Genomic DNA, 57671 nt, shown 5'->3' with positions numbered 1-57671 from the left:
TGATGCCGATGACCACGTCGTCGTTTGTCGACCCGCTGGCCGCAGGCCCAAGGTTGCGATAGCGGATGTGCCTTGCCTCGTCCTTCTCGTGCAGGGCTTCCGAGCGCAGCACCTCCTTCTGATCCAGCACGTCACGGATGTCGTTGAGCTGCAGGCGCCGTTCTTCGGACACGCGATAGCCGGAGCCGGGGCCGAGATAGTCGTTGGGATCGTTCACCGCGCTGACGATCCGCCCGTTGCGGATCATGGCCGAGGTCTGGAGATAGTCGCCGGAAAGGCGCAGCTTCACCACGTTCAGGAGGTTCTCGGCCTCTTCCCGGAAACCGCGGTTGGCCAACGCCTTGACCACGTCGATCACGGTGATGCCGCGCTCCTTGATGGCCTCGCTGATGAAGGACACGTCGCGCGGCATCAGGCTGCGCGTATCGTCGGAGCCGGAGGCGTAGACCACACTGGTCTTCATGTCCTCGGTCGGCGTCGACAGGCCGAGCTCCTCGAACACGGCGGCGATCGCCTCCACCGCCCGCTCGCGCAATTCGATCGCGCGCGACTCGGGCAGCGGCGTCAGCCCGCCATCGGCCTCGAAATCCCGCTGCAGCACCAGATAGTCTTCCAGCTCCTCGCCGTTGATCAGCGACGGGTTGAACGAATTGTCGTATTTCAGGATCGATCCCATCCCGGAGCAGATCAGGTCCGAGCCGGCAATCAGGTAGGGAAGGATCTTGGCGCCGACGCGTATTTCCGATTCGGTGGAGCGCGCGTCATTGCCCGATGCGCATTCGAGATCGAGCCAGACGGCGATGAGGTTCTCGGCCATCAGTTCGCGGACGCCGCCGGGAATCGTGGCGGTCAACGGCGCTCCGTCGATGCCGCCATTTTGCGTGCCCTGGACCCCCATGCCACGCTGCAGGCAGAGGCAGCGCGCCTCCAGGTAGAGCAGCGATTTCGCTTCATGGAAGCCCATCAGCAACTCGGAGCCGGCACCGGACGTGCAGCGCATCTTGACGCCGCGCGAGGCATAGGCGGCGGCGAGGAATGCCTTGGACCATGGCGTGTCGTCCCCATCGGTGAACGATTTCTCGGTGCCGTACACGGAAACGGTCTCGGCGTAGGACGTAAAGCCGGCCATGGCGATGCGCAGCTCTTCGGCTTCCTCGCTGGAGCACTGGAACAGCGTTCCCCAGCGGCCGACCGCGCCGCCCACCGCGCACGCCACCGCGTTGGACCAGGCGTTGCGCGACACGCGCATCGTCGTTTCGATCTCGTCGAAGCCAAAGGCGACGGCGGTCGCGGCATCGGCGGCGAGCTGGAGCGGGTCGTCCTTGGCGTTGGTGACGTGCGCCTGGTTGCCCGGCGTCTTGCGTGCCCGCATCTTCGAGTAGGCGAAGGCGATCTCCAGCGCGTTGAGCTGCGACACCACCTCGGCGAGTTTCGCCGGTGTCATGCCATGCGCGAGCCGCACCAGCTTTTCGCGCGGCACGTTCATGTCGACCAGCCAGCGCGCGACCGTCGCCGAGTCCAGCGCCATTGCTTCAGGCGCCACGTCCGAATCGATGTGATGGCGGGCAATGAAGCGGTCGATCATGTCGTAGTCGTGTTCGAGCACCCCATCGAGGGACACGACCCGCCCGCCCGTGATGCCGATGCCTGGTTTGGGATCGGCCGGGCTGGAGAAGGCGGAGAAGCCGTTGGCGGGGTCTTCCGCCGCAAACTTGTCCAGGCGCAACGGCCGCTCATCCCAGTCGGCGAAGCGCTTCCAGCGGTTCAGTTTCGGCGTCATGCGTGCGATCCTCGACCCGGCCGAAAGACTAGTGAATGCCCACTCTTCACACAATGGCCTGGATAGACGGTCGCCAAACGATATGCGGCTCGTTCATATCCCCTTCTAGAACGAAGCCGCTATTGTGTCGGGGCGGCGCTCGCCAGTTTCTGTGGTCCCGGCCAGAAACGTTCGGACCAGAGCAAATCCCTCGAAACTGAGCCGAGAACCAGGGATGTTGCCGGTCCGCAACGAAATAGCAGGCTGTGGCTCGGTCCGCGCGTCGCGACCTTGCTGGCCACGCGAGGTTGGTGTTTAGCTGGGACGGGGCAGGGGTGCACAACCGTGGTGAAGCAATCGGATCGGCTGCGGCGGAATTCTCGTCGGGGCGTGAACGCCTGAGATGAGGACGAATGCCGAGCTTTCGTCAAGGCACCGCCTCGTTCTGGCAGTGGCGCGGCTGCTGATCACGATCCGCCATCCGGTTCTCGTCATCCGGTTTTTCAAGCGGCTTGGCTACATGCCCAATCCCGCCGCGCCGGAACGCTACAACGAACGCATGCTGTGGCGAAAAGTGATCGACCACAATCCGCTGTTCGTCACGCTGTCGGACAAGCTCGCCGCCAAGGATTACATCCGCCGCGTCTGCCCGGAACTGCCGGTGCCCGAGACCTTGTGGCGCGGTCGTGACCCTGACGACATCCCGTCCTCGCTGTTGGCCGGCGAAGTGATGGTCAAGGCCAACCATGGCTGCGACATGAACGTCCTTGTTTCCGGCGGCGAGCCGGATCGCGCCACGATCCTGCGCAAGATGAAGCGCTGGCTGGGCAAGCGGCACGGGCGCCGCTTCGGCGAATGGGCCTACCGGCCGATCGTGCCGGAGGCGTTTGTCGAGGAGGCGCTGCCTTTAAGTGGCGGCAAGATCGCCACCGAAATCAAGGTTCAGGTCTGCAGCGGCGTTGTCTGCCATGTTCGGGCCGAGGACAAGAAAGCGCTGAAGTCGCGCCTGTTCGATGCGAATGGCAATCCCTTGCCGGGGCGCGATATCGACTATCCGCGGGAGGATCAGGCGCTGCCGGTCACGCCACGCCTCGTCGAATTCATTCGCCAGGCAGCCATCATCGCCCCGCGCATCGCCGGCGATCTCGACTATATCAGGGTCGATTTTCTGGTCACCGACGAGCGGCTGTTTGCCGGCGAAATCACCGTCTATTCGGCGGGCGGCTATGCCAAGTGGAGCAACCCGGCGCTCATGGCGGACATCGAGCGGCTGTGGCGCCTCGATCATTCGGATTACTTGCGGCGGCGCCACACCGGGCTCGCCCGGCTCTACGCCGACGCGCTTCTGGCAAAGTTCACAAGAGAAGGCGATCCGGCGCCGGTTCATCCAGTCGAAAAACTACCCCTGCAAAGCCTGCCGGGCTGAGGCTTGTTGAGATTCAGCGTGAGTTTATGACGGCGGCTGTGAGATTGATGAAGGCAGCGAAGCTCTGATCAGTTTTGTCGGCGCGCATGGCGATACGCTTGAATTCCTTGAGTTTGGCGAAGAAGTTCTCGATTAGGTGGCGCCATTCAGGGGGAATGCTGAATCTCGTCAAGCCTTGGAATGTAAACCAGAAAGCACTTAAGCCGGGCATCACTGACGTCGCCGATCGGCAGGGCGTTCCGGCATCTCGACGAGCGCCGCGTTCGGCGCGCTTGTCGCCCGAGCAACGCCTGGCAGCCAATCAGTTTCGATCGGGCGGAGAGAATTTCCAATTGTGTCGCCGGATTTAGAATAAACTAACTCTACAGAATTTATAGAATAAGCAATCTGCACGGGCGATCTGGTTTTCCCCTCGACAGGACCACGCCATGCCTACTTTTGTTCGCCCGCCCTCAATCCCGTCAGGCATAGCCAGCCACCGCCACAAGACGACGGGAGACAGGCCATGAGCCGCGACATTCCGGACCGCATCAAGGTTCTCTGGTTTCTGCCGACGCATGGCGACAGCCGCTATCTCGGCACCGCCGAGGGCGGCAGATCGGTCGATCTGCCCTACCTGACGCAAGTGGCGAAGGCCGCTGACACGCTCGGCTACTATGGCGCGCTGTTGCCGACCGGCCGGTCGTGCGAGGATTCCTGGGTGATCGCATCGGCGCTGGCGCCGCTGACCGAGCGGCTGCGCTTCCTTGTCGCCGTCCGGCCGGGCCTGCAGTCGCCGACGCTCGCTGCGCGCATGACGGCGACGCTCGACCGCATCTCCAACGGGCGCCTGCTGATCAATGTGGTGACCGGCGGCGACCCGCTCGAGAACAAGGGCGACGGCATCTTCCAGTCGCATGCCGAGCGCTATGAGGTGACGCAGGAATTCCTGCGGATCTACAAGCGCTTGCTGCGTGGCGAGACGGTCGAGCACGAAGGCAGGCATTTCCATATCGAAGACGGCCGGCTGCTGTTTCCGCCGGTGCAGACGCCATACCCGCCGCTCTATTTCGGTGGCTCGTCCGAAGCCGGATCCGTGGTGGCGGCGCAAGAGATAGACAAATACCTGACCTGGGGCGAGCCTCCCGCCGATGTCGAGCGCAAGCTGGACGGCGTGCGTGCGCTGGCCGAGAAGGCCGGCCGCAAGCTCTCCTTCGGCATTCGCCTGCATGTCATTGCGCGCGAAACGACCGAGGAGGCCTGGGCCGCGGCGGACAGCCTGATCAGCCGGCTCGACGATGCGACCATCGCCTCGGCGCAGAAGGTCTTTGCCCGCATGGATTCGGTCGGCCAGGCGCGGATGAGCGCGCTGCATGGCGGCAACCGCGCCAAGCTCGAGATCGCGCCCAATCTGTGGGCCGGGGTCGGCCTGGTGCGCGGCGGCGCCGGGACGGCGCTTGTCGGTGACCCCGACACGATCGCCGAGCGCATCGATGAATATCGGCGCCTCGGCATCGACACCTTCATCCTGTCGGGCTACCCGCACCTGGAAGAAGCCTACCGCTTCGGTGAGCTGGTGCTGCCGAAACTGCCGACCGATCATCCGGTGAAGGCCGCCGGCTCGTCCGTCAACACCGGCCCGTTCGGCGAGACCATCGCCGGCGACCATCGGCCGAAGTCGCTCGCCAGCGCCTCATGAACGCGCTTCCTCCGGCCCGCCGGTTGCGCGTCGCCATAATCGGCGGCGGCTTTTCCGGCGCGGCGGTGGCCTGGCACCTGGCGTGGACACATCGGCCGGCGCACCTCTCGATTTCCGTGATAGAGCCGCGACCGGTGCTTGGCGGCGGGCTTGCCTATTCCACCGAGGAGCCGGCGCACCGGGTCAATGTTCCGGCGATCAGGATGAGCATGGCTCCCGATGATCCGCAGCACTTTGCGCGCTGGTTGGCTGGCAGTGGGGAACTCGAGCGCGACGCCGACGCCATCTGGAAGAGTGGCGACGCCTATCCGCGGCGGCGCGTGTTCGGCCGCTACGTCGCCGAGCACCTGGTGCCCTATCTCGACTCGGGCGTGATCCGTCACGTCGAAGGCCGCGCCACGCGCGTGATGCATGACCCCAAAGGCGTGGGGTGGACCGTGCACACCTCCGCTGGGCCGGTTGCCGCCGACGCGGTCATCCTGGCGGCGACGCATCCACTGCCCGAAATTCCAGCCGCGCTGACCTCGCTGGCGGAAGCGCCGGGCTTCATCGCCGACCCGTATGCTTCGGGCGCGCTTGCCGCGATCGGGCCGGATGCTTCGGTGCTGATCGTCGGTTCCGGGCTGACCTCGGCCGACATGGTCGCCGAACTTGATCGCCGCGGCCATCGCGGCCGCATCCTGGCGCTGTCTCGTCGCGGCCTTCGCTCGCGCGGCCACCCGGACGTGAGGGGCGAGCCTTTTGGCGACTTTGCCTCGGCGCCGGCCGCAACCGCCCTTGGCCTGCTTGAGAATATCCGCGCGACGCTGGCGGCGGCGCGTGCCGCCAATGTCAACTGGCAGTCCGTGTTCGACCAGCTGCGCCTGCAGGGACCGGTGCTGTGGGCCGCGCTTGCTCCGCGGGAGCGGGCAAGGCTGGTCCGCCGGCTGCGCGTGTTCTGGGACGTGCATCGCTTCAGGATCGCACCGCAGGTCGCGGCCGTGCTCGATCGCCGGGCCGCCACCGGCACATTCGACAACATCGCGGCCAGGCTTGTCGCATCGAACCATGAGGACGACAGCCTGGCGGTGAGCTTTCAGCAGCGCGGGCAGACGCGGATCGAGACGGCACGCTTCGATGCCGTCATCAACACCACGGGTCCGGCTCATGGCCAGGCGCTTCAGCTCAATCCGGCATTGAGCTCACTGGCCGAAGCCGGGCTGATCAGAGCCGACCAGTACGGTCTGGGCATCGAGACAGGCCTCGACAGCCGCGCCGTTCGCAGGGATGGCAGGGCGGCCGCCACACTCTTTGTCGCCGGCCCGCTGGCGCGAGGGACTTTCGGCGAACTCATGGGCCTGCCGGAGGTCGCCCGCCATGCCCAGGCGGTTGCAGCCGAAGTTGCAAAGCTGCTCGACACGCCGCCGTCACCCGAAGCCGTCGGCGCCAAGGCGGCGCGCGCACCGGTCGAGAGCTGAAAACCGCGAGCCGGCACGGCTCGTCAAAATTGGTATTTCCGTCCTGCAAAGGCCCCAAAAACGGAAAATCCTTCTTTGTATATATATTCTATAAACATAATAAATATTGGCGAAATCCGGCCACGGTCGGATCGACCAACGAGACGGCCTGAATGGGAGAAAGTTCATGGCGCACGCAGGAACCGACACGATCAAATTCGCCTACTGGGTGCCGAACGTTTCGGGCGGCCTGGTGATCTCCAACATCGAGCAGCGCACCAACCATTCGGCTCAGTACAACCGAAAGCTGGCGCAGATCGCCGAGAAGGCCGGCTTCGATTATGCGCTCAGCCAGATCCGCTTCACCGCCGGTTACGGCGCCGACGAACAGCATGAATCGGTGGCATTCAGCCATGATCTGCTGGCCGCGACCACCACGCTCAAGGTCATCGCGGCGATCCTGCCCGGACCGTGGAACCCGGCGCTGGCGGCAAAGCAGATCGCCACCATCAGCTACCTGACCAACGGCCGTGTCGCGGTCAATATCGTTTCCGGTTGGTTCCGTGGCGAATTCCACGCCATCGGCGAACACTGGCTCGACCATGACGAGCGCTACCGCCGCTCGGAGGAATTCATCCGTGCGCTGCGCGGAATATGGACGCAGGACAGCTTCACCTTCCGTGGCGATTTCTACCGCTTCAACGACTATTCGCTGAAGCCGAAACCGCCGCAGCCTTTGCCCGAAATCTTCCAGGGCGGTTCGTCACGCGCCGCGCGTGACATGGCATCGCGGGTCTCGGACTGGTACTTCACCAATGGCAATACGCCGGCCGAGATCGCCAGACAGGTGGACGACATCCAGGCCAAGGCGAAGGCCAGCAACCATTCCGTCAAGGTCGGCGTCAATGCCTTCGCCATCGTCCGCGAGACCGAGGACGAGGCAAAGGCGGTGCTTGCCGAGATCATCGCCAAGGCCAATCCCGAGGCGGTCAACGCCTTTGGCCACGAGGTCAAGAATGCCGGCAAGGCTTCGCCGGAAGGCGAGGGCAACTGGGCGAAATCGTCCTTCGACGATCTGGTCCAGTACAATGACGGCTTCCGCTCGAACCTGATCGGCACGCCCCGGCAAGTCGCCGAGCGCATCGTCGATCTGAAGCGCGCCGGCGCCGATCTCATCCTGCTCGGCTTCCTGCATTTCCAGGAAGAGGTCGAGTATTTCGGCAAGCATGTCGTCCCGCTCGTTCGCGAACTGGAAGCCGCCGAGGCGGCGGCGTCGCTGGCGGCAGAGTAGTCACCCGCAGGCTGGCCGGACAGGCTCCGGCCAGCACACGAATGAAGGTCCCTGGCACGCCCGATCCATCGGGCGGCAATGGGGGTTTGCGCGCCTGCGGAAGCAATCGAGGATGATTGGAATGCCGTTGCCCAGTTATACGCTCGGAGTGATCGAGGCTTCCGCCTATGCGCCCGAAGTCTTTGCGCGCGGCCTGCCGTCGAGCCTGTGGTCGGAGCAGCAGTCCGAAGGCCGCGTCGAGCCGACAGGATCTGTTGCCGCTGTCGCCTCTCCGCTGCTTTCGCTTCAGGGCATCGGCCTGTCGTTTGGCGGTGTCGTCGCGCTGGCCGACGTGGACCTGTCGGTTCGCCCCGGCGAGATCCGTGCGATCATCGGCCCGAATGGCGCCGGCAAGAGCTCGCTGATCAATGTCATCAGCGGCGTCTACCGTCCGGACCGGGGCCATGTCCTGCTCGATGGCGTCAGTTATGCCCAGGTGCCGACGCAGCGGCTGGCGCATCTCGGCGTCGCCAGGACCTTCCAGAACCTTGCTCTGTTCAAGGGCCTCAGCGTCCTCGACAATGTCGCGTCCGGCCTCGCTTACAAGGTCCGCTCCAACTTTGCCGGCCAGGTGCTTGGCATCGGCCGGTCGCGCGGCGAGCAGCGCGACTCTCTGAGCCGCGCCGACCAGGTCCTCGAATTCCTCGACCTGACCGCGGTCCGCGATCGCCTTGCCGGCACGCTGCCCTACGGGCTGCAGAAGCGGGTTGAGCTTGCCCGCGCGCTGGTTGCGCAGCCGCGGCTGCTTTTGCTGGACGAGCCGATGGCCGGCATGACCGCAAGCGAAAAGAGCGAGATGGCGGTCTTCGTCCGCGCGGCGCGCGACCGCTTCGCCACCACCGTCGTGCTGATCGAGCATGATGTCGGCGTTGTCATGGGTCTGTCCGACCGCATTGCCGTTCTCGACTACGGCCGCAAGATCGCCGACGCCACGCCCGACGAAGTCAGGAACGATCAGCGCGTCATCGATGCCTATCTCGGAGTCGCCTCCGACAACGAAGACGGGGCAGGCATATGATCGCCGACTTCGACTACCAGTTCTTCCTCGAAGTGCTGACAGGTGGCCTGCTTTCGGGCGTCATGTATTCGCTGGTCGCGATTGGGTTCGTGCTGATTTACAAGACCTCGGGCGTGCTCAATTTCGCGCAGGGCGCGATGCTTTTGTTCGCCGCACTCACCTTCGTCAGCCTTGTCGAGCGCGGGGTTCCGTTCGCGCTGGCGCTGGTGGTCACCTTCGCCATCATGGTGGCGATGGGCGTCGCCATCGAGCGCACGGTGCTCAGGCCGCTCACCAACAAGCCGCCGATCACCCTGTTCATGGCGACGCTCGGCCTCTCCTACATCATCGAGGGCGCCGCCCAGCTGATCTGGGGCACGCAGGTCCACGGTCTCGACCTCGGCATCGAGGACGTGCCGCTGGAAATCGGCGGCGTGCTGATCAGCCAGTTCGACATCTTCGCGGCTGTGGTCGCAGCCGCCATGGTTCTCCTGCTGTCGCTGTTCTTCCGCTACACCCGCATCGGCCTCTCCTTCCGCGCCGTCGCCGACGACCAGTTCGCCGCCCTTGCGGTCGGCCTCAGGCTGCCGCTGATCTGGGCGACCGTGTGGGCGGCGGCCGGTCTCGTCGCTCTGGTGGCGGGGCTGCTCTGGGGCGCTCGCCTCGGGGTGCAGTTCTCGCTGTCCCTGGTGGTGCTCAAGGCGTTGCCGGTGCTGGTGCTCGGCGGCTTCGATTCCATCCTCGGCGCGATCGTCGGCGGGCTCTTGATCGGCGCCAGCGAGAAGCTCGCCGAGGTCTACATCGGCGACTATTTCGGTGGCGGTATCGAGAGCTGGTTCGCCTATGTCGTCGCGCTCGTCTTCCTGCTGATCCGTCCGTCCGGCCTCTTCGGCCAGAAGCTCGTGGAAAGGATCTGAGCCATGACCGCGATATCAAGCGATTTCCCGTCCGCGCCGGCGCTGCCGAAATGGATCGCGCCTGTGCTCTTGCTCGCCTTCGCCTACGGGGTCGTGCCGCTGATCGGCTCGAGCTACCTGTTCGAGGCTATCCTGCTGCCGTTCCTGGCACTCAGCCTCGCTGGTGTCGGGCTCAACATCCTCACCGGTTATGCCGGCCAGGTCTCGCTGGGCAGTGCCGCGTTCATGGCGGCGGGCGCCTTCGCCGCCTATAATTTCAACCTGCGGGTCGAGGGACTGCCGCTTATCGGCAGCATTGTCCTGGCCGGTCTCGCCGCGGCCGCGATCGGCATCGTCTTCGGCCTGCCGAGCCTGCGGCTACGGGGTTTCTACCTGGCGGTGTCCACGCTGGCTGCGCAGTTCTTCGTGCAGTGGGCACTCACCAAGTTCAGCTGGTTCTCCAATGACTCCGCTTCCGGCGTCATCGATGCGCCGAGGCTTTCGATAGCCGGCTTCGCGCTCGATGGCGCAATCGGCCGCTATCTCTTTGCTTTGACCATCGTCGCCATCCTGACCTTCCTCGCCCACCGGCTGGTTTCGTCGCAGACCGGGCGCAACTTTATCGCCATCCGTGACAATGAAACCGCCGCCCGTATCATCGGCATACCAGTGCTGAAGACCAAACTGCTGGCCTTTGCCATCTCGTCCTTCATCATCGGCGTCGCCGGCGTCATCTGGGCCTTCGCCTATCTCCGGACCGTCGAACCGGCTGGCTTCGATCTCGATCGGTCATTCCAGATCCTGTTCATCATCATCATCGGCGGCCTTGCCTCGATGCGCGGCGCCTTTTTCGGCGCCGCCCTCATCGTCGTCTTTCCGCTCGCCCTGTCTCGCCTCGGCGGCTTTCTGCTCGGCGATCTCTTCGACTCGGGCGTCCTCGACATGAGCCAGCGCATCGTGCTGGGCGCGCTCATCATCCTGTTTCTGATCCTGGAACCCGACGGGCTGGTGGCCCTGTGGGACAGGGTCCGAAGACGGCTCCTGTTCGCCTGGCAGTCGACATGAGCTCCATGCATTCGAAAATGAACCAGAGGCCGAACCCAAGACGGCCCTTACCGGGAGTACCTCGACAATGACCTTCCTGAGCACAGTCAAGGCGGCGGCGCTGTCCGCGGCGATGATCGTGTCGGTGGCCTTGCCCGCCGCCCACGCCGATGAACAGTATTTCCCGCTGCAAAGCTATCGCGTCGGGCCCTACGCGGCCGGCGGCACCGGTTTCTTCGGCGGCTTCATCGACTATCTCAACCTCATCAACATCCGCGACGGCGGCGTCAACGGTGTCAAGCTGACCTGGGACGAATGCGAGACCCAGTACGAGGTCGAGCGCGGCGTCGAATGCTACGAGCGGCAGAAGAGCCATGCCGGTGCCGCCGCCTGGAACCCGCTCTCGGTCGGCATCGCCTATGCCATGATCGACCGCATCACCGCCGACAAGGTGCCGCTGATAACGGTCAACCATGGCCGCACCGATTCCACCGACGGACGCGTCTTCCCCTACGTCTTCCCGCTGCTGCTCAACCCCTACAGCGAGACGTCCGGAATCGTGAACTACATCGCCTCCAAGGAAGGCGGCATCGACAAGCTGAAAGGCAAGAAAATCGTCGTGCTCTATCACGGCTCTCCCTACGGCAAGGAGACCATCCCGATCTATGAGCTGCTGGCGCAGAAATACGGCTTCACCGTGCAGCAGATCGAAGTGCCGCATCCCGGCAACGAGCAGCAGTCGCAATGGCTGACCATCCGCCGCGCCAAGCCGGACTTCGTCGTCCTGCGCGGCTGGGGCGTGATGAACCCGGTGGCACTGAAGACCGCGGTCAAGGTCGGTTATCCCGTCGATCATATCGTCGGCAATGTCTGGTCGAATTCGGAAGAGGATGTGATCCCGGCCGGCGACGCCGCCAAGGGCTACACCGCCATCACCACCCAGGCTTCCGGCAACAGCTACCCGGTGGTGCAGGAGATCGTGAAGACGGTCTACGGCGCCGGCAAGGGCAATCTGGAAGACAAGTCGCGCATTGGCTCGGTCTACCACAATCTCGGCATCGTCAACGGCATCCTCAATGTCGAGGCGATCCGCGTCGCGCAGGAAAAGTTCGGCCATCGCACGCTGACCGGCGACGAGGTCCGCTGGGGCTTCGAACACCTCAAGCTCGATCCGGCCAAGGTCGAGGCGCTCGGCGCCAAGGACCTGTTCCACTCGATCAATGTCAGCTGGGACAATCACGAGGGTGAAGGCTACGTGACCTTCCAGCAGTGGGACGGCAAGAAGTGGAACGTCGTCTCCGACTGGATCGCACCCGACTGGGCGCTGTTGCGGCCGATCATCGAGAAGTCCGCCGAGGCCTACGCCGCCGAGAAGGGCATCAAGCTGCGCACCGCCGACGATGCCAACGCCGTGACCACCAACTGATCAGCCAATGCCGGGCGCCACGGAGAGCTCTCCGTCGCGCCCGGCCCTTTACGGTTCCTCGAACCGCGGAAGAAGAGCCCATGCCGAACGATGACGTCATCCTTGCGGTGGACGCGATCCATGCCACATACAACCACGCCATCACGGCGTTGCACGGCGTCAGTTTCGAGATCAGGCGCGGCGAAATCCTGGCGCTGCTCGGTGCCAACGGCGCCGGCAAGACCACCACGCTTAAGGCCGTCTCCAACCTGTTGCCGGCCGAGCGCGGCCAGGTCAATGCCGGCACCATCCGCTATGAAGGCGCGGATGTCACCCGCCGCAAGCCCGGCGACCTCGTGCGCGCCGGCCTGGTTCCGGTGCTGGAAGGCCGCCACTGCTTCAAGAGCCTTACTGTCGAGGAAAACCTGGTCGCCGGCGGCATCGGCCGCAGCGGCAGCCGTGCCGAGATCAACCAGGATCTCGAGCGGATCTACGGCTATTTCCCTCGCCTCAAGGAGAAGCGCCGGACATTGTCCGGGCTTACCTCCGGCGGCGAACAGCAGATGACCGCGATTGGCCGCGCGCTGATGTCTCGGCCGCGTCTGCTGGTCCTCGACGAACCGTCGATGGGGCTCGCCCCGCTCATCGTCCAAGACATCTTCCGGACGCTCAGAAAACTCAACCGCGAGACCGGCCTGTCGATCCTGGTCGCGGAGCAGAACTCGGCTGTGGCCCTCGGATATGCCGACCACGCCACGGTGCTCGAAAACGGCGTCTCCGTCCTCTCTGGCGCCGCCGCCGACCTTCGCCAGCGCGAGGATGTCCGGGCCTTCTATCTCGGGCAACAGGCATCGCCTGCCGTCAAGCCCGCTCATCTCCATGCCGTAGCCTGAAACAAATCCGAAGGAGCAGTGATATGACAGTCTCGACCGTCAAGACAGACCAGGCTTCCGCCGCCGTACCGCCAGTCGCGCGGCCAACCGCACCGGCCCACATCATCAAGGATGACGCCGAGGCGATTGCGGTCGCCCACCGGCTCGCCGCCGAATTCGTCAAGGACTCTTCCAAACGCGACCGCGAGCGGATCTGGCCGGTTGCCGAACTGGACGCGTTTTCGCAGAGCGGCCTGTGGTCGATCAACGTGCCCAAGGCATTCGGTGGCCCCGAACTGTCCTACGCGACGCTGGCCAAGGTGATCGAGATCATCTCGGCGGCGGATTCCTCGATCGGCCAGGTTGCGCAGAACCATCTTGGCGTCGTCGCCGCCATCCGCACCGTGTCCGACAAGGATCAGCAGAAGCTGCTGTTCGCCGAAGTGCTGAAAGGCACGCGGTTCGGCAACGCCTTTTCCGAGTTCGGCTCCAAGCGCGCCGCCGATTTCGAGACCCGCTTCACCGATGCCGGCGATCATGTGGTCGTCAACGGCCGCAAATTCTATTCGTCCGGTGCCCTGCTCGCCCATCTGGTGCCGATCGTGGCGCTCGATGACGAGGGCCGCGCCTGGTATGCGATCGCCGATCGTGGCGCCCCCGGCCTGACGGTCATCGACGATTGGTCGAGCTTCGGCCAGCGCACGACGCTGTCCGGCACCGTCATCATCGACAACGTCAAGGTGCCGAAGACGCACCTGGTGCCCGGCTACAAGGGCTACGACAAGCCGACCGCTGACGGCGCCATCTTCCAGATCATCCAGGTGGCGGTGGACACCGGCATCGCCCAGGCGGCGATCGACGAGACGGTCAGTTTCGTCAGGACCAGGAGCCGCGCCTGGATCGACAGCGGCGTCGACAATGCCTGGGACGATCCCTACACCATCCAGGCCATCGGCGACCTGACGCTGCGGCTGCACGCGGCGCAGGCGCTGCTCGAAAAGGCTGGCCTTGCAATCGACCGGGCAGTGATCGAGCCGACTACCGAGACGGTGGCGCACGCGCAGATCGTCACCGCCGAAGCGAAGATCCTGTCGACCGAAATCGCCATCGCCGCCACCAACAAGCTCTTCGAACTGGCGGGAACCCGCTCGACGCTGGCCGAGCACAATCTCGACCGGCATTGGCGCAACGCCCGCACCCACACGCTGCACGATCCGGTGCGCTGGAAATATTCGATCCTGGGCAAGTATTTCCTCAACGGCGAGAACCCGCCCCTGCACGCCTGGAGCTGATTTCCCACCGGTGGGCGAACGGCCCGCCACGGTAAAATTCCGACCATCCAAGAGGCCCACTGCCATGTCAAATCCAACCGTCGTCGGCTTTTCCGGCAACATCACCCGGCCGTCAAAGACGCGCGCTTTCGTCGATCTGGTCACCAGGGACATCGCCGTCCGGCACGGCCTGTCGGCGAGCACCTATGACATAGAGGATGTCGGTCCATCACTCGGCACGGCACGATGGGCCCGCGATCTCGACGGCCAGGCTCAACCGATCCTGGCTCAAATCCTGGCCGCCGACGTGCTCGTCGTGGGATCGCCGACCTACAAGGGCAGCTATACCGGCCTGTTCAAGCATTTCTTAGACCTGATCGACCCGGCCGCGTTGCGGGGAAAGCCCATCCTGTTGACGGCGACCGGCGGCGGCGAGCGTCATGCCCTGATCGTCGAGCACCAGTTGCGGCCGCTGTTCGGCTTCTTCGAAGCCTTCACGCTACCCACGGCTGTCTACGCCACCGACAAGGATTTCACCGACGGCGTGCTGCGCTCCGAGGCGATCCTGAAGCGGGCGGCGCAGGCGGTGGATGAGGTCGGCTTCGTGCTGGCCAACCGCTCCGCAGGCAGGATCGCCGCCGAATAGCCTGCCGCGACACGGATCGTGCCAGGGTCGAAATCCCGCATCGCGGCAACTTCGCTTACGCGCAATTTACGACCGGCGGTTACATCTGTTCCTGTCTGATTCGTCCGGGACAGGAACACCATGAGCAAAGCCCTCACGTCCTTCGCACTCGTCGCGGTGCTGACCGCTCTGCTCATGGCGTTGAGCCTGGCGGTGGCCAGGCACGGCTATCCCTACGGCGCGATCGGCGTCAGGCGTCTCGACGGCATCGCCGATGCCGGGACGTTCATTCCGCTGGCTGCCATCTATTTCTTCAGCGCGCTGTTGATGATGATCCTGCCGATCAGGGCGGCCAGCATTGTCCTCACCCATGCCGCGGACGCCCTGTTCTGGACGGCGATCGTGCTGCTTGCCACCATCGTCGGCGGTCTTCTCGCCCGATGGGCCTTTGGTCAGGGCGGCGCCCTGTGGGCGTTGCTGAACTGGCGATTCCTGTTTGCCGCTGCGGTGATCGGCTGCCACTTCGTCATGAACGAACTGCGCCGCAACGTGTTGCTGCGCAGCCTGTTCTTCGTGGTGTTCGCCGCCGCGACGCTGGCCTGCCTGTTCTGGTCGTTCACGCTCTGAGCGAGATCATGGCAGTCTAATTTGATGAACCCGCCGCGATATGGCCTGCGGCCTGCTCCATCCATGTCCAGAGATAGGCGGCGAGACCGCGGTCGACATGGATGCGCAGCCTGTCCTGGCGGCGATAGACGACGGCGTTGATGCCGGCGAAGGAAAACGCGGCGCTCGCACTCGCTTGGCTGGGGTCGAGCGTCGTTCCACGCGCGATGAAAGCGTTGAGCGCCGGGCCTTCGACCTCGAACACCTGCAGCCCGGCGCTGATCTCCGTCACGGCGAAGCCTTCTGCGTGCCAGCCCTTGGCGATGGCGAGCGGGCTGTTCGACACGGCCAGCAGCCGGTCGCGCGCCAGCCGCGCCGCATAGCGGTCGCCTTGCGCGGTGCCGAAGGCCCCGACAGCGCTGCAGTCCACGCCGGATACTCGCGCCCAGGCGTCGAGATCGCCGCTGACCAGCAGTTGGTTGAGATCCGGGATCGCTCGCACCACAAGGCCGGGCGCGGTGATGACCGCCGACTGCCAGTCCGGCGCGACGGACCATTTTTCCGCGAGATCACGCATGCAGCCGCTCTCCTGCGGGGTCGAAGGCGCAAGGGGCGGCGATCGTCGCCGTCCTGAGCTTGCCGAGATGCTGGATTTCGATCGCCTCGCCATGGCGGGCGGCGCCACGTTCGATCAGGCCAAGCGCGACCGGCCGGCCAAGCGTCGGGCTTTGGTAGCTCGAGGTGACAAAGCCCTGGCTGTTTAGCTTGCCATCGCTCCGTCTGATGCCATGCGCGCCTGTCGGCAGCGGCGCCTCGCCTTGCGGCACCGTCAGCCCGACAAGCTGCAGCCGGTCGCCGCGCGACGCTTCCTCGGTGAACAGCGAGCGGCGGCCGACAAATTCGGTCTGGCGCTTGCCGCGCGGGCCCTCGACGCCGAGATCGTGTGGCAGCGTGGTGCCGTCAGTGTCCTTGCCGATGACGATGAAACCTTTCTCGGCGCGCAGGATCATCAGCGCCTCGAGGCCGATGACAGCGACATCGAAGGCTTGTCCGGCCTGGCGCAGATGCGCCCATAGCGGCTCGGCGCGATCAGCCCGGATCGAAATCTCGTAGCTCCTGTCGCCGGTAAAACTGACCCGGGCGATGCGGACCTCGTCACCGGCATAGGTGCCATGGCCGATTGCCATGTGCGGCAGGTCGGCATCGTCGAGAGAGAGGCCGAGATCCAGCGCTTGGAGCAGCTTCCGGGCATTCGGTCCCGAGACGGTGAGCGTCGCCATCTCTGATGTGGCGTTGTGGATGTAGACCGCGTCGCGGCCAAAGCGGTCCTGGCGCCATTCCTCCAGCCGTGCATGCACCGCCGCGACATGCGAGGATGAACACGACACGATGAAGCGATGCTCGTCCAGCCGCACCAGCACGCCGTCATCGAAGACCACGCCGTTTTCCGACAGCATGAAGCCATAGCGGCAGCGGTCCGGCTTCAGCGTCGACATGGTGTTGTAGTAGATGAAATCGACGAACTCGGCCGCCTTCGGGCCGATCACCTCGATCTTGCCCAGCGTCGAACCATCGAACAGCGCGACCGACTGGCGGGCGCGCCGCGCCTCGTCCTGAATGGTGCCGTCCGCGTCGGCGCCGCCGCCATGGTGAGCCGGGCGCAGCCAGCCGCCATATTCCTGGAACACCGCGCCGCTGGCGCGATGTACGTTTTCCAGCGGCAGCCGGCGCACCGGCGCCATCAACTCGCCGGCGCGCGCGCCGGCAAAGCTCGCCAGCGGCACCGGCGTGAACGGCGGGCGATAGGTGGTGGTGCCGACCTCGGGCACCGTGCGGCCGGTGATCCCAGCCATCAGCGCCAGGCCGGGCAGGTTGGAGGTCTTGCCCTGGTCGGTCGCCATGCCGAGCGTGGTGTAGCGCTTGAGATGTTCGACCGAGACGAAGTTTTCCCGCGCTGCCAGTTCGACGTCCTTCACCGTCACGTCGTTCTGATAGTCGATCCAGATGCGTCCCTTCGAGCCGGGTATCGGCCATGCCGCTGTTATGCCGCCTGTCGCCTCCGGTCCGGTGCTGGCCGGCATTGCCGCTTTCGTCTGGCCAAGCGATGCAACCGCCTTCGCCGAACTGGCAAACACCTCCGACAAGGAAACCGCGCCGGCGGCCGCGCCGGCGACGGCAATGCCGTCGACCGGATCGCCCGGCAGGAAGGCGGCGCGCGCCTCGCTCCAGGCGAGCTTGCCCCTGGCCTGGCCGAAGAGATGAAGGGTCGGCGTCCAGCCGCCCGAGACCAGCACGCAGTCGGCATCGAGCCTGGTGCCGTCATCAAGCGTCACGCCCTCGACGCGCAGCCTGCCGTTGGCGGCGGCAAGCGCCCGCCCCTTGATCAATCGCACCTTGGCCGGGGTGGCGGGCATGCCATCGGGCCTGATGTCGACGAGCGTGATATCGGCGCCGGCCTCGGCGAGCGCCTGCGCGACTTCATAGGCGCTGTCATTGTTGGTGGCGACGACGACGCGCCGTCCGACGAGCACCGCATGCCGCCGGAGATAGGCGAGTGCCGCATCCGCCGATAGGATGCCCGGCAGGTCATTGTTGGCGAAGGGCAGCGGCCGCTCGATGGCGCCGGTCGCCAGCACGATGTGGCGCGGCCTGACTCGCCACAACGTGTCCGGCCGGCCGTCGGAATGGCGCTGGTTCAACCCGACCAGATTGTGGTCGTAGATGCCGAAGGCGGTGGTCGACGGCAGGATCAGGTGACCGCCAGCGGTTAGCGCCGCAACCGTCTCCTCGACCCAGACGGCCGCCGGCTTGCCGTCGATCTCGCCGGCGCGGTGGCCGAGCGATCCGCCCGGTCTCTGCTGGTCGTCGACAAGTATGACGGACAGACCCGTGCCGGCTGCAAGCCTTGCCGCCGCCAGTCCGGCCGGCCCGGCGCCCACCACCAGCACGTCGCAATGATGATTGATCTGGTCCGATGTTCCCGGCGAGGTCCAGTCCGTATCGACCTTGCCCAGTCCCGCCATGGCACGGATGCGCGGCTCGAACATATGCCAGTCCGGCCACATGAAGGTCTTGTAGTAGAACGCCGCCGGAATGAAGCGCGAAAAGCGGTCGAGGAAGGCGTTGCGGTCGGCCAGCGCATTGGGCGTGGCGTTGACGCTTTTCGCAACCAGCCCGTCGCGCGCGGGCTCGGTCGTGGCGCGCGTGTTCGGCGTCGCCCGGGGGCCGCCGATGTCGACCAGCGCGTTCGGCTCCTCGACGCCGGCGCCCCAGATGCCGCGCGGCCGGTGATATTTGAAGCTGCGGCCGACAACCGCCACGTCACCTGCCAGCAGCGCCGAGGCGATGGTGTCGCCGGCAAAGCCGTGCACGGTGGCGCCGTCGAAGCTGAAGCGGATCGGGCGCGAGCGGTCGATGGCGCTGCCGCCGGTGGCAAGACGCGAGGCGGTCACGCCGCGCGCTCCCCGCCAAGGGCGGCCGAGGACAGCACCTTGTGGGTGACGGTGTCACGGTCCATGACGAAGAACTCGCCGCAAGTCATGTGAACCCAGATTTCGCGCGTGGTGCCCTTCGGGTTGGTGCGCAGATAGAGATAGTTTGCCCAGCGGTCGATCGGCACTTGGGTGCCGTCCGGCCTGGCGTTGCCGGCATCGCCGCCATAGTGGAATTCGGTCTCGTCGCGCGGGCCGCAGAACGGGCAAGGGAAAAGCTGCATAAGATCCTCTAGTCTTTGCCTTTATGCATGTCGTTGCCCCAAAACCGCTGTGCACTTTTGGGCGACATGCATCAGTGCGCGATGCCGGAGCCGGCCGCTTCGTCGATCAGCCGTCCGCTAGCGAAGCGATCGAGGTCGAACGGGCGGCTGATGTCATTGTGCTTGCCGGTCGCCAGCAGGTTCGCCAGCAGGGTGCCGCCGGCGGGGATGGCCTTGAAGCCGCCCGTGCCCCATCCGCAATTGAGGAACAGGTTGGGGAGCGGCGATTCACCGATGATCGGCGAGGAGTCCGGCACGACGTCGACGATCCCTGCCCATTGCCGCATCAGCTTCAATTGACCAAAGATCGGGAACATCTCCAGCAGCCCGGCGATGACTGTCTCCAGCGTCGGCAAATTGCCGCGCTGCGCATAGGACGGGATGCGGTCGAGCCCGCCGCCAATGACGATCTCACCCTTGTCCGACTGGCTGACATAAACACCGCAGCCGGGCGACAGCACGACCGTGTCGAGGATCGGCTTGACCGGCTCGGAAACGCAGGCCTGCAGAGCATAGGAATTGATCGGCAGCCGGAAGCCGGCCTTGGCCGCCAGCACCGAGGAATGCCCGGCCACCGCCATGCCGATGCGGTCGGCGCGGATGGCGCCGCGCGTCGTCTGCACGCCCCGGCAGCGGCCGCCCTCGATGATGAAGTCGGTGATCTCGCAGTTCTGGATGATGTCGACGCCGAGCCGGCTTGCCGCCCGCGCATACCCCCAGGCGACCGCGTCATGGCGCGCCGTTCCGGCTCTGCTTTGCCAGATGCCGCCGAACACCGGGAAACGGGCATCGGCTGAGAAATTGTAGATCGGCGCCACCCGGCGCACATCCTCGGGAGAAAACAGCTCCGCATTGATGCCGTTGATCTGCATGGCGTTGACCGTGCGCGCGCCGATCTCCATTTCAGCGGTCGAGTGGCAGAGATTGACCATGCCGCGCTGCGACAGCATGACATTGTAGTTCAGGTCCTTCGACAGTCCCTCATAGAGCCGGTGCGCCAGCCCGTAGAGCTCGACGCTTTCGGGATAATAGTAGTTGGAGCGCACCACCGTGGTGTTGCGGCCGGTGTTGCCGCCGCCGATCCAGCCTTTTTCCAGCACCGCCACCCGGGCGATGCCGTGATTCTTGGCGAGGTAATAGGCCGTCGCCAGCCCATGGCCGCCGCCGCCGATGACGATCGCATCGTAGGTTGGCTTCGGTTCGGGCGAGCGCCAGGCCGGCCGCCAGCCGGTCTGGCCGGCCAGACCTTCCTTGAATAGCGACAGAGCGGAATAGCGTCGGGTCATGGCGTGCCCGACAAGCCTGATTTCCGGAAAGGAACGTCGATCATCACATGGTCTTTTGCACGGACGGCACCGGTTCGATTGGTCATGCCCGCATCGCCTTGCCTTGCGGATCGTATGGCGACGAAGCGATGACGCGCGCCCCTCTTTCGACGCCGACGATATGGGTTGTCAACTGCGTATCGATATCAGCCGCCTCGCGCTCGACGAGTGCCATGGCGAGGCTCTTGCCAACCGTATGGCCGTAGCCGCCGGAGGTGACGAAACCGGCAAGCCGGCCCTTGCTCCAGACGGGTTCGTAGCCGCTGGCATCGGCGTCCGCTGCATCGATCTCAAGCGTCACCAACGTGCGTCTGGATTCGGACTTCTGCTCTTTCAGAGCCGCCTCGCGGCCGACGAAGTCGCCCTTGTCGAAGGCGATCCAGCGGTCCATGCCGGTCTCGGCCGGTGTGTAATCCTGCGTGAACTCACGCGACCAGATGCCGAAACTCTTTTCGAGCCGCAGCGAATTGACCGCGCCGAAGCCGTATTCGGTGACGCCGAGGTCGCTGCCTGCCGCAAGCAGCGCTCGGCGCAGCCCCGCATGCTCATTGGCCTGGCAATGGATTTCGTAGCCGAGTTCGCCGATGACCGAGAGCCGCCCGGCCTTGGCTCGAACCAGGCCGACATCCAGCACCCTGCAGGCGAGGAAACCGAAGGCTTCGTGCGAGACATCCTGGTGCGTCAGCCGTTCGAGCAGGCGGCGGGCATTGGGGCCGGCGAGCGAAAAGCCGACGACCGTGTCCGAAATGTCGCGGACGGTGACGCCGTCGGCAAGGTGCTGTTCGAACCACCGCATGTGCCACTGGCGCAGATAGTAGGACCCCATGATCCACCAGCTCCCGTCGCCCCAGTTGAAGACGGTGAGGTCGCCCTTGAGCTTGCCGTTCCCGCCCAGCATCGGCGCGAGTTTTGCGCGACCTGGCTTGGGCAAGGCACAGGCGAGCAGCCGGTCGAGCCAGGCTTTCGCCTGTGGTCCGGTGATCTCGTAGCGCGAGAAGGCGGTGATATCGAGCAGCCCGACGCCCTCGCGCACCTTGCGGCATTCCTGGGCGACGATGTCGAAGGCGTTGGAGCGCTTCAGCGTCGGTGTTTCGACGAACCCTTGCGGCGCGAAATAGAGCGGCACTTCCATGCCCCAGGAATTGCCCCAGCGCGCGCCGGCGGCATCCATGCCATCATGCGCGCCGGCCGTCTTCAAGGGCCGCCCGGCCGGCAGCTGCTCGTTGGGATAGCTCATGACGAAACGGCGCGAATAGAACTGGCCGGTCGTCTGCCTGATGTATTCGCGGTTGGAAGCGAAATCGCCATAGCGGGCGATGTCCATGCCGTAGACGTCGGCTTCCGGCTCGCCGTGGATCATCCATTCGGCGAGAGACTTGCCAACGCCGCCACCTTGCAGGAAGCCGGCCATGACGCCGCAGGCCACCCAGTAATTGGGAACGCCGCGCACCGGGCCAACCAGCGGATTGCCGTCCGGCGAGAAGGTGAAGGCGCCGTTCACCCAGCGCTTGATGCCGGCTGTCTCCAGGCAAGGGTAACGGCTGAAGCCGAGCGCCAGCTCGTTGGCGATGCGATCGGTGTCCTCCTGGATCAGCTCGATGCCGTAATCCCACGGCGCGCCGTCCATGTTCCAGTGCTTGTGGTTGATCTCGTAGATGCCGAGCAGCAGGCCCTTCTGCTCCTGGCGCATGTAGGTGAAGCCTTCGAGATCGACGATCAGCGGCAACTCCCTGTCCAGCGCCTGGATCTCGGGCAGCGCCTCGGTGACGAGATAGTGGTGTTCCATCGGCGAAACGGGCAGGTCGATGCCGGCCATCCTGCCGACCTGCTTGGCCCACAGGCCGCCGGCATTGACGACATGCTCGGCAATCACCGTGCCTTTCTCGGTGACCACGTCCCAGCTGCCGTCGGCGCGGCGGTTGAGCTCCAGCACCCGGTTGTGCTCAATGATGTCGGCGCCGCGCCGTTTGGCGGCCTTGGCGTAGGCATGGACGACGCCCGATGGGTCGATATGGCCTTCGCGCGCGGCATAGAGGCCGCCCAGCATGCCGTCGGTGTTGAGGATCGGGCAGCGCTGCCTGATCTCGTCGACGCCGACCAGATGGACGTCGTCTATGCCCATCGTCTGGAAGATGCGGTAGGAGGCCTTCAGCCATTCCCAGCGCTCCGGCGCGGACGCAACCGAGATGCCGCCGGTCATGTGCATGCCGATGTTCTGGCCCGATTCCGTCTCGACTTCCGACAGAAGGTCGATCGTATAGGCCTGCAGCGCGGCGATGTTGGGGTCGGCGTTCAGCGCATGGAAGCCGCCGGCCGCGTGCCAGCTCGACCCGGCGGTCAGCACCTCGCGTTCGATCAGCGCGACATCGCTCCAGCCGAATTTCGCCAGGTGATAGAGCACCGAGGCTCCCACCACGCCGCCGCCGATGACGATCGCCCGGTATTGGGATTTCATCCTGTCGCACTCCACCCGGTTTTGCGGCGCAATCTATTGGCATTGTACATCTGTGTCTAGTGCATTGCGGGCAAGGGATCGCACCGTCGATGTGGCCCCTGTTGACGCCAACGCAACGGAAGGCGCCGCTTGCGCCTGTCGGGCAGAAACGAACGCGCTTTCTATTGGGAGTAAGCGAAATTGTCAGGTCGCGGCGACCGATGGCGGCGCCTACCGGTTGGCGGAAAGCGTCTTCTCGACATAGCGCGAGAAGTCCTCGATATCCTCCGCCGAAGGCTCTTTCCCGGTGAAGCTGCGCAGATACGACGCGACGTATGTGATGCGGCTGCTCATCGGCTCGTTGAGCTCCAGCGAGTAGTAGCCGATTTGCATGAAATAGAGCACGCGGGCTCGCACGAACGCGTCTTCCTCGTCATAGCCATGGCGCATGAACATGTCGCGAATGGCGTTGACGCGCTCCTCGTCGGCCTCGTCGAGCGCGCGCCTGATGGCGGGGGAGCGACGAGCCCAGGCCCTGATCGCGAAATCCAGCTGGGGATCGAACAGCCGCTCGTCCACCCAGCATTCGAAAATGCTCATCACCCCGCGGATGACGGTCGCGGAAGGTCGTCCGGCACGCTCGACGATGAACCTGGTGTTGGTCTGCCGCCAGTAGTCCAGCAACTGGTCGAGCAGATCCTGCCGGCTCTTGAAGTACCAGTAGAAGCTCGAGCGCGAGACATCGAGCTTCTGGCCAAGCGTCAGCACGCGGACGCGTTCGACACCATCGGAGATCAACGTTTCAAGCGCAAGCTTCAGCCAGTCTTCGCGAGTGGCCTTGATGTTGCCGGTGGCGCCGGCGCGCTGGATCGTCGTTTCGAGTGCCGCCATCAACCACGACGCATGGCACGCCGCATCGTGCAAATCAAGGCTATGGACATCTGTGTACAGAGCAATTCGATCTGGCTCGAGCGAGGCGTCACGGACGATGGCCGGGTTGTGGGCCAATAGGATGCTGTCGCCGCCACGCCACCGGCGTGACGGCAAGTCAGGGGATTTTTGTCGCGGCTACCGGCTCAGTGCGTGCTTTCCCGCAAGGCAATTGTCTGTCAAATACCAATTCAGACAGATGCCGCCGCGCGGCCAGTGAGCCAGGGAAAGACGAAGGACATGACTACCTTTAGAAAGAACCTCATCGATGGCGAATGGGTCGGCGACGCCGGTTCCCGCAACATCAACCCCTCGGATACCGGTGACGTCGTGGGCGAATATGCCTCGGCGGGTGTCGAACAGGCCAAGCAGGCGATCGCCGCGGCCAAGGCGGCGTTTCCGGCATGGTCCCGTTCCGGTCCGCTGGCGCGCCACGCGGTGCTGAAGAAAGCCTCGGACGAGATTCTGGCGCGCAAGGACGAGATCGGCCGCAACCTGGCGCGCGAGGAAGGCAAGACGCTGGCCGAGGGCATCGGCGAGACCATTCGCGCCGCCCAGATATTCGATTTCTTTGCCGGCGAAACATTGCGCCTGTCGGGAGAGGTCGTGCCAAGCGTTCGGCCGGGCGTCGGCGTTGAGATCACCCGCGAAGCGGTCGGCGTGGTCGGCATCATCACGCCGTGGAATTTCCCGATCGCCATTCCGGCGTGGAAGATCGCTCCGGCGCTGGCGCATGGCAACACCATCGTCTTCAAGCCGGCGGAACTCGTTCCCGAGAGCGCCTGGTCCATCGTCGACATCCTGCATCGCGCCGGCCTGCCGAAGGGCGTGCTCAACCTCGTCATGGGCAAGGGCTCGGTGGTCGGCCAGGCGATGCTCGACAGCCCCGATGTCAACGCCATCACCTTCACCGGCTCGGTCGGCACGGGAAAACGCGTCGCTGCTGCAAGCATCGAGCACATGCGCAAGTTCCAGCTCGAAATGGGCGGCAAGAACCCGCTGGTCGTGCTCGACGACGCCGATCTTGCGGTCGCCGTCGATTGCGCGCTCAATGGCGCCTTCTTCTCGACCGGCCAGCGCTGCACGGCCTCATCCAGGCTTATTGTGACCGACGGCATCCACGACCGTTTCGTCGATGCCCTCAAGGATCGCATGAGCAAACTGGTCGTCGGCGACGCGCTCGATGCACAGACCCAGATCGGCCCGGTCGTCGACGCCACCCAGTTGAAGCAGGACGAGGACTATATCGCCGTTGGCGTCAGGGAAGGCGCTACGCTCGCCTTCGGCGGCGAGCGGCTCGACCGCAAGACGCCGGGCTTCTATCTCAGCCCTGCGCTGCTGACTGAGGCCACCAACGCCATGCGCAGTTCGCGCGAGGAGATCTTCGGGCCTGTCGCCAGCGTCATTCGCGTCAAGGACTATGACGAGGCGCTGGCTGTCGCCAATGACACGCCTTTCGGGTTGACGTCGGGCATCTGCACCTCGAGCCTCAAGCATGCCACCCACTTCAAGCGCAATTCGGAGGCCGGCATGGTGATGGTCAATCTGCCGACGGCGGGTGTCGACTTCCACGTTCCCTTCGGCGGGCGCAAGGGGTCGAGCTACGGCCCGCGCGAACAGGGCCGCTATGCGGCGGAATTCTACACCACCGTGAAGACGGCCTACACGTTCGCAGGCTAAAACGGGCGCAGGCTAAAACGGGCGCAGGCTAAAACGGGCGCAGGCTAAACGGGCGCAGGCCAATCGGGCGCCGGCTGATCGGGCCGGCGAGCCGCCGCGCATCAAGGGACTGGACGGGCGCAACGCGATGACATTGCAGGACCTGACCTGGCTCAATCCGCCGCCGCAGCATTCCATCGACGGCGATGCCGTTCGCGTGCGCACCGGCAAGGAGACCGACTTCTGGCGCGAGACCTTCTACGGTTTCTGGCGCGACAACGGCCACTTTATATACCGGCCGGTCGAGGGCGATTTCACAGCCGAAGTCACCGTCAAGGGCGACTACGAGGTGCTCTATGACCAGGCCGGATTGATGGTCCGGCTGAGCGAAACGCATTGGGTCAAGGCCGGCATCGAGTATACCGACGGCGTGATGTACTTTTCCGTCGTCGTCACCATCGATGCCTCGGACTGGTCGCTGGCCACCATTCCGGCCAGTCCGGACGGGGTCAGGATCCGGTTGACCCGCCATGCCGAGACGGTCCGCATCCAGTATCTCGACGCTTCCGACGGCCACTGGAAGCCTGTGAGGCTTGCCTACTTCCCGCCCTCGAAGACGGTCGATGTCGGCATGATGTGCTGTTCGCCGCAACGCGAGGGTTTTGAGGTCACGTTCTCCGGTTTTTCGATTGGTCCGCCGATATCGCGGGAATTGCACGATTGACGCCATGTCAGGGACCCCGGGACGCCGCAACGCTGGACGGAGCAGATCGAGCATTTGACGGACCGGGACGAGTTGTGCGGACGTCTGCGGCCGCAAACCTGTCTCGAACCTCTCTGGCCGGAGCTTCGGCGGGCCGCTGTCTCACCACGGAACATGCAGGATTTCCAGCTTGGGCAAGCCGACCGGCCTGATGCCGAGATCGTTGGCAAGCGCGCCGAAGCCCTCTGTCTCGATCAGGTCCCGGTAGGGAATCTCGGGGAAGCGAAGGCCGCCGCGATGCAGCCTGGCATCGACCAGCAGCATGGTGCCACCGACGGCATCGAGGCCGATGACGTCGAGATGCCTGACATCGCTGAGATGAAGGCGGCTCGCCGATTGCAGGGGCGGTTGGTAAAGGCCGCCGCGTATATGGCGATAATAGCGATAGTCCTTCGTCGAACGCGTCGTGATGAAGCTGTTGAGATCAAAACTGGCGCCACCGGCGGTCTTGAGGCAGTTGGGAACCGCGATGCGGTGACCGGTTTCGATGAGGCGGTTTACGACGTCGCGCGGGTAACGCCATACGTCGATGTCGATCCACAGCGCCCAATCATCGTTCTCGCTCAACCCATGATCGATCAGATGGTTGCGAACCTTGGCAATCGTGCCGCGCCGGATGCGCTGCATCCGTGGCCTTGCCCGATCTATTCGGTCGAGGCTGGTGCCGACATGTCTTTGCAGAAGGACGACACCGCGATATTCGCCGGCTAATTTAGCCGTTGCCGCCTGCAGTCTTTCCCAGCTTCCATCGACGCTGTCGCCTTCGCAGAACACCAGCTTGATCCGGTCCTTGGGATAGTCGAGCGTCCGCAGGAGGTCGAGGAACGGCTGGATATGCTCGGCGGCGTCGCGAAGCGGCACCAGAATGGCGATGTTCTGGCCCGATGGCGGCGTTGCCAGAACGGCTGACGGGCTGACGCTTGCTTTTGCCGTGGCCTCGTCCAGATGCGCCCCACGCGTCAGATGATACCAGCCACGGTAGGCATGATTGCGAAGCTTGGTGAACCACCGTGGCGCCGGCTCCGGCGTCCACCAGGTGCCCGCCCAATGATGAATGGAAAGCGTTGTTCCACCGACTGGTTCCCTCGATCCAGCCGAATCCATCGGAGAGAACAGCGTCGAAGGATGTATGGCGAAGGCCTTCTGGTCGTCATAGTCGCGCTGGGCGGAGGTCAGCAGGCAAGGGCCGGTCGAGTCGAGCACGTCCTTGGCATGGGCCAGTCCGGGCAAAAGCGACAGCACATGCAGCCAGAAGGGATGCCTGGGCGGGCTGGCCATGGTTCCATTGAAGATCAGATAGGAAAGGCCGCGAAATTCCGCCTGGACGCCCGTGTGCGAGGCGGGTTCCGTGCACAGCACGACGCGGTCTTCGCCCATGATCCGATCGAAGGGAGCCACACATTCGCAGTCGATGTCGGCATAGACCCCGCCAAAATGGTAGAGGAGCAAATAGCGCGCCGCATCGGCGCGCCGGACGCCGTTCGAGTAGCCGCAGAAGGTCGGCAGGAAATCCGGATAGTGGTCGGCAACGAATTCCAGCAGCATCCGGTCGTTCCAGAACATGCATGTCCAGTCCGGATTGTGCCGCTTCCAGCTCTCGACATAGCCCTGGAAACGGGCAGGAACAACATCGTTCTTCCATGTCTGGTGAAGGATCGGAGGGATCATGCGCCGGCCTCTTCCAGCCCCAGCCCATCGCGAACGGCATTGCGGACCGCTCGCGGGCCAAATCTTGCCCATACCGCTCGATGCGCGCGAATGCGCTGCAGTGCCCTGCGTTCAGCGTCCAGGCAAAGTCCGACGGCCATCTCGGCAAGTCCTTCATCGGTATCCGATAGCAGCACTTCGTCCTTATCGACCAGATCCAGCCCCTCCCCTGCCAGTGGTGTCGCGATCACCGGCACCCCCCACGCCATCGCCTCCAGGATCTTGATGCGCGTGCCGCCGCCCGCCGTAAGCGGGATGATGCTGAGATGCGCCCTGGACAGCAGCGGCACCACGTCTTGCGGGTCCTCGACGAGCTCCACACCAGGCAATCCGGCCAGCGCCCGCACCGCCGGCTTGGGGCTGCGTCCGGCAAGAACCAGTCTCGCTGTTGGAAAAGCCTGCCGGATGCGGGGCAATATGGCGACGGCCAATCGCTCGGCGGCATCGACGTTCGGAGGATAGCCGAGATGGCCGACAAACAGGATCTCCGGAAAGCCGTTGTCGGTCACGGCTTCGGCGGGCAGCGTCTCGGGAATGTCGCCAGCGTGCGGAATTCCGTTCGGAACGACATCGATCGGCACCTTGTCACCGCAAACGGCCATCAGCCTTTCGCGATCGCTGGCCGAACAGACCCAGACCCTGTCGACAATGGCCAGCGCCTTTCTCTCCAGACGCCTGATGCCAAGGCTCGTGGCGATCACCGCGGCGGCGGATCGCGTCGCATCGACGCGCCGCAACTGTCCCGCCAGGTCGGACTCGACATTGTGCATGTCGAGAATGAGTTGTTTGGTCAGTGGTCTCAAAGGCCGCAGCAGCTTGAACAGGCCAATGCCCTCGACCAGCACCGTGTCGGGGCGGAAGTCCCGAACGAGTGTCTTGAGCCGAGCCAGGGCGGAGCGTGAAATGCGCTGCTCCGCGCCCATGCGCCACCACCCGATCGAACTGGTGCGGGCCTCGCCTTCGATCGACAAGGCCTCGATGCGGATCGGTGCATCGGCTGCTCGCGGCACCATGGCCCGCGGCCGCACCGACACCAGGCAGACGGGACCGAATTCGGCTGCCGCTTCGGCGTTGCGGCAGTTCCTCAGGTCGGCGCCGGACGTCGGTGGAAAGGCCGGATCGTGAGACACGACCAGCACGCGCCGCTCGGCGTTCCCCACGGAAATGGTACCGTCGGGTCGAGCGCCTATGGGATTCATGGCGAACGCCCAGGACTTTGCGTCGGGCGCTGCGCCGAAGGCTTTGTTCCAGACGGCATTCGCGACGGTCCCGAGCCACAAGAATCAGCTTCGACTTGTTCAGCCGAACGGGGGCGCTTCGTCAAGCGCCGGCATGCCGGCAGGGCGCGAGGGTCATCGCCTGGACCATGCCAGCCAGCGTCCCGCCAGATGTTTCCAAAACGAGGTGAGCCGGGTTCGCCGGTAGGCGTCACCCGCCATCTTTATGCCTTGTGCCTGGGTCGGGAAGGGGTGGATGACGTCGGCCAGCGCATTCAGCCCCATGCCCGACCTGATGGCGAGCGACACTGCATTGATCATCTCTCCGGCATGGGAGGCGACGACCGTGGCACCGAGGATGCGGTCGGATCCTTCCCTGACGTGGATCTTGACGAAACCCTCTTCCTCGCCGTCCATCACCGCCCGGGCGACATCGTGCATCAGCACCGTGTAGGTCTTGACCGGTACGCCGTTCTGGCGCGCCTCAGCCGGATACAGGCCGACATGGGCGATCTCCGGATCGGTGTAGGTGCACCAGGGAACGACCAGTTCACTCAGCTTCCTGCGCCCGAAAAACAGCGCGTTCCGCACGACGATGCGGGCTGTCGCCTCCGCGGTGTGCGTGAACTTGTGTTCGAGGCAAACGTCGCCGGCCGCGTAGATGCGCGGATTTGTGGTTCGCAGATAATCATCCACCTTGATGCCGTTGGCATCGTAGGCCACGCCGGCGTTTTCCAGGTCGAGACCGTCGACATTGGGCGACCGGCCGATGCCGGTGACGATCTCGTCGACGGAAATCGTCGTCGTTTCGTCGTCCCGCACCAGGTCGGCGAGCTTCTTCCCACCCGCTGTCCGCACCGCCACCACCTCGGTGTTCAGGCGAACCTCCACCCCTTCGCGCGCCAGCGCGTCCGAAAGGATCTGGGCGGCGTCGCGTTCTTCGCCGGGCAGAAACATCGGATCGCGCTGCGCCAGGATGACGTTCGCGCCGAACAGGCAGAACGCTTGCGCCATCTCGCAGCCAAGCTGCCCGCCGCCAATGACCAGAAGCCGCTTCGGGCAGTCGGCAAGATCGAACATGGTCTCGTTGCTGAGATAGCCTGCCTCGGCGAGGCCCGGAATTGTCGGCAGGCGCGCACGCGATCCCGTCGCGACCAGCGCCTTCCTGAAATGCAGGGTTTGCCCGGCGACCAGAATCGAGTCCCGCCCGGAAAATCGCGCTTCGCCGAAGTAGAGGTCGATGCCTTCGGAAGCCAGGCTCTCGGCCGAATCGGCGCGGCTGATCCGCCGCCGTATCTGCCGCATCCTTGTCATCGCGCGTTGAAAATCGACGCCAACATGTTTCGGCGTGTCGCCGCCAAAATTCTCGGCATCGCGCATGTCGGCATAGAGTCTGGCGGTGCGGATCACCGCTTTCGACGGAATGCAGCCGACATTGATGCAAACGCCGCCGATCAGGCTGCGCTCGACCAGTGCAACCTTTGCGCCGAGGCTCGCCGCCTCGCGGGCCGCGGTCAGCCCGGCGGGGCCGGCGCCGATGACGACGAGATTGTACGGTCCGGTTGGGTCGGGGTTGCGCCAGTGTGGCGGATGCGCGCCCCTGATCAGTGTGGCGTCGTTGCGGTCGACAGGGAAGGCGGCTGCTTTTGTCTTTTCATAAGACATCGCGGCCACCTGGCGCCGGGCTTGCCGGCTGCGATAGCCATCCACCCGTGAAACCCGCTTTGCGCAGGCCGCGACGGATGTGCTGGTTGGACCGCATCAACTCCCAGATCAGGCGCGAGCGATGATTCTCGATCATCATCACCACGATGCCCTGGTCCAGCCCGTAGTGGCCTTCCGACACCCAGCCATGCCGGCCGAAATTTCGCCGGTTCGCCAATGTCGGATTGAAGCCGCTCGGCAGTCGGAAATTGTCGATCACCTCGGGGTAGCGATCGCCGAGATGGCGCAACGCCGCCAGGCAGATGTCTGGCGCGAAAGGCAGCGATGCCGGATAGGACCACGGAGCAATCGTGCCGTCATCCGGCCCGAAAGGCGCGCCGCGCGCGGCATAGCCTGAAAACCGGTGAGGCCTGCGCTCTATCCTGGCGCGAAAGCCGCCTGGCCCGTCGCCCGCGGAAAGTCCCCACAGGTTCTCATCGTAGCCGTTATAGCCGTAAGGGTTATGCCGCGCATAGTCGCGATGAAGGTAGGTCGAGCGCCGGCTGTTTTCGAAATAGTCCGAGTTCTTCTCGCGCATGAAGGCGTCGCGGATGCCGGCGAAATCGATCCAGGCATGCGAGAACTGATGCATGAACAGCGGACCGCCATAGAGCACATCATAACCGTAGATGTTTTCCCATTGATAGGTCGCCGTCCAGCCGACATAGCTGTCATCCGAGGTTGGGCTGTCGGGCGAGGCCATCGACAGCACGTAGAGGATCGTCGCTTCGTTGTAACCTTCCCAGCCATAGTGGAGAAAGCCGCTCTTCGGCTTCCAGCCTTGCCGCAAGGTGGGCGCGCTGCCCTGCGCCCATCGCCAGTCGACGCGCCGGTAGAGCGCCTCGGCCAGGTCCCGGATCTCGCGCTCGTCTTCGCCGGCGCCCGAGAAATAGGCGCCTGACACGAGCAGGCCGGCCATCAACAGCGCGGTGTCCACCATCGACAGTTCGCAGCGCCAGACACGCCGGCCGGTCCGCATGTCGAGAAAATGATAGTAGAAGCCTTTGTGGCCGGTGACATCGTCGCCATTGCCTTGCGTGCTGGTCCAGAAGAAACGCAGCGCGGCAAGCGTCAGCTTCACAGCCGCCTCGCGCGTCATCCATCCGCGTTCGACCCCGACAGGATAGCAGGACAGCGCAAAACCGACGACGGCGATGCTGGCCGGCGAATTCGGCCGTGAGGTATCGGCGACCAACCCGTTGTCGGGGTTCACGTTTTCGAGGAAATAGTCGAAGGCCGCGCGCTGATAGCGGTCGAGCAGGTCGTCATCGGACAGCGAGGTTGGGTCGACCTTAAGCAAATGCAGCGGACCCCAGCCGGATGGCCGCGGCGCCCGTCGAGCGCACGGCAGTGGCGCGGCCCAGGCAGGCCATCGCGTTTGCAGGACTGTCACACCGTGTCATGGCTTTTCCGCACACCTGTTGCGCCATCGCCGATCCAGGCGCCGCCCACTATACGCCCGTCCAGCTTCTTTCGTTGCCCCGTCACGCGGAATTGTAGCGCATCAGGCTGACGCAGCGGGTGTCCTGGCCTGTCTCAATAGGTGGCCCGGCCGCCGGAAACGTCGAACACGGCGGCTGTCGTGAACGAGCACTCCTCCGAGGCGATCCAGCAGATCAGCGCCGCCACTTCGTCGACCTCGCCGAAGCGCGCCATCGGTATCTTGGACAGCATGAAGTCGATGTGCTCCTGGCTCATCTGCTTGAAGATCGCAGTGCGCACCGCCGCTGGCGTCACGCAGTTGACCGTCACCTTGGTCTTGGCCAGTTCCTTGCCGAGCGACTTGGTCAGGCCGATCACGGCGGCCTTGGAGGTGCTGTAGGCCGAAGCGTTGGGGTTGCCTTCCTTGCCGGCGATCGAGGCGATGTTGACGATGCGGCCGTAGTTGCGCTCGAGCATGTGCGGCACCAGCGCCTTGTTGCAGTAGAAGACGCCATTGATGTTGATGTCGATGACCTTCTGCCAGTCCTCGGTCGAATAGTTCCAGGTGGTCATGTTCGGCCCGGTGATGGCAGCGCTGGTGACCAGGATGTCGACGCCGCCAAGGGCTTCGAGCGTCCGCGCGGCGGCGCTTTCGACACCAGCGGCGTCGGCAACGTCGACCGCCACACCGTGGAGGGCCGGAACGACGGTTTTGGCTTGCTCGATCTGGCCGGGATCGCGATCCCAGACGCAGACGCGCCCGCCCTCGTCGACGATCCTTTGCGCGACGGCCAGGCCTATGCCCGAGGCGCCGCCAGTGATGACAGCCGACCGACCGCTGAACCGTCCCGCGAAACCCGGCATATGGTCTTCCTCCCAATCGGTGGCGAATGTGAAGTCAACGGCGGCCAAGTTCAAGGCGGGATCGGAGCCGCCGGACGGGATATTGGTGGGCCAGCAGAATGCGGCCGCTATCGGTGCTGGAAGAACTGCAGGAACAATTCCCGTTCAGTGGTGATGTCGAGCTTCTCGTAGATGCGCCGGCGATGGTTCTTGACGGTGCCGACGGTGATGCCGAGACGCTCGGCGATGTTCGCTGTTGGATGACCGGCGAGGATCAGCTGGACCAGTTCCCGTTCGCGCAGCGACAGCTCGGGCCACAGGCTGGCCGGGATGGTCGGCTCCTGCCGGGGCGAGGCGCCCGGACCTGTCGGCGCCGAGGTGCGGGAGAACTCGGTTCCCCGCGCCTTGATGTCGAGTGCGTGCAACGCCTCGAACACAGGCAGCCGCTCATCCAGGAGTGAGATCTCGCTGTCCTTGAACGACATCTTCGAGCGGTCGAGGAAGATGCCGAGGCACCAGTCGCCGCCATCGGCCAGCATGATGCCGACCTCGTCGCAGATTTCCGACTGCGCCAGGAAGCCGGCTATGTATTGGCCGCGCTTGGCCTCATCGTCGGCAAGCCGCTTCAGCGGCATGATGCCGAGCCGTCGTTCGCGCCGCCACGAGGCATAGAATGGGTCGAAGACATAGTAGCTGGCGAGGTAACGCTGGACCATCTCGTCCGAAAAGCGCCGGTGCTTGATGAATTCCGGTGTCTGCGTCGCCGAATAGCGCGTCACGGTGACGAGGTCGTGCTCGATATCGGCGCCGATCAGGTCGATCAGGCAGTCGACATGCCTGTCCGTGCCGGTAGCGGCGATCGCCCTGGCGAGCGGCGCCCAGATATTGCCCATGCGCATGCCCTTTTCTCGGCGATGTCAGCCCAGCCGTCATTGTGTCTTTAGGCATATGGCGCGATGCCGCCTGTCGAATCTAGCCTGGCGTCAACCTAGACCAGATCCGAGGCGACCGTGACCCAGCCCCATCCCACCGGCCCTATCGTTGGCAATCCGCCAATCATTGGCAATCCCATCGTCATCGGCATCGACGCCGGCGGCACCATGACCGACACGATCCTTGTCGATCAGGACGGCCACTTCAAGATCGGCAAGTCGGCAACCACGCCCAGGAACGAAGCCGAGGGCTTTCTGGCCTCGGCCGAAGACGCGGCGGATGCCTGGGGCATCTCGCTGGAAACACTGTTTTCCGGCGTCAACGTCGTGCTCTATTCCGGCACCGGCATGCTCAACACGCTGCTGTCGCGCACCGGTCGCCGGCTCGGCCTGATCACCACCAAGGGCCTCGAGGACATGATCCTGATGGGCCGTGGCCTGCAGGCCTGGGCCGACTATTCCTATGCCGACCGGCTGCACGCGGTGACCCATCATCACCCCGATCCGCTGGTGCCACGCCGCCGCACCCATGGCGTCACCGAGCGCATCGACCAGTTCGGCGATATCGTGCTGCCGCTTTACGAACACGAAGTCTCAGCCGCCGCGAAAAAACTGATCGCCGACGAGGTCGAAGCGATCTGCGTCATGACCATCTTCTCGCACGTCAATCCGGTGCACGAGAAGCGCATCGCCGAGATCTGCCGCGCTGAGGTCGAAAAAGCCGGCGCCAACATCATCGTCTACACCAGCCACGAGGTGCGCCCGGTCATCCGCGAACAGTCGCGGCTGAATTCGGTGCTGATCGAAGCCTATGCCACCTCGCGCGGCCGCAAGCAGCTCAAGGGCATAGAGGACGTCTCGAAAAAGTACGGCTTCAAATATGGCGTGCAGACGCTGCTGTCCTTCGGCGGCCTGACCTCGATCAACCATCCGCGCCTGCACGAAACCATGATCTCCGGCCCGATCGGCGGCATCCTCGGTGCGGCCTATGTCGGCAAGCTGATCGGCAACGATTCGCTGATCTGTTCGGATATGGGTGGCACCTCCTTCGACATGGGTGTCATCACGCGCGGCCAGACACGGATCGAGAACGAGCCGTTGATGGACCGTTTCAAGCTCAATGTGCCGACGCTGCATCTCGACACGATCGGCGCCGGTGCCGGCATGATCCTCAAGGTCGACCCGTTGACGAAAAAAGTCAGCCTCGGACCGGAAAGCGCCGGCTCCGATCCCGGCCCGATCTGCTTCGATCGCGGCGGCACCGAACCGACCATCGCCGATTGCGACGCCATCCTCGGCCGGCTGAACCCGCATTACTTCCTTGGCGGCAAGGTCGTGCTGCAGGTCGAAAAGGCCCGCCAGGCCTTCGAGGAAAAGTGCTCCAGTGTGCTCGGTGTTGGCGTCGAGGAAGCCGCCGAAGGCATGATCGACATGCTGGAGTCCGATGCCAACAACGCGCTGCGCCGGGTCATTTCGGGTCAAGGCATCCACCCCTCCGAATTCACGCTTCTGTCCTATGGCGGCTCCGGGCCGCTGCATCTGGCCGGTTGCTCCAGGGGCATCGGCTTCAAGGACATCATCACCTTCCAGTTCGCCGCCGCCTTCTCCGCCTTCGGCTGCACCACGGCCGATTTCATGCGGCGGCATTCGGTGTCGACGCAGCACGATATCCCCTCGCGCGCCGATGAGGCGACGCTTGCCGGCTTCGGCGCCAAGGTCACCACGGTCTGGAACGATCTGACCAGGGCGGCGGTCGACGAGATGATCGCCGACGGCCATGCACGCGAGAAGATCAAGACCGTGCCGTTCCTGATGATGCGCTACACCGGCCAGCTCGAGGACGTCGAAGTCATGGCGCCGTTGGCCGAGGTCAATTCGGCCGACGACATGCGCAAGGTTCTCGACGAGTTCGAGGCGGTCTACGCCAAGGTCAACCACCGCGTGTCGCGTTATGGCGAGGCCGGCTTCACCATTACCGAGCTCGGGCTGATCGCCACCGCCGACAAGGTCAAGCCGGTGTTGCTCAAACGGCCGCTTGGGGCCTCCAATCCGGCAACCGCCCACAAGGGGGTGCGGGAGGCCTATATTGGCGGGCGCTGGCACAAGGCCAATCTCTACGAGATGGATCTCCTGCAACCCGGCCACGAAGTGATCGGCCCGGCCATCATCGAACATCCCGCCACCACGCTCGTCGTTCATCCGCAAGACCGTGTCTTCGTCGATGAATGGACGCTGCTGCACTACACCCACGCTTGAGAGGGCGACCGCCATGTTGGACAAACCTGCCTCGGCCCTGCGCCTTCGCGAACGGCTGCTCGATTCCGAGCGGCTGATGGAAGAAACCGGCTGCTATGACGGCATCACGGAACTCACGCTGCGCAACCAGGACCCGTTGAAATTCGAGACGCTGCACACCAAGCTGCGCGCCTATTGCGTCTCGGCCCGAGAGATGGCGCGCCGCATCTCTGCCTCGCCCGGCGTGCGCGAGGTCGGCGAGATGGTGGTGGCGATCTATACGCCGGAGGGCGACGCGATCGCGCTCTCCAACGGCATCATGGTGCACGTCCATACGATGAGCCGTTTCATCAAGTGGATGATCAAGAACAACTACGAGGAAAACCCGCGCATCCGCGAAGGCGATATCTTCGCCAACAACGACGCCTTCATCGGCACCGTGCAGGTGCCTGACGTCATGGACGTGGTGCCGATCTTCCATGAAGGCACGCTGGTCGGCTGGGCCGGTGCCGTCTGCCACGAGCTGGAAGCCGGCGGCATCACGCCGGGTGGCGACGTGTGTCTCGCGCAGGAACGCTTCACCGAAGGCCTGTTCGTCTGCGCCGAGAAGATCGGCGAGAATGACGAGATCCGCCGCGACTACGTCATCCGCTGCGAGCGCAACCTGCGCATGCCGATCTACTGGGTGCTCGACGAGAAAGCCAAGGTCGCGTCCTGCATCGACATGCGCGAAAGCGTCAAGCAGCTGATCTCGGAGATCGGCCTCGACTACTGGATGAAGGTGTCGAAGGAGTTCATCGAGGAAGGCCGCCGCGCGCAGCTCGCCCGTACCCGCCAGCTCACCGTTCCCGGCATCTATCGCGGCCACACCTTCTATGGCCACGTCACATCAGGCAAGCCCGGCTTCCAGCTGCTTGGCGATCCGGACTGGCTCTACAACATCCCCATCGAGATGGAGATCACCACAGACGGCAAGATCACCATGGACTTCGAGGGCACGCAGCCCTGGGGCTATCATTCGATGAACTGCACGCCCGCCGGCATGGATGGCGGCATGTTCGTTACCTTGACCCAGCACATGAATTTCGAAGGGCTGGTCAATGACGGCGCCTGGATGGCGACCGAGCTGAAATTGCCGCACGGCACCTGGACCAACCCCGACAACGAAATGGTGGCGACCGCGACGTCATGGGCGCTGCTGCTTCCCGCCTATGGCGTCTTCCAGCGGCTCTTGTCGCGCGGCTTCATCGCACGCGGCTATGTCGAGGAAGCCTTTGTCGGCCAGGTCAACAGCCCGATGATCGAGATGGGCGGCGAAAGCCAGTATGGCACGCCGTTCGGCATGGCGCATTTCGAATGCGCCGCCGCCGGCTCCGGCGCGCTCGCCATCAAGGACGGGCTCGACACCGCCTATGTCGGCTGGAACCCGGAATCGGACATGGGCAACATCGAGGTCTGGGAACAATCGATGCCGATGGTCTATATCGGCCGCTCGATCGTCCCCAACTCCGGCGGCGCCGGCAAATATCGCGGCGGCTGTTCCTTTGTCTCGACCTGGCTGATCAACAAGACCCCGCATCTCAGGCTCCACACCTCGGAGCACTCTTCCAGGGTCTTCGACAATGGCGGCATGTGCGGCGGCTATCCGGCGCCGACCTGCCAGAAGCACCGCGCGGTGCGCAATTCCAACATCCACGAGTTGGCGGCAAAAGGCCAACCGCTGGCGCATGCGCCCGGCATCGACCCGCATGTCTCGGATTACGAGAAGAACATCGGCGGCGACCATGTCGTGGTCGAGGGCCCCTACATCACCGCGCCGCACAAGGAAGGCGATATCTTCAGCCATTCCTACAATGGCGGCGGCGGTTACGGCGACGTGCTTGAGCGTGACCCGATCAAGACGGCATGGGATGTCGAGAACGGCTTCCTCACCCGCGAGGCGGCGGACCAGGTTTTCGGCATCGTGCTGAAGGACGACGCCGAGGGCTATCCGGTCGCCGATATCGACGCGACGGTCGAACGCCGGGCTGAGATGCGCAAGCAACGCCTGGCCAAGGCGATCCCGGTGGCGGACTGGATCGCCAGGGAGCGCGGCCGCGTCGAAAAGGCCGACTTCGCCCCCGAGGTGAAGAAAATGTATGCCAGCGCCATCAAGCTGTCGTCGCGCTTCACCAGGGATTTCAGCGATTTCTGGAACGTCGATGCCAGATCGATCTTCACGCCGGGAGCAAAGTCATGACCTCGTACAGCAAGGAAGTCATCCGCGATCTGGCCGCCGGTCAGCTGCCCTGGCCGCAGACGCGGCGCATCATGAGCGCCTACAAGGACGATGATCGTTTCTTCAAGATGGTCGCCGTCTACCAGGATCGTGTCGCCTGGAAAGACCCGATCCTGCTTCCGGTGAGCGATCACCTGTTCATCTGCCAGAGCGGCGACGAGCGTATCACCCGCTGCGAGTGCGGCCATTCCTTCGGTGACTATCGCAAGAACTGGAAGCTGAACGCCGCGATCAACGTGCGCAACACCGAGGAAGCGTTGCGCGAGATCTACCCCAACAGCGACCTTCCCGATCCGCAATGGATGGAGATCCGCGAATTCATCTGCCCGCGATGCGGAACGTTGCACGAGGTCGAGGCGGCGGCACCCGGCTATCCGATCGTCCATGATTTCGAACCCGACCTCGAAGGTTTTTATCGTGAATGGCTGGGCAAACCACTTTGAGGAAACTGGTATTGTGAATCGCGCAGCAGGCAAGGGTGCGCCCGTCACCGGGGAAGGGATGGTCATCGATGGAGGTTGTCTTGCCGTGTGAATCTCAAATCCTCTTGGGCCGGCTTGCCCGTCCTGAACTGTCCGGGAGCCACATCTGATGAAGAACCTTTCCGGCCGCAGCGCGATCGTCACGGGCGGGTTTTCAGGCATGGGCTTTGCCATTGCCACGGCATTGGCCGAGGCCGGCGCCAATGTCGCCGTCGGCTCCTACATTGCCCCCGCCGGCGCCGACAGATCCGATGCCGCCTATTATCCCGGCGCGGACGAGATCGAGCGCGTCCGCGCGGCTCTCGCAGCGCACGGAACCAAGGTTCACGCCGCGCATCTCGACGTGCGCGACAGCGAGGTCACCAATCGGTTCGCCGCGGACGCGGAAGCGGCCATCGGACCTGCCGACATTCTGGTCAACGCCGCCGGCACCACCGCCGAGCAGCCGGTCTGTGGTCATTCCGATGCGCTGTGGGAGAAGATCGTCGACACCAATCTCACCGGCGCCTTCCGCGTCACCCGCGCCGTGTTGCCGGGCATGATCGGGCGCGGCTGGGGCCGCATCGTCAACATTGGCTCGACGGCGGCTTCCGTCGGCTGGAAGGACAACCCGGCCTACTGTGCCTCCAAGGCCGGCCTTCTCGGCCTCACTCGTTGCGTGGCGCTGGAAGGCGCCGCGCACGGTGTCACCTGCGTCATGATCAGCCCGACCTGGGTCGAGACCGAACTGATGCGTCGCAACGTGGCGCAGGTCGTCGAGCGCGAAGGCAAGGGGCGCACGCCAGAGGCGGCGATGGCCGAGATCGCCAGGGGTAACCCGCAGCAGCGCATGCTGCAGCCGCGGGAGATCGCGGCGCTGGCGGTCTTCCTGTGCTCCGATCTGGCCAAGGGCATCACCATGGAAAACATCCAGATCACCGGCGGAGCCCTATGGTAGTGTTCTTGCAGGATGGCCAGCCAGTTGACCTCTCCGCGTCCCCTTGGCTGCAAGACAAGGTGACCGGATTTGCCATTGAGCGCCGGGCGCGATAGGTTATATTGCACTGCACAATGGAGACGCCGTTTATTGCACGCCCCTGTTCGCGTATATGCCGGCTGGCTTATGGCACGCCGGGCCCGGATCGCGTCGGCGGGACTCTGAGATGAAGATTCCAAAGTCCCTGCTGGTCGACCCCGAAAAGAACTCGGTCTATGGCAGTTTCGCCGTGGCCGTCTCGATCTGGGCGTTTTCCTACTCCGTCATTTTCGGCCAGGTACTGATCCTGGCCTACTACGCGGTCTGGCTTCCGCTCATCCTGGTCGACTACCGGCGGTTCCTGCGGCAGCTGTCCAGCGCCTGGTTGCCACTGCTGTTTGCAGCCTATGTCTGCTTGTCGGTCTTCTGGTCGGCGGCTCCCGGCATCACCGCGCGGACGGCCGTCCAGTACTTTTCCCACATTGCCTGCGCCTACATCGCGGCGCGGACCGTCAGCGTGCGTACGCTGACGATCGGCGCCCTGATCGGCATATTCGTCGTCCTGCTCTATTCGCTGCGGGTCGGACACTATTCCGAGGACGTCCTCGATGGCACCGTTAACTTCGTCGGCGCCTTCGCCTCCAAGAACCAGATCGGCTTCGTCGCCTCGCTCGGCATCTATTTCTCCGTTGTGTTCCTAGCTTTTCTGCGCCGTAGCCGGATGAGCTTTATCGCGATGGTACCTGTCGTGCTGTTGTCGGCTTATATGCTGGCCGTTTCGCATTCCGCCACCTCTGTGGCCTCGATTCCGGCCGTTTTGGCCCTGGTGGTTCTGCTTGCCATGAGCAAGTTGCTCTCACGCCGCTACCGCAGGGTGATATTTCTGGTGGGGGCGGGCCTGCTTGTCGTGTCGGCCTTCGCAGCCATGAACATGGGGCTGCTGGATTTCGTCCTCAACATATTCGGCAAGGATTCCACGCTCACGGGGCGGACCTATCTGTGGGAGCAGGGTTGGAACGCCGCACAGAAATCGCCGATTCTTGGCGTCGGCTATGCCGCCTATTGGGTGCAAGGCTTCTCCGAAGCCGAGCGGCTATGGAATGAATTCTACATTACGAGCCGCACCGGTTTCCATTTTCACAACACCTATATCGAGGCCCTTGTCGAACTAGGCTCCGTCGGGGTGACGATGATTGCGCTGATCATGCTGCGCACGCTCTATGGCCATGTCTCGGCGGTGATCTTCAGGACGTGGCAAGCGGGGCCGGTGATTCTCACCGGCGTGATGGTGCTGCTGTTGATCCGCTCCTTCGTCGAGGTTGACATTCTCAACCCCTACGTGACGGGCTCCTTTCTGATGTACTACAGCTTTTTCAAGCTGGCGAAAGTACCTGTCACCAGTCCGCGACGGGCCGCGGTACCAACGAACCGGCAGGGTCTGGAGCAGGATCCCGAAAAGTGGAATCCGGCTTTCGCGAATGGTCATGCCCAAACAAGCAAATAGTCCGATCCCCTCCCCGTTGGGATCGGACAGGCCTCAGTCCGGACGAAACTTGCCTCGGACCGATGCATCGAACTTCCTGTCAGGATCGAATGTAATCTTGGGACGCTGCAATCTCGCGAATTATGCGGGCAGGATTTCCTGCCGCCAGACTTCGCGGGGGAATGCTTTTGGTCACGACAGATCCGGCTCCAACTACGCTATGGTCACCGATTTCGACCCCAGGCAGGATTATTGAATTTCGACCAATCCAGACATTATCGCCGATCAGGACAGGCATTGACTTGACGCCGGCGCCTTGCTCGATCTCATGATAATTTGAATCCTGGATTACGACGCAGTCACCAATCAGACAGTTTCTTCCTATGCTGACGGCGACGGATACGTCGATCATGACCCCGCTGTTTATGAATGATTTTGAGCCGATTGACAGCTTTGCATTGCTAAGCACATGAAACCAGCAGCGCGAGCCAAAGCCTCGGAACGAAACGAGGGAGCCGAAATTGATTTTGCCTTTTCCTGAAATATGAGGAGAGGTACCAAGAATGGATACTCGGTCAGATATTTCTACCCCTCTCGTCTTCCAAAGAAGCGTAATAAATTTACCTTTGATATATCGCCTAGCGCGATAGATGTTCATCAGAACATATCCATTGTTAGATATATTATTTGTCGGACCAAGCGTCCTTTTTTGGAAGAGCCGATTGGTCGAGCTGCTTGCGCATCTCTGCGCTCATGATGCCTCGAGGCTCGCCGCCAGAGGATTCCCATCCCATCGTCAAGGGAGCGTATATCCTTGACTCCAGTGACCGCTTCGCCTGACAGCCCCTTGAATGCGGGCCGATGTCGATGTCCGAATGCCTACTGGCTGGCCAGCGGCGCCAGCTTGACCTTGATCACGTCGCCAGGCAGCACCAGCGTGTCTTCCTTGGCGGCGATTTCGCTGGTCTTGCCGTCCACGGCCCGCACCAGCGAATAGAGCAGGGTGGGTTGCTGGTCGCTTGTGATGGCGGCCGTCGTCGCGGGATCGCTGGCCTGGGCTATCAGACCTTTCTGCATGTTCACCTTCAGCGCGGCCTCGTTCAGGTCGGCTTCGGTCTGCTGCCGGTCGGTGGCGAGACTTGAACTCAGGGTGTTCTGGGCATCAATGGCGTCCTGCGCCGCCTTGCTGATCGCCTGCTTGGCGGTGAGGATGGCGGTTTCGTAGTCGAGGATCTTGCCCTGCAGGTCGGCGACGGACTGCCGCGAATCCAGCAGTCGGGCGTTGGCGATCAGGCCTTTCTGAGCCAGCGGGCCGATGCTGGCCAGTTGCTGCTGTGCCAGGTCGACCTGCTGCTGCTGGTTGACGATCTTCTTCTGCAGCGATTCGATCTCGGACTGCAAAACCCCTTTCAGATCGTCGAGCGCCTCGAGCTTCAGCTTCAGCGCCTTCTGGTCGGACGTCAGGATCGTCATCTCGTCGGCGACGATGGCCGGCAACCGCGGATCGCCCTCGACCTCCTTAGGCGCCTCGAAGGTCGTCTTGCCGGCCATGTCGGCGTCGATGCGGGCGCGCTTGACGATCAGCCGAACACGCTGGTCGTCGGAGATATCGAAGTTGCCCTTGGCGGTGACCAGGTCCTTGCCGAGCTGGGGGCCAAAATCGGCGTTTCGCCTGATGCCGCCGGCGACGCTGATGGCCTTCAGCACCGTCAGGTCGGGCACATAAGGAAATTGGCCGGGGTTCTGCACCTCGCCGGAAATGTAGAATGGCCGGAACTGCGCCATTTCGACCGAGGCTTCAGGCCTGTCCGACAGAGCGAGCTTGTGCTGCAGCGCCTCGCCGATCGCCGTCGCGATTTCGGAAGTGGTCTTGCCGGAAGCCGGCAATTCGCCGACGAACGGTACCGACAAGGTGCCGGATGGACCGACCGTGTATTCGCCATTCACCGCCGACCAGTCGCGGAACGTGCCTTCGACGGTCTGCCATTCCGCAACGCGGATGGTGAGCTTGTCCTGCGATCCGAGGCGATAGTCGCCGGCGGCGGCGATGTGGGGGACGGCGAGCGACACGACAAGGCATGTGGCCAGCAATCGTGCCCGCCGCAGGCGGCCGGAAAACGGGCCGCCGCGAAGGGCTTCGAACATATCTGTTTTCAACTGAACGTTCCGATCCGCTTTAGCCCCATCGCCCGATGTGCTTGCTGCCGAATGGTTGTTCGATGCCGGTCAGTAGGAGCCGCGCGACATCCAGACGGCAGGGACGGTCTTGATGATGATGCGAACGTCCTCGAACAGCGACCAGTTCTCGACATAGTGGCGGTCGAACGCAACGCGGCTGTCATAGGAAACGTCGTTGCGTCCGCTGACCTGCCACAGGCCAGTCAGGCCGGGACGGGATTTCAGGTAATACACGGCGGAAGTGCCGTAGATCTCCAGTTCGTCGCGCACGACCGGCCGAGGTCCGACAAGGCTCATGTCGCCCTGCAGGATGTTGATGATCTGCGGCAGCTCGTCGAGGCTGAGTTTCCTCAGCACCGCTCCGACACGGGTGACGCGCGGGTCGTTCTTCAGCTTGCGCGTCGCTATCCATTCCGCGTTGGCGTCCGGGTTGGTGGCAAGATAGGCTGCCAGCACCTTGTCGCCGTCCGGAACCATGGTGCGGAACTTCAGGCACGGGAAGACCCGTCCGCCGCGCCCGATTCGCCGGTGGCCGTAGAAAATCGAGCCGCCGTCGGAAAACTTGACCAGCAACGCGATCATAACAAACAGCGGGCTGAGAGCGATCAGGCCGATCAGTGAACCGGTGATATCGAAGCCGCGCTTGAGCAGGCCGCCGATCGGCGGCGGAAATTCGATGTCGGCCTGCGAAAAGCCCGCGGTGGCCGACTTGGCAATGTCCCTCATGCGGTAAACTCCATGCGTTGAACGAATGGTTCACCACACGATACCAAAAAAATGTTGCAGCGCAACACACAATTTCCCGGCCCATTGAAATAGTCACGTCATGAATTGACTAAATAATAAGCTCGCCATGCACAAATTTCGGAATATTTAGCACATTTGTGACAATAAATGGGCACAGACGAAAAAATAGGGGCGGCTTTGGGGCGGTTTTTAGGCGAGGTGCCCTATCTGCCTGAGAGCGGAGCATATTAGTGCTTTAGCGCTGCGTGATACTATGAAGGAATAACATAAAATACTAGCTAATATCGTATCTTCTACTGAAAGTTGGTGGCTGCGGGAGATCGGGGGAAATCCCTCCGTGTGCATTGCACCATGAGTGAGTCGATCGCAAAAGCTCCTACCAAAAATATGTCCAGTTGCCCTTGCCGCCTATTGCTCGCCTTAATAGAATTGCAAATTATACCTGTCAGAGTACCGACAGGTTGGAAAGGCCGGAAGCAACCGGCCGCGAGTGGGCGGCTTAACAAGCCCACATGACAAGGGACGGCGCTCGGGTAGGGCAATCGTTGGATATAACCCGAGCCGGTTTATGGGCTGTTGGGTATGGCGCTTCCAAAATTCATCCTCGGGATGATCTTCGCTCTGGCGATCGTCGTTGGCTGGTCCTGGTTGGGCGGTGCCTCGACAGGCACGATACTGGTGCGCGTCATCATTTGCGCCGTTGTCATTCAGGCGGGTTACTTCGTGCTCGTCTATGCCATGATCGCCGGCAGCGCGCCGACGCCTGCCGACATGGCTCGCGACGCCGAAAGAAAGTTGAAAACGACCGAGGTGGCCGAAGGCGACAAATTGGGCGCCAGGCGCAGCCTGCACTGACCCGGCCGCATCCGGCCTCAAGCCACGTCGGCGGGTTCCCTCTCGCTCTCGGACTGCTCGCCCGACAGCATCCTCGACAATCGGCTTCCGGCCTTGGCCTTCAGTCGCTGATATTGCCCGACTTCAACGATACGGCCATTTTCCACTGCCACCACCCAGTCGGCGAACGCTATCATCGACGGCCGGTGCGCAATGGTCAGGATCGTCATCGTGCCGCGCAATCCGTCGATCGACTTGGCGATAAGCGACTGGTTCTGCCAGTCGAGCGCGCTGGTGGCCTCGTCCAGGATGAGCAGGGACGGCTTGCGCAGCAGCGCGCGCGCAAGCGCAATGCGCTGGCGCTCGCCGCCCGAAAGCCGCACGCCCCGGTCGCCGACCTCCGTCCCGAGCCGGAGGTCGAGCCGCTCGACGAATTCGCCGGCGTGCGCAGCGCGCAGCGCGGTCCACAAATCCTCGTCGCTGGCCTGCGGCGCGGCAAGGCGCAGATTCGCCGCGATCGTGTCATGCAGGAGGAACACGTCCTGCGGCACATAGGCCACCTGGCCGCGCCAGCGACGGCGATTGGCGGCATCGATCTCGACCCCGTCGACGAGAATCTTGCCGGCGGTCGGCTCGAGCAGCCCGAGCAGCATGTCGGCGATCGTGCTCTTGCCTGATCCGGAGGGGCCGATAAGGGCGGTGACCTTGCCCGCCGGCAGGCCGAAGGTGATGTCCGTGACGACCGTCCTGGTGGGGTCGTCGCCATATCCGAAGCAAACGTCCCTTATGTTGAGCCCGGTTGCCAGCGACAGCTTGCCGCCTTCGCCGGCTTCGGCGTCGCCCGGCTCGCGCTCGGCGTCGAAACGCGTCTGCAGGCTGCGCATCGCGGCATAGGCGGGCAGATTGATCAAGACCTGCTGCGCCTGCGTTTGCATGTCCATGAAGCGCGGCGCGATGCGCATGAAGACCAGCAGCAGCACGACGATCTCGGCCAGCGACAGGTTGAAGCGGACCAGCGCCACATAGATGAACAGGCTGAGGCCGACGACGCTCGCCACCTGGAACAGCGCGGTGCCGATCGTGCTGTTGCGCACATAGTCGATGTTGTCGGCCTTCATCCTTTCGAGGGTCGATTGCAGCTGTGCGAAATAGCTGGCCTCGACGTTCAGGCTCTTGGCCACCTTGATGCCGCCAAGGAATTCCGAGACCGTCCGGTACTGGTCCTGCCGATTGGCCGTCAGAACCCGGCCAAAGGCGGTGGCCCGCGCCCGAAAGGGCTGCAGCGCCACGAACATCAGGATGCCGATCACGACGGCAAACAGCGTCATGACCGGCGAGATGAACACCGAAACCAGGAGATAACCGGCCAGAAGCACGGCGATCTGCACCAGCATCAACAGCGCGAAGGCGGCGCCCTGGACGCGGTCGATGTCGCCGGTCAGGGCATGGTCGAGATCGGAACTGCGCATGCGCGTGAAGACGCCCCAGCGCGCCTTGCCGATGCTCTCGAACAGGTTCATGCGCAAGCGGTTGATGAAATCGAACAGCAGTTTCGCCATGTAGACCGACTTGAAGCGGTTGAAGGCCGCCTGCACGGCGACAAGCCCGATCAGCGCGCAGAGCACCGTCGTCAGTTGCAGCGTCCCGTCCGGCACCAGCCAGCGCACGAAATCATTGTTCGGCAGCCTGACCGCGAAATCCTGGTCGGCGCGACCAACCAGATGCAGCAGCGGCACGAGCAGCAGGATGGAGATGCCTTCGGTCAGGCTGCCCAGGATCAGGAAGAGCAGCGCCGTCCAGGTTCGCCGCCCGCCGATCTGGGCGATGACGGCGCCGAACGCGGCGACGTCGCGAAACAGCGACAAGCTAAGGACCGATGACCTAGACATCGGTCGCCAGATCCCTTTCGATCAGGGCCACGGCCTCGTCGATCCGCTCCAGGCCCGTCGGCACCTCGAGGCGGGACACACCGACATGGTTCGCGATCCCTGAACATTGCCGAAGATGCGTCGCGGCGAAATCGTCGGGCAGGGCCGCGCGGCCGAAACGCGTCACGTAGGAGAATTTGATGATTGCCGGCAAGGCGGCGATGCCGGGCAAGGGCGTGATATCGGCTTTTTCACCCCGTTCCAGCATATAGATCCTGCCTGCCGGCACCCTTTCGCCGGAAAAGGCGCCGTTCAGGCGATGCTGCATCTTGTCGATCTCCGGATGCGCTCGCGGCCGGACTTCCGCGTCCCTGAATGAGATCGCGGCCGCCGCATCGGCGGCCAGCTTGATCTGCGGGAAACCCGGAACGATCATCGGCTGGTTCGGATTGGTCAGGTCCAGGGCCACCACGTCATCGGTAAGCAAGTCATGTCCGGCACGGATCATCGCGCTTGCCGTCGTCGATTTGCCGGCGCCCTTGTCACCCATGAAGATGGCGCTCTTGCCGGCCACGGCAATGGCGCTGGCGTGCAGGACGAGCAGGCCGCGCCGGTGCAGCAGCAGCGCCAGGACCGGACCCAGCAGCGGAAACGCGATCAGCGCGTCGTCGACGCCAGGCGCCGGCTCGACGTCGATGCGGCGACCGTCGGTGATCAGGAACGCGCCGACTGCGTCCCATGCCAGATACTGCCGGTCCGGCTCGAAGCGGAAGTCGGTCGCGGCCTCGGGCGAGGGCCTCGGCAGGTCGATCGTGCCGACGGCGATCACGACATCGGCTGGTGCCGGCGCCGTCGGTTCCAACTCGGGCAGCAACACTTCGGACGCGATGGTCAGGCCGTAGGCCCGGTAGAAGCGCCGTTCTCGCGCGGCCCCGCCACGCGCCAGGGGACGGCCATCGTCTCGGGCGAGCGGCTCGTTGCGAGGCATCATGCGGGACTCCCGCCGGACTGGACCTGCCGCAACCAGAGCGACAATGAAGCCGAGCGCCAGACATACTGGACATCCAGGGGGGCTGCCTGGTCAGGCTGGCGCTGCAGCCGCGCGTAGGCAGCGCTGACCTGCGGAAGGTTGACGTAGGGTGCTATGCGGCCGGAATCGGAAACGAGCAGCTGTTCCAGGAGGTCGCGGTGGTTGCGCAGCATGCCATTGACGAGATTGGAGGTGAAATCGATCTTGTCGCGCCGCCACTGGACCGCCGCCGGCAGGATGCCCTCCATGGCGCGGCGCAGCACATAGCGGCCAAAACCGTGGCTGAGTTTTTCTTCGCCGGGCAGCGCCAGGCAGAACTCCACCAGCGGCTTGTCCCAGAAGGGATAGCGCGGCTCGACGCCGAAATTGGCCGCGGCCTTGTCGAGGACCTCGAAAGCATGCGGCACATAGCCGTTTGAAAGGATCCAGCGATGGCTCAAGGCATCGCTGGCCTTGACGCCGGGCGGCATGTAGCCGGCGCGGTGAAACCGGTCGACAAGCTCGGTTCGCCTGGCCAGGTCCGGATTGATCAGGTCGCGCCAGCTTCCGCCGCGCGGCGCTTGTGCCGGCTTGCGGATCCTGTTCAGGACACGGTTCGCCACGTGTCTCAGCTTCGCGATGCGCCAGGCAGGCCCGTAGATGGTCAGGAACTGGAAGTACATGCCAAGCGTGCTGTCGCCATAGGTGTTGGAGGCACTGCGAATCTCGCGCCATAGATCCATCCACCGGCCGGCATTGGCAAGCTCATGCAGATGGCCATGACCTTGCGAAACGACCTCGTCGCCGCCATGGCCGTCCAGCAGCACCTTGATGCCATTGGCGCCCGCCGTCCGGTAGATGCCGCGGGTGAGCGTGAGGCCCGGCGCCAGGAACGTTCCTTCCTGTTCCTCCAGCACGCGTTCGAATTCAGCGAACGGCGCATAGTTGCCGACCGGAATCAGGGTCGCGTCAACCTTGTGCTGGTCAAGCACGGTATCGATGAACGGGCGTTCGTCCATCGACGAACCCTTCTCGAAAATCAGGGAGAAGGTGGCCAGCTTTGGCTTGCGCGCGGCAGCATTCTGCAGGCCGGCGACACAGGCGATCGACGAGGAATCGAGGCCGCCGCTCAGCATGGCGCCGATCGAAGAGGTTCCCCGCATGCGGTTGTGGACCGATTGCGAGAACAGATGGGCGAATTCCTCGGCCGCATCCGAGCGCATCGGTCGTGGCGACGGCTCGATCTGCCAGTATCTGCGCAGCACAACCTGTTGCGCGGTGACGGTGAGGCTGTGGCGGGCCGGCAAGCTGAAAATATCGTTGTAGGGCGTCGATTGCGGGTCGTCGGGGAGCCCGGCCAGGAATCCCGAGATCTGGTGTTCATTGACGCGCGTGCCGACCCCGTCGACGCCAAGGATCGGACCGATCTCGGAGGCAAAGACAAAATGCCGGTCCGCCGCGTGATAGTAGAACGGTTTGACCCCGAAATGGTCGCGCGCGCAAAACAGGAGCTGTCGCTCGGCATCCCATATGGCGAAAGCGAAATCGCCTTGCAGTTGCATGGGGCAGGCTTCGCCCCAGCGCAGATAGGCCCGCATCAGCAATGTCGCGTCGGCGACCGACCTGTCCCGGATGCCCAGCCTGGCCAGCAGTTCTTCACGGTTGTCCAGCCGGCAATCCGCGGTGATGGCCAGCTTGCCGTCGGCCATCGTCAGCGGACCCGGGCCGGCTTCGTCTGTGGTGTTGAGCCAGGCGTGGCCAAGGGCGATGCCGGCGTCCAGCCACCACGAATTTCCATCAGGGCCACGATGGCGCATGCGTGCCAGCATCTGCTGTATATCCGCTGCGGCAACCGCCGGTGCGTGTCCCCGGACCGCTGATGCGTGTCCCCGGACCGCAGGCGCGTGTCCCCGGACCGCTGATGCGTGTCCCCGGACCGCAGGCGCGTGTCCCCGGACCGCTGATGCGTGTCCCTGTCGCAGCAGGATTCCGGCCACGCCGCTCATCGGCTGCCGTGGTCGACGAGATGGGCGAAACCGTCGATCGATCCGCCGAGGACGACATGGTTGTCGCTGACCAGCCAGGCATGCGCTTTCAACTGCTCGCCGGTGCCGCGTTCGATGCCGACGCGGATCTTCGAGGCATTGCCCTGGCGGGCGAGAATGTACTGGCCTGAAAGCGCCTGGGTCAGGCAAGTGGCGCGCGGCACGAAACGGGCCGCGGCGGCAACCCCCCATGCGACACGGCGCAGTTCGCCCATGCTGGCGCACTGACGCGCCTCGAGCCGCGTCACCAGGCTGCGGACACGGTTGTAGGACAGCAGCGTCAGCCCCAGCCGAACCGCCGTGACCACCAGCAGGCAGCGGGCGAGGAAGATCATTTCCGAGCCGCTCAGGGAAAGAACTCCAAGCATACCTCGCTGACGCTTCGTATGCTTAGGGCGTTTTTCTGTCGCAGGTTCTTGTCGCAAAACCGTGGCCCACTTTTGCGGAACCTGCCTAGACAAGTTCCTCATGATGCAGCCTCGCAAGCCCGTTATCCGCCAGGCCCTTCAGCAATGCGTCGACGTCGGCTTTGCAGCGCGCCGGCTCGACATTGTAGCGCGCAAGCACGGCGCCGCGGATGTCCCCGATCGGCTTCGGCTCCTGGATCAGGTCCCAGATGAAGGCGCCGACGCCATTCAGGCTGTAATAGATGTTGGATTTCAGGTTGAGCAGCGCCAGGCCCTCGCCGAACTCGCAAGCCACGGCGTCCTTGGTCGCGCTCACCAGATCATGGTCGGCCAAATCATGGTCGGACGGGTTCCGTTTCATCCCCAAACCTCGCTTACGCTACGCTTCGACAGTTCCAGGCAATGAAGGGGGAGTCGGAGGTTTTTAGCCCCCGACTCTCTTATTTTTTTGCGTCCAGAGTCCCAACGTCGTCACTCTGGAAAACTGTGATAGGCTCAGGAGAACGTCAGGTCGCCGATCGGCGTATGCGCGGGGAACGATGCATCGATCGCCGTGCTGCCGCCGCCGCCCTGGGTGATGGTTTCAATCGAACCATGTACCGTCAGGCTTGGCGTTTCGTATTCATGCTTTTCAACATTCTGTTCCATTTTACTCTCCAATAAGGACTGGAAACGGCCTGTCGAGTGCCGTCAGCACTTCTCATGCTGCAGCGCAATAGCTGCATGGCAGCATTTATGAGTCAAGTCTGATTTACCAGGCGTTAATCAATTACGGGTTGCGGGCGTCGCGATACGTGTAAGAGATGCCTAAAACCTGACATCTTTCAAGCTGAATCCTTGTGCGTCGGCGCTATGTCGATGGTGATTCTTTAAGCATTTGATTTTGCTTGCATAAAATATTTGCCCGAGCGCCTTCTATTTAGGCATTGCTAAAAAAGGAGTTTCAACTGGCAAAGGTCGGCTGAAACGCCTTGGCAAGGGTGATATCCCAACCGCGATCTCGCGGCCTTTCAGATCGTGAGGCAAACGCTATGGTTGCAGGACTCCGCGCTGCAAAAAAGGTAAAATTCCGCACTGCAAAAGGAAAGGCTTTACCGCATCGAGGTTTTTGGTGATGCTTGCTTCGCACTTGCAGCATAGGCGGCGAGCAAATTGCTTCTTCAGGAGACTGTGCGCTAAATGGCCTTGCCGGACGGTTCATACGAACGATTGCGCGCCGCTGACTGTGCCGACGAGATTGCCTATGTACAGGCTTGCCTGCGCTTGTATTTCGCGGGGGCGGGAGCCACTGCCGGCGACATGTCGATGCCTGGCCCGGGCGTCGCCAATGTTGCCGATATTACCAGGTTGAACAAGGTCGCGACCTTTGTCCTCAAGGCCCTGTCGCGTGCGCCGGCGGGTGAAAGACCGGCCGAGCTTTTTCACTGGTTGGACACCTACCGCAGGAGGACGGTTTCGATGAATGCGTCCTGCATCATGGATTCGATGGCGATCCATGACGTGCTGCGCGCCAGGCAGATCGATTTCGTCTTCCTCAAAGGCCCGTTCCAGCAGCAGCTGCTCTATGACGACCATTTCATGAAGCCTTCCGGCGATGTCGACATTCTGGTCTCGCCGGCCGGGTTTTTCCCGGCGCGTGATGCGCTCCGCTCGATCGGCTACGAGGTCGCCGGCAAGTCGCGCTCCGTCTGGTGGGTTCGCTTCCTTGGCGAACAGCATATGACGCGCGGCGTCGGGCCGAGGCCGTCCACGGTCGATCTTCACTACCGCCTCCAGCAGCCCGGCTCGCCGAGCCCGCGCGACGCGGACGGGTTTCTGCGGCGCAAGCGACAGCTCGAGATCGCCGGTGCGGTGGTGCCGTTCACCTCGGCTGCCGACACTTTGCTTCTGTCCTGCATCAGTGTCGCCAAGGCGCTGTTCAATCGGGAACCCTGCGCGGGTTATGTCTGCGACGTTCGCGCCAGCGCCAGCCGCCTCGACGAGGCGGATCAACAGCTTGTGCTTGACGCAGCGGTCAGGCAGGGGCTGGACGACACGCTGCTGCTTGGCCTGCGCGCCGCAGATGTACTGCTCGGCGGCGCCGGCACGCTTCTGTCGGAGCGTGCCACACGAATCCTGTCACGCATCGGCAACGAGGACCTGCTCAACATGGTCATCGCGCCGTGGCTGTCGTCCTTGCGGTGGCCGCAGCGGCGAACGGTGCTGTGGGAATTGTGCGGCCGTGCGCCAGTCCGCTATCTGGCCGAGGCCGGCTGGGCGGCGTCCGCCGACATCAGCCGCCGCATCTTTGAACGGCCGGGCAGTCAGTGATGAAAAACATATCGGGCATCGAGCGGGTACGGGGCGAAAACAAGTCGGTATCACCTGTACGAGAGGCAAATCCATGTCGATGACCAAACCCCAGGTCTGCGTGATCATCGCGGCCCGCAACGCGGCGCCGACAATCGCCGTCGCCATCGCGTCCGCGTTGCGCGAACCGGAAGTGGCGGAGGTCGTCGTCGTCGACGATGCTTCCACCGACGACACCGCGACAGTCGCCCGATCCGCCGACGACGGCAGCGGCCGGCTCACGGTGATGCGTCTTGATGTCAATCGCGGTCCTTCCTTCGCCCGCAACGCGGCGATCGCCGGTTCAAGGTCGCCGTTCATCAGCATTCTCGACGCCGACGACTTTTTCCTCGAAGGCCGGTTTCGCAACCTGTTTGCTGGCGCCGACTGGGATTTCGCGGCGGATAACATCATGCTCATCCGGGACGATGCGACCGGCGACGTGACGAAAATCGTCGCCCCGCAATTTGCCGCCGAGCCGGAATTCCTCGATTTCGAGCGCTTCGTCGAAGGCAACATCTCCAGGCGACGGGTGCAAAGGGGCGAACTGGGCTTCCTCAAGCCTGTCATCAGCCGTGCCTTCCTCGACCGCCACGGGTTGCGCTACGACGAGAGCTTGCGCCTGGGCGAGGACTATGAACTCTACGCGCGCGCCGTCGCCCGCGGGGCACGGTTCAAGGTCATCCGCTCATGCGGCTATGGCGCCATCGTCCGCGCTGATTCGTTGAGCGGCCGTCACAAGACGCAGGACCTGGAGCGCCTGGCCGATGCGGACCTGGCGTTGCTGGCGATCGAAAGCCTGCCGGAAGGCTCGAAAGCGGTGCTGAGGCGGCACGAGCGGCACGTGCGCGACAAATACCGGTTGCGCAATTTCCTCGACGTCAAGGCCGAGCGGGGGCTGGCATCGGCCGCGGCCTATGCGCTGGCCAGTCAATCCAACCTCGTTCCCATCGTTCGTGGCGTTGCCGCCGACAAGCTCGAGTCGCTGTTTCGCCGCGCCGGCTTCGCCTCGAAACGGAGCCATGTGCCGCCATTGCGTTTTCTGATGGCCGGAACCAGCCCCGGCAAGGAGCGTTGAGGGTCTCCGGCGCGTCCGGTTCGTCCGCCAGTGCCGGCTGGTCGTTCAAACCATTTCGGACGGATTTATGAGTTTACGAATTGGGTGGTTGCCTCATGGCTCCGGGGATGGCAGTCTATGTTGCGGTGCAGCAAATTAGACGACCAACCGAACTGGCCCCCGATCGGATTGGTCTGATGTCTCTCCCGTCAGAGGAGCAGGACGATGCAATTTCTTGAGCCCCGGTCGCGGGGATCGGCCAGAAACCCGGCCTGGAAGCCGGCGATGACAGGAACCTGAACTCATGGCCTCGATATTCGGCTTCAGATCAAGGGATCCGGCCCGCGACCGGCAAACCGACGGTTCGCGGCTCGATCGTCTGGCAAGGCTTTTCGAGCAGATCGCGGCCGAGATCGAGGCCGAGAGAGCCGGACTTGAGAATCGCTATCGGACAAAGGCGACCAACGCTGCCTTCCTGGTCGAGGCGATGGAAAACGGCTCCGCCTCCGACCGTCGGTCATCCGAGGTCAGCGCGCTGACGGAGTCGATCCTGAACTGCGAGCGCCGCATCGCGGCGCTGTCGCGCCAGAACGGCATGATGAAGGACCTCCGTCATTCGCTGGACGTGGTCTTCCACGAGGATGGCGCGTCCGATTCGGCCACCCCGGCCGAATTCGCCAAGCCGGCAGGCGCCGGCAGGGCGTAAGAGTGAAGGCTCGGGAACTGTTGCAACAGATTTGATGCGAGGCAGGAAAAGCAATTCGGGAGGGTCACGCAGGAGGTCAGGGTTGGCCCGTTCAGGAGCGGTTCGAATGTCGACTTTGGGTTGGGGGAAGCACAGCACAAAGGTGAGTTTGGTATGAATTCGGGTCCGAAAGCTACGTCCACCATCGCAACCGGCGGGACGCCGTTCACGCCTCAGGCCAGGCAAGCCGGCTTCAGGCGGCTGAGGTCGATCAGCGCGTTTCTGCTCGCCGCTCTCGGCAGCCTGTCGACGACCTCTTCCCATGCCCAGGACATACCGACGTCGCCATCATTCGTCGACGATTTCAAAAGCTTCGATCGTGCGCGCTGGTATGTTTCCGACGGCTGGAACAACGGCAGCCATCAGAATTGCACCTGGTCGAAGGGCATGGTTCAGCTTTCCGACGGCGTGCTGTCGCTCGGCTTTGAAAAGCAGAAGCTGAAGGACCGCGACTTCGTCTGCGGCGAGATCCAGACCAAGCAGCGCTTCGGCTACGGCACCTATGAGGCGCGGATAAAGACCGACACCGGTTCCGGTCTCAATGCGGCGTTCTTTTCCTATATCGGCCCCACCGACAAGCAGCCCTGGGACGAGATCGACTTCGAGATCCTGACCAAGGACACCTCCAGGGTGCAGGTCAACACCTATATCGACGGCAAGGGCAAGAACGAGAAGCTGGTCGACGTCGCGGGCGGTACCGAAAATGCCTTCAACGACTACGCTTTCGTTTGGCAGAAGGACAGTTTGCGCTGGTACGTCAATGGCCAGCTGGTCAACACGATCACCGATCCGGCGAAGCTGCCCACCCATGCGCAGAAGATCTTCTTCAGCCTGTGGGGCAGCGACACGATGAAGGGTTGGATGGGTGCGTTCGCCGATCCTGGCCGCAAGCTTTCGCTGCAGGTCGAGCGCGTAGCCTTCACCGCGCTCGGCGAGCCCTGTCAGTTTCCGGAATCGCTGGCATGCAGCGTAAAGTAGTTGGGAAAGTCGAATTGAACTGGCCGGACCGAAAACGGTCCGCCGCCTTGAATGGGAACGAAACCGAATGAATTTGACGGTGTTTGGAATTGGCTATGTCGGTCTCGTGCAGGCGGCGGTGCTTGCCGAAGTCGGCCACCAGGTGGTGTGCGTCGACATCGACGCAGCCCGGGTCGAGCGGCTCAACCAGGGTCTCGTGCCGATTTTCGAGCCGGGGCTGGAGAGCCTCGTCAAGGAGAACCACGCCGCAGGTCGCATCAAGTTCACCACTGATGCCGCCGCTGCGGTCAGGCATGGCGAGATCCAGATGATCGCGGTCGGCACGCCGCCCGGCGAGGATGGTTCGGCCGATCTCAAATATGTGCTGGCGGTCGCCGAGACCATCGGCCGGGAAATGGACGCGCCCAAGATCGTCGTCGGCAAGTCGACCGTGCCGGTCGGCACCTGCGAAAAGGTAAAGGCCAGGATCGCCGAAACGCTGAAGAAAAGGGGTCGCGAGGACCTCGCCTTCGACGTCGCCTCGAATCCGGAGTTCCTCAAGGAGGGTTCCGCGGTCGCCGATTGCATGAAGCCGGATCGCATCATCGTCGGCACCTCGAGCGAGGGCACCGAGGCGGTGATGCGCGAGCTCTACGCGCCGTTCAACCGCAACCACGAGAAGATGATCGTGATGGACGTGCGCAGCGCCGAATTCACCAAATACGCCGCCAATTGCATGCTGGCGACCAAGATCAGCTTCATGAACGAGATGGCCAACCTGGCCGAGCAGCTTGGCGCCGACATCGAGGAGGTCCGCAAGGGAATCGGCAGCGATCCGCGCATCGGCTACCATTTCATCTATCCGGGCCTCGGCTATGGCGGCTCGTGTTTTCCAAAGGACGTGCGGGCGCTGATCAAGACCGCCGAGGGCGTCAAGTTCGACGCCAAGCTGCTGCGCGCCGTCGAGGAGCGCAACAACGACCAGAAATCCGTGCTGTTCGACAAGGTGAATCGCTATTTCAAGGGCAATCTCAGGGGCAAGACCTTTGCGCTGTGGGGTCTGGCCTTCAAGCCCAACACCGACGACATGCGCGAGGCGCCGGCGCGTGTGCTGATGGAAGCGCTCTGGAAGGCCGGCGCGACTGTGCAGGCCTATGATCCCGAGGCGATGCAGGAATGCCAGGCCATCTACGGCCTGCGCGACGATCTGCTGTTGTGCGGCACCAAGGAAGCGGCACTGCGCGGCGCCGATGCGCTGCTGATCGCCACCGAATGGAAGAGCTTCCGCGCTCCATCCTTCGACGCGCTGAAGGACGCGCTGACCACGCCGGTCATCTTCGATGGCCGCAACCTGTATGACCCCAAGGTCGTCGCTCGCCACGGCATCGAATACCACTCGATCGGCAGAATCGCGGCGTGAGGCCGGACGTGGAGAGCCGGAACCGGAATCTGGTAGGCGCGCTCGGCGCGGAAAGGACTTTTGGCTGATGGTGCTGGACGTAAGGCCCGAGCAAATCACCAGGGATCATTTCGATCTTGTCGCGATCGGTTCCGGCTTCGGCTCGGCCTTTTTCCTGCACGAGTTCGCCAAGCGGCGAAAGGCACGCATTCTGGTTCTGGAGTGGGGCCGTCACAACACCCATGAATGGCAGCTCGACCAGAACGCCAACACCGATATCGATGACGAAACGACCTACAAGACCAATTCCGACAAGCCCTGGAACTACACGATCGGACTGGGTGGCGGAACGAACTGCTGGTTCGCGCAGACGCCAAGGTTCCATCCCAATGACTTCAGGCTGAAGACCACCTACGGCATCGGCAACGACTGGCCTATCAGCTATGACGATGTCGAGCCGTTCTACTGCGACGCCGAAGACATCATGTCGATTTCAGGCGATCCCGACATGGCGGCGATGCTGCCGCGTTCACGGCCGTTTCCGCAACCGCCACATCGCATGTCGACACCGGACCGGATGATGAAGGCGGCACAACCCGGCCAGCATTTCGTCATGCCGACGGCACGGG

Annotated in this window: 47 protein-coding genes and 2 pseudogenes (2 of these 49 only partly in view); 26 read left to right on the top strand and 23 right to left on the bottom strand. The window is 63.5% G+C overall.

Going from position 1 to position 57671, the window contains the following annotated elements:
- Window positions 1–1780, bottom strand: partial view of a propanediol/glycerol family dehydratase large subunit gene (locus tag OOJ09_RS26705; protein ID WP_269908062.1) — the 5' portion only. 491 nt of this gene lie to the left of the window's left edge; the window shows 1780 of its 2271 coding nt (coding positions 1–1780); the start codon lies at window positions 1778–1780; its stop codon lies off the left edge, out of view.
- Window positions 1781–2162: 382 nt separating this feature from the next.
- Here OOJ09_RS26705 and OOJ09_RS26700 point away from each other — a divergent pair, with 382 nt between their 5' ends.
- Window positions 2163–3185, top strand: coding sequence for an ATP-grasp fold amidoligase family protein (locus OOJ09_RS26700; protein ID WP_269908061.1), 1023 nt, complete (start codon window positions 2163–2165; stop codon window positions 3183–3185).
- A 13-nt stretch (window positions 3186–3198) separates the two neighbouring features.
- Here the strand turns inward: OOJ09_RS26700 and OOJ09_RS26695 are convergent.
- A pseudogene (locus OOJ09_RS26695) lies at window positions 3199–3333 on the bottom strand (transposase); the annotation flags it as partial.
- A 357-nt stretch (window positions 3334–3690) separates the two neighbouring features.
- Between OOJ09_RS26695 and ssuD the strand changes: the two are divergent.
- The 11 genes from ssuD (at window position 3691) to OOJ09_RS26640 (ending at window position 15366) form a co-directional block, all read left to right on the top strand.
- Complete coding sequence (ssuD, locus tag OOJ09_RS26690; protein ID WP_269908060.1) at window positions 3691–4863, top strand: FMNH2-dependent alkanesulfonate monooxygenase; 1173 nt, start codon at window positions 3691–3693, stop codon at window positions 4861–4863.
- Window positions 4860–6320, top strand: a complete 1461-nt coding sequence (locus OOJ09_RS26685) for an FAD/NAD(P)-binding protein (RefSeq protein WP_269908059.1) — start codon at window positions 4860–4862, stop codon at window positions 6318–6320. Before ssuD ends, OOJ09_RS26685 begins: the two co-directional genes overlap by 4 nt.
- Before the next feature lie 166 nt (window positions 6321–6486).
- Window positions 6487–7590: a dimethylsulfone monooxygenase SfnG gene (sfnG, locus tag OOJ09_RS26680; RefSeq protein ID WP_269908058.1), complete on the top strand. Its 1104-nt coding sequence runs from the start codon at window positions 6487–6489 to the stop codon at window positions 7588–7590.
- 121 nt (window positions 7591–7711) lie between these two features.
- Window positions 7712–8647 (top strand): ABC transporter ATP-binding protein, encoded by a 936-nt coding sequence (locus OOJ09_RS26675; RefSeq protein WP_269908057.1) that lies wholly within the window; start codon window positions 7712–7714, stop codon window positions 8645–8647.
- Window positions 8647–9543, top strand: coding sequence for a branched-chain amino acid ABC transporter permease (locus OOJ09_RS26670; protein ID WP_269908072.1), 897 nt, complete (start codon window positions 8647–8649; stop codon window positions 9541–9543). The genes OOJ09_RS26675 and OOJ09_RS26670 overlap by 1 nt, the downstream gene beginning before the upstream one ends.
- A gap of 3 nt (window positions 9544–9546) precedes the next feature.
- Window positions 9547–10587 carry a branched-chain amino acid ABC transporter permease gene (locus tag OOJ09_RS26665; protein ID WP_269908056.1) on the top strand — a complete coding sequence of 347 codons (1041 nt, stop codon included), beginning with the start codon at window positions 9547–9549 and terminating at the stop codon, window positions 10585–10587.
- A 67-nt stretch (window positions 10588–10654) separates the two neighbouring features.
- A complete protein-coding gene (locus OOJ09_RS26660) occupies window positions 10655–11992 on the top strand; it encodes an ABC transporter substrate-binding protein (protein WP_269908055.1) in 1338 nt (445 codons plus the stop codon).
- An 80-nt stretch (window positions 11993–12072) separates the two neighbouring features.
- Window positions 12073–12864, top strand: a complete 792-nt coding sequence (locus OOJ09_RS26655) for an ABC transporter ATP-binding protein (protein WP_269908054.1) — start codon at window positions 12073–12075, stop codon at window positions 12862–12864.
- A 23-nt stretch (window positions 12865–12887) separates the two neighbouring features.
- Complete coding sequence (locus OOJ09_RS26650; RefSeq protein ID WP_269908053.1) at window positions 12888–14135, top strand: SfnB family sulfur acquisition oxidoreductase; 1248 nt, start codon at window positions 12888–12890, stop codon at window positions 14133–14135.
- Between the two features lie 64 nt (window positions 14136–14199).
- Complete coding sequence (gene msuE, locus OOJ09_RS26645) at window positions 14200–14760, top strand: FMN reductase (RefSeq protein ID WP_269908052.1); 561 nt, start codon at window positions 14200–14202, stop codon at window positions 14758–14760.
- A 120-nt stretch (window positions 14761–14880) separates the two neighbouring features.
- On the top strand, window positions 14881–15366 hold the full coding sequence (locus OOJ09_RS26640; RefSeq protein WP_269908051.1) for a hypothetical protein: 486 nt from the start codon (window positions 14881–14883) through the stop codon (window positions 15364–15366).
- 16 nt (window positions 15367–15382) lie between these two features.
- On the opposite strand, the gene OOJ09_RS26635 is transcribed toward OOJ09_RS26640, so the two are convergent.
- From OOJ09_RS26635 to OOJ09_RS26610, 6 genes are all read right to left on the bottom strand, one after another.
- The gene (locus OOJ09_RS26635) at window positions 15383–15922 is read right to left on the bottom strand and encodes a hypothetical protein (protein ID WP_269908050.1); all 540 of its coding nucleotides are present in this window, start codon (window positions 15920–15922) and stop codon (window positions 15383–15385) included.
- On the bottom strand, window positions 15915–18797 hold the full coding sequence (locus OOJ09_RS26630; protein ID WP_269908049.1) for a sarcosine oxidase subunit alpha family protein: 2883 nt from the start codon (window positions 18795–18797) through the stop codon (window positions 15915–15917). Before OOJ09_RS26630 ends, OOJ09_RS26635 begins: the two co-directional genes overlap by 8 nt.
- A complete protein-coding gene (locus tag OOJ09_RS26625; RefSeq protein WP_269908048.1) occupies window positions 18794–19060 on the bottom strand; it encodes a sarcosine oxidase subunit delta in 267 nt (88 codons plus the stop codon). Before OOJ09_RS26625 ends, OOJ09_RS26630 begins: the two co-directional genes overlap by 4 nt.
- Before the next feature lie 71 nt (window positions 19061–19131).
- Window positions 19132–20385 (bottom strand): sarcosine oxidase subunit beta, encoded by a 1254-nt coding sequence (locus OOJ09_RS26620; protein ID WP_269908047.1) that lies wholly within the window; start codon window positions 20383–20385, stop codon window positions 19132–19134.
- Window positions 20386–20467: 82 nt separating this feature from the next.
- Window positions 20468–22879, bottom strand: a complete 2412-nt coding sequence (locus tag OOJ09_RS26615) for a GcvT family protein (RefSeq protein WP_269908046.1) — start codon at window positions 22877–22879, stop codon at window positions 20468–20470.
- A 210-nt stretch (window positions 22880–23089) separates the two neighbouring features.
- Window positions 23090–23749 (bottom strand): TetR/AcrR family transcriptional regulator, encoded by a 660-nt coding sequence (locus OOJ09_RS26610; RefSeq protein ID WP_269908045.1) that lies wholly within the window; start codon window positions 23747–23749, stop codon window positions 23090–23092.
- Between the two features lie 279 nt (window positions 23750–24028).
- Between OOJ09_RS26610 and OOJ09_RS26605 the strand changes: the two genes are divergently transcribed.
- Window positions 24029–25468, top strand: coding sequence for an aldehyde dehydrogenase family protein (locus OOJ09_RS26605; protein WP_269908044.1), 1440 nt, complete (start codon window positions 24029–24031; stop codon window positions 25466–25468).
- Window positions 25469–25595: 127 nt separating this feature from the next.
- Window positions 25596–26171 carry a DUF1349 domain-containing protein gene (locus tag OOJ09_RS26600; RefSeq protein ID WP_269908043.1) on the top strand — a complete coding sequence of 192 codons (576 nt, stop codon included), beginning with the start codon at window positions 25596–25598 and terminating at the stop codon, window positions 26169–26171.
- Window positions 26172–26312: 141 nt separating this feature from the next.
- On the opposite strand, the gene OOJ09_RS26595 is transcribed toward OOJ09_RS26600, so the two are convergent.
- The 6 genes from OOJ09_RS26595 to OOJ09_RS26570 form a co-directional block, all read right to left on the bottom strand.
- Window positions 26313–27878: a glycosyltransferase gene (locus tag OOJ09_RS26595; protein WP_269908042.1), complete on the bottom strand. Its 1566-nt coding sequence runs from the start codon at window positions 27876–27878 to the stop codon at window positions 26313–26315.
- Window positions 27875–29116 (bottom strand): glycosyltransferase family 4 protein, encoded by a 1242-nt coding sequence (locus tag OOJ09_RS26590; RefSeq protein WP_269908041.1) that lies wholly within the window; start codon window positions 29114–29116, stop codon window positions 27875–27877. Before OOJ09_RS26590 ends, OOJ09_RS26595 begins: the two co-directional genes overlap by 4 nt.
- 153 nt (window positions 29117–29269) lie before the next feature.
- The gene (locus OOJ09_RS26585) at window positions 29270–30799 is read right to left on the bottom strand and encodes a mercuric reductase (RefSeq protein WP_269908040.1); all 1530 of its coding nucleotides are present in this window, start codon (window positions 30797–30799) and stop codon (window positions 29270–29272) included.
- Complete coding sequence (locus OOJ09_RS26580; protein ID WP_269908039.1) at window positions 30789–32138, bottom strand: glucoamylase family protein; 1350 nt, start codon at window positions 32136–32138, stop codon at window positions 30789–30791. The genes OOJ09_RS26585 and OOJ09_RS26580 overlap by 11 nt, the downstream gene beginning before the upstream one ends.
- Window positions 32139–32374: 236 nt before the next feature.
- Window positions 32375–33124 carry an SDR family NAD(P)-dependent oxidoreductase gene (locus tag OOJ09_RS26575; RefSeq protein WP_269908038.1) on the bottom strand — a complete coding sequence of 250 codons (750 nt, stop codon included), beginning with the start codon at window positions 33122–33124 and terminating at the stop codon, window positions 32375–32377.
- A 107-nt stretch (window positions 33125–33231) separates the two neighbouring features.
- Window positions 33232–34002: a helix-turn-helix transcriptional regulator gene (locus OOJ09_RS26570; protein ID WP_269908037.1), complete on the bottom strand. Its 771-nt coding sequence runs from the start codon at window positions 34000–34002 to the stop codon at window positions 33232–33234.
- Between the two features lie 159 nt (window positions 34003–34161).
- Here OOJ09_RS26570 and OOJ09_RS26565 point away from each other — a divergent pair, with 159 nt between their 5' ends.
- The 5 genes from OOJ09_RS26565 to OOJ09_RS26545 all read left to right on the top strand — a co-directional run bounded on the left by OOJ09_RS26565 (window position 34162) and on the right by OOJ09_RS26545 (window position 41489).
- The gene (locus OOJ09_RS26565) at window positions 34162–36291 is read left to right on the top strand and encodes a hydantoinase/oxoprolinase family protein (protein WP_269908071.1); all 2130 of its coding nucleotides are present in this window, start codon (window positions 34162–34164) and stop codon (window positions 36289–36291) included.
- Between the two features lie 13 nt (window positions 36292–36304).
- The gene (locus tag OOJ09_RS26560; RefSeq protein WP_269908036.1) at window positions 36305–38509 is read left to right on the top strand and encodes a hydantoinase B/oxoprolinase family protein; all 2205 of its coding nucleotides are present in this window, start codon (window positions 36305–36307) and stop codon (window positions 38507–38509) included.
- Window positions 38506–38991: an acetone carboxylase subunit gamma gene (locus OOJ09_RS26555; RefSeq protein WP_269908035.1), complete on the top strand. Its 486-nt coding sequence runs from the start codon at window positions 38506–38508 to the stop codon at window positions 38989–38991. The genes OOJ09_RS26560 and OOJ09_RS26555 overlap by 4 nt, the downstream gene beginning before the upstream one ends.
- Before the next feature lie 148 nt (window positions 38992–39139).
- Entirely contained in the window at window positions 39140–39967 is an 828-nt protein-coding gene (locus OOJ09_RS26550; RefSeq protein ID WP_269908034.1) for an SDR family NAD(P)-dependent oxidoreductase, read from the top strand.
- A gap of 205 nt (window positions 39968–40172) precedes the next feature.
- Complete coding sequence (locus tag OOJ09_RS26545; protein ID WP_269908033.1) at window positions 40173–41489, top strand: O-antigen ligase family protein; 1317 nt, start codon at window positions 40173–40175, stop codon at window positions 41487–41489.
- Between the two features lie 79 nt (window positions 41490–41568).
- Here OOJ09_RS26545 and OOJ09_RS26540 read toward each other — a convergent pair whose 3' ends face one another.
- The 3 genes from OOJ09_RS26540 to OOJ09_RS26530 all read right to left on the bottom strand — a co-directional run bounded on the left by OOJ09_RS26540 (window position 41569) and on the right by OOJ09_RS26530 (window position 44372).
- Complete coding sequence (locus tag OOJ09_RS26540) at window positions 41569–42126, bottom strand: acyltransferase (RefSeq protein ID WP_269908032.1); 558 nt, start codon at window positions 42124–42126, stop codon at window positions 41569–41571.
- 221 nt (window positions 42127–42347) lie between these two features.
- Window positions 42348–43613: a polysaccharide biosynthesis/export family protein gene (locus OOJ09_RS26535; RefSeq protein ID WP_269908031.1), complete on the bottom strand. Its 1266-nt coding sequence runs from the start codon at window positions 43611–43613 to the stop codon at window positions 42348–42350.
- An 81-nt stretch (window positions 43614–43694) separates the two neighbouring features.
- A complete protein-coding gene (locus tag OOJ09_RS26530; RefSeq protein WP_269908030.1) occupies window positions 43695–44372 on the bottom strand; it encodes a sugar transferase in 678 nt (225 codons plus the stop codon).
- A 603-nt stretch (window positions 44373–44975) separates the two neighbouring features.
- On the opposite strand from OOJ09_RS26530, the gene OOJ09_RS26525 reads away from it, so the two are divergent.
- Entirely contained in the window at window positions 44976–45248 is a 273-nt protein-coding gene (locus OOJ09_RS26525) for an exopolysaccharide production repressor exox (protein WP_269908029.1), read from the top strand.
- A 17-nt stretch (window positions 45249–45265) separates the two neighbouring features.
- Here OOJ09_RS26525 and OOJ09_RS26520 read toward each other — a convergent pair whose 3' ends face one another.
- The 6 genes and pseudogenes from OOJ09_RS26520 to OOJ09_RS26495 form a co-directional block, all read right to left on the bottom strand.
- Entirely contained in the window at window positions 45266–47116 is a 1851-nt protein-coding gene (locus tag OOJ09_RS26520) for an ABC transporter ATP-binding protein (protein ID WP_269908028.1), read from the bottom strand.
- On the bottom strand, window positions 47109–48086 hold the full coding sequence (locus OOJ09_RS26515; RefSeq protein ID WP_269908027.1) for a serine kinase: 978 nt from the start codon (window positions 48084–48086) through the stop codon (window positions 47109–47111). The genes OOJ09_RS26520 and OOJ09_RS26515 overlap by 8 nt, the downstream gene beginning before the upstream one ends.
- Window positions 48083–49954 (bottom strand): annotated as a pseudogene (locus OOJ09_RS26510) (lasso peptide isopeptide bond-forming cyclase); the annotation flags it as partial. The gene OOJ09_RS26515 and the pseudogene OOJ09_RS26510, both read right to left, overlap by 4 nt.
- A 152-nt stretch (window positions 49955–50106) precedes the next feature.
- Entirely contained in the window at window positions 50107–50484 is a 378-nt protein-coding gene (locus tag OOJ09_RS26505; protein ID WP_269908026.1) for a lasso peptide biosynthesis B2 protein, read from the bottom strand.
- Window positions 50485–50602: 118 nt separating this feature from the next.
- The gene (locus tag OOJ09_RS26500) at window positions 50603–50917 is read right to left on the bottom strand and encodes a PqqD family protein (RefSeq protein ID WP_269908025.1); all 315 of its coding nucleotides are present in this window, start codon (window positions 50915–50917) and stop codon (window positions 50603–50605) included.
- Window positions 50918–51051: 134 nt separating this feature from the next.
- A complete protein-coding gene (locus tag OOJ09_RS26495) occupies window positions 51052–51204 on the bottom strand; it encodes a lasso peptide (protein WP_010913078.1) in 153 nt (50 codons plus the stop codon).
- A 531-nt stretch (window positions 51205–51735) separates the two neighbouring features.
- On the opposite strand from OOJ09_RS26495, the gene OOJ09_RS26490 reads away from it, so the two are divergent.
- The 6 genes from OOJ09_RS26490 to OOJ09_RS26465 all read left to right on the top strand — a co-directional run.
- Entirely contained in the window at window positions 51736–52866 is a 1131-nt protein-coding gene (locus OOJ09_RS26490; protein WP_269908024.1) for a nucleotidyltransferase family protein, read from the top strand.
- 73 nt (window positions 52867–52939) lie between these two features.
- On the top strand, window positions 52940–53962 hold the full coding sequence (locus tag OOJ09_RS26485; RefSeq protein WP_269908023.1) for a glycosyltransferase family 2 protein: 1023 nt from the start codon (window positions 52940–52942) through the stop codon (window positions 53960–53962).
- A 283-nt stretch (window positions 53963–54245) separates the two neighbouring features.
- Window positions 54246–54647 (top strand): hypothetical protein, encoded by a 402-nt coding sequence (locus OOJ09_RS26480; protein ID WP_269908022.1) that lies wholly within the window; start codon window positions 54246–54248, stop codon window positions 54645–54647.
- Between the two features lie 153 nt (window positions 54648–54800).
- The gene (locus OOJ09_RS26475; RefSeq protein WP_269908021.1) at window positions 54801–55664 is read left to right on the top strand and encodes a family 16 glycosylhydrolase; all 864 of its coding nucleotides are present in this window, start codon (window positions 54801–54803) and stop codon (window positions 55662–55664) included.
- Window positions 55665–55731: 67 nt separating this feature from the next.
- Entirely contained in the window at window positions 55732–57063 is a 1332-nt protein-coding gene (locus tag OOJ09_RS26470) for a UDP-glucose dehydrogenase family protein (RefSeq protein WP_269908020.1), read from the top strand.
- Between the two features lie 67 nt (window positions 57064–57130).
- Window positions 57131–57671, top strand: the 5' portion of a protein-coding gene (locus OOJ09_RS26465; RefSeq protein WP_269908019.1) for a GMC oxidoreductase. Its footprint extends 902 nt past the window's final position; only the first 541 of its 1443 coding nucleotides appear in the window; its start codon is at window positions 57131–57133; the stop codon falls past the right edge of the window.

Origin of the sequence: Mesorhizobium qingshengii (assembly GCF_027563465.1) — a bacterium.
Classification (GTDB): domain Bacteria; phylum Pseudomonadota; class Alphaproteobacteria; order Rhizobiales; family Rhizobiaceae; genus Mesorhizobium; species Mesorhizobium qingshengii_A.
Note: the sequence above shows the minus strand (reverse complement) of the source record. Positions and strands in the feature narration are given on the sequence as shown.

Excerpts from the sequence above, each read along its gene's own strand:
- OOJ09_RS26590 (WP_269908041.1), bottom strand. The coding sequence starts at position 29,116 with ATGAATCCCATAGGCGCTCGACCCGACGGTACCATTTCCGTGGGGAAC.
- OOJ09_RS26560 (WP_269908036.1), top strand. The coding sequence starts at position 36,305 with ATGTTGGACAAACCTGCCTCGGCCCTGCGCCTTCGCGAACGGCTGCTC.
- OOJ09_RS26515 (WP_269908027.1), bottom strand. The coding sequence starts at position 48,086 with ATGATGCCTCGCAACGAGCCGCTCGCCCGAGACGATGGCCGTCCCCTG.
- OOJ09_RS26530 (WP_269908030.1), bottom strand. The coding sequence starts at position 44,372 with ATGAGGGACATTGCCAAGTCGGCCACCGCGGGCTTTTCGCAGGCCGAC.
- OOJ09_RS26600 (WP_269908043.1), top strand. The coding sequence starts at position 25,596 with ATGACATTGCAGGACCTGACCTGGCTCAATCCGCCGCCGCAGCATTCC.
- OOJ09_RS26545 (WP_269908033.1), top strand. The coding sequence starts at position 40,173 with ATGAAGATTCCAAAGTCCCTGCTGGTCGACCCCGAAAAGAACTCGGTC.
- OOJ09_RS26635 (WP_269908050.1), bottom strand. The coding sequence starts at position 15,922 with ATGCGTGATCTCGCGGAAAAATGGTCCGTCGCGCCGGACTGGCAGTCG.
- OOJ09_RS26550 (WP_269908034.1), top strand. The coding sequence starts at position 39,140 with ATGAAGAACCTTTCCGGCCGCAGCGCGATCGTCACGGGCGGGTTTTCA.
- OOJ09_RS26475 (WP_269908021.1), top strand. The coding sequence starts at position 54,801 with ATGAATTCGGGTCCGAAAGCTACGTCCACCATCGCAACCGGCGGGACG.
- OOJ09_RS26650 (WP_269908053.1), top strand. The coding sequence starts at position 12,888 with ATGACAGTCTCGACCGTCAAGACAGACCAGGCTTCCGCCGCCGTACCG.
- OOJ09_RS26640 (WP_269908051.1), top strand. The coding sequence starts at position 14,881 with ATGAGCAAAGCCCTCACGTCCTTCGCACTCGTCGCGGTGCTGACCGCT.
- OOJ09_RS26495 (WP_010913078.1), bottom strand. The coding sequence starts at position 51,204 with ATGGAACAGAATGTTGAAAAGCATGAATACGAAACGCCAAGCCTGACG.
- OOJ09_RS26685 (WP_269908059.1), top strand. The coding sequence starts at position 4,860 with ATGAACGCGCTTCCTCCGGCCCGCCGGTTGCGCGTCGCCATAATCGGC.
- OOJ09_RS26595 (WP_269908042.1), bottom strand. The coding sequence starts at position 27,878 with ATGATCCCTCCGATCCTTCACCAGACATGGAAGAACGATGTTGTTCCT.
- OOJ09_RS26535 (WP_269908031.1), bottom strand. The coding sequence starts at position 43,613 with ATGTTCGAAGCCCTTCGCGGCGGCCCGTTTTCCGGCCGCCTGCGGCGG.
- OOJ09_RS26520 (WP_269908028.1), bottom strand. The coding sequence starts at position 47,116 with ATGTCTAGGTCATCGGTCCTTAGCTTGTCGCTGTTTCGCGACGTCGCC.
- OOJ09_RS26655 (WP_269908054.1), top strand. The coding sequence starts at position 12,073 with ATGCCGAACGATGACGTCATCCTTGCGGTGGACGCGATCCATGCCACA.
- OOJ09_RS26620 (WP_269908047.1), bottom strand. The coding sequence starts at position 20,385 with ATGACCCGACGCTATTCCGCTCTGTCGCTATTCAAGGAAGGTCTGGCC.
- OOJ09_RS26505 (WP_269908026.1), bottom strand. The coding sequence starts at position 50,484 with ATGATCTTCCTCGCCCGCTGCCTGCTGGTGGTCACGGCGGTTCGGCTG.
- OOJ09_RS26625 (WP_269908048.1), bottom strand. The coding sequence starts at position 19,060 with ATGCAGCTTTTCCCTTGCCCGTTCTGCGGCCCGCGCGACGAGACCGAA.
- OOJ09_RS26585 (WP_269908040.1), bottom strand. The coding sequence starts at position 30,799 with ATGTCTTATGAAAAGACAAAAGCAGCCGCCTTCCCTGTCGACCGCAAC.
- OOJ09_RS26540 (WP_269908032.1), bottom strand. The coding sequence starts at position 42,126 with ATGAACATCTATCGCGCTAGGCGATATATCAAAGGTAAATTTATTACG.
- OOJ09_RS26485 (WP_269908023.1), top strand. The coding sequence starts at position 52,940 with ATGTCGATGACCAAACCCCAGGTCTGCGTGATCATCGCGGCCCGCAAC.
- OOJ09_RS26525 (WP_269908029.1), top strand. The coding sequence starts at position 44,976 with ATGGCGCTTCCAAAATTCATCCTCGGGATGATCTTCGCTCTGGCGATC.
- OOJ09_RS26575 (WP_269908038.1), bottom strand. The coding sequence starts at position 33,124 with ATGCCGGGTTTCGCGGGACGGTTCAGCGGTCGGTCGGCTGTCATCACT.
- OOJ09_RS26700 (WP_269908061.1), top strand. The coding sequence starts at position 2,163 with ATGAGGACGAATGCCGAGCTTTCGTCAAGGCACCGCCTCGTTCTGGCA.
- OOJ09_RS26660 (WP_269908055.1), top strand. The coding sequence starts at position 10,655 with ATGACCTTCCTGAGCACAGTCAAGGCGGCGGCGCTGTCCGCGGCGATG.
- ssuD (WP_269908060.1), top strand. The coding sequence starts at position 3,691 with ATGAGCCGCGACATTCCGGACCGCATCAAGGTTCTCTGGTTTCTGCCG.
- OOJ09_RS26675 (WP_269908057.1), top strand. The coding sequence starts at position 7,712 with ATGCCGTTGCCCAGTTATACGCTCGGAGTGATCGAGGCTTCCGCCTAT.
- OOJ09_RS26490 (WP_269908024.1), top strand. The coding sequence starts at position 51,736 with ATGGCCTTGCCGGACGGTTCATACGAACGATTGCGCGCCGCTGACTGT.
- OOJ09_RS26500 (WP_269908025.1), bottom strand. The coding sequence starts at position 50,917 with ATGAAACGGAACCCGTCCGACCATGATTTGGCCGACCATGATCTGGTG.
- OOJ09_RS26570 (WP_269908037.1), bottom strand. The coding sequence starts at position 34,002 with ATGCGCATGGGCAATATCTGGGCGCCGCTCGCCAGGGCGATCGCCGCT.
- OOJ09_RS26555 (WP_269908035.1), top strand. The coding sequence starts at position 38,506 with ATGACCTCGTACAGCAAGGAAGTCATCCGCGATCTGGCCGCCGGTCAG.
- OOJ09_RS26610 (WP_269908045.1), bottom strand. The coding sequence starts at position 23,749 with ATGGCGGCACTCGAAACGACGATCCAGCGCGCCGGCGCCACCGGCAAC.
- OOJ09_RS26665 (WP_269908056.1), top strand. The coding sequence starts at position 9,547 with ATGACCGCGATATCAAGCGATTTCCCGTCCGCGCCGGCGCTGCCGAAA.
- sfnG (WP_269908058.1), top strand. The coding sequence starts at position 6,487 with ATGGCGCACGCAGGAACCGACACGATCAAATTCGCCTACTGGGTGCCG.
- OOJ09_RS26470 (WP_269908020.1), top strand. The coding sequence starts at position 55,732 with ATGAATTTGACGGTGTTTGGAATTGGCTATGTCGGTCTCGTGCAGGCG.
- OOJ09_RS26615 (WP_269908046.1), bottom strand. The coding sequence starts at position 22,879 with ATGAAATCCCAATACCGGGCGATCGTCATCGGCGGCGGCGTGGTGGGA.
- OOJ09_RS26480 (WP_269908022.1), top strand. The coding sequence starts at position 54,246 with ATGGCCTCGATATTCGGCTTCAGATCAAGGGATCCGGCCCGCGACCGG.
- OOJ09_RS26605 (WP_269908044.1), top strand. The coding sequence starts at position 24,029 with ATGACTACCTTTAGAAAGAACCTCATCGATGGCGAATGGGTCGGCGAC.
- msuE (WP_269908052.1), top strand. The coding sequence starts at position 14,200 with ATGTCAAATCCAACCGTCGTCGGCTTTTCCGGCAACATCACCCGGCCG.